General features: G+C 59.5%; 49 protein-coding genes, 1 tRNA gene and 1 pseudogene (1 of these 51 running past the window's edge). 19 read left to right on the forward strand and 32 right to left on the reverse strand.

From position 1 onward, the window contains the following. Positions 1-136: 136 nt before the first annotated feature. A complete protein-coding gene (locus PK789_RS01355; protein WP_223627084.1) occupies positions 137-2,128 on the reverse strand; it encodes an OPT family oligopeptide transporter in 1,992 nt (663 codons plus the stop codon). 132 nt (positions 2,129-2,260) lie between these two features. Here PK789_RS01355 and PK789_RS01360 point away from each other — a divergent pair, with 132 nt between their 5' ends. Continuing rightward, positions 2,261-4,027 (forward strand): peptide MFS transporter, encoded by a 1,767-nt coding sequence (locus tag PK789_RS01360; RefSeq protein WP_324306536.1) that lies wholly within the window; start codon positions 2,261-2,263, stop codon positions 4,025-4,027. Between the two features lie 75 nt (positions 4,028-4,102). After that, positions 4,103-6,118: a M13 family metallopeptidase gene (locus PK789_RS01365; protein ID WP_324306537.1), complete on the forward strand. Its 2,016-nt coding sequence runs from the start codon at positions 4,103-4,105 to the stop codon at positions 6,116-6,118. 30 nt (positions 6,119-6,148) lie between these two features. Here the strand turns inward: PK789_RS01365 and PK789_RS01370 are convergent, their stop codons facing one another. Together PK789_RS01370 and PK789_RS01375 are read right to left on the reverse strand one after the other, a co-directional pair. After that, on the reverse strand, positions 6,149-6,799 hold the full coding sequence (locus PK789_RS01370) for a rhomboid family intramembrane serine protease (RefSeq protein WP_503011862.1): 651 nt from the start codon (positions 6,797-6,799) through the stop codon (positions 6,149-6,151). 108 nt (positions 6,800-6,907) lie between these two features. Beyond that, the gene (locus tag PK789_RS01375; RefSeq protein ID WP_324306539.1) at positions 6,908-7,270 is read right to left on the reverse strand and encodes an MGMT family protein; all 363 of its coding nucleotides are present in this window, start codon (positions 7,268-7,270) and stop codon (positions 6,908-6,910) included. 47 nt (positions 7,271-7,317) lie between these two features. Between PK789_RS01375 and PK789_RS01380 the strand changes: the two genes are divergently transcribed. Beyond that, positions 7,318-7,728 carry a hypothetical protein gene (locus PK789_RS01380; RefSeq protein ID WP_324306540.1) on the forward strand — a complete coding sequence of 137 codons (411 nt, stop codon included), beginning with the start codon at positions 7,318-7,320 and terminating at the stop codon, positions 7,726-7,728. Positions 7,729-7,786: 58 nt separating this feature from the next. Here PK789_RS01380 and PK789_RS01385 read toward each other — a convergent pair whose 3' ends face one another. Both PK789_RS01385 and PK789_RS01390 read right to left on the reverse strand, forming a co-directional pair. Next, entirely contained in the window at positions 7,787-8,908 is a 1,122-nt protein-coding gene (locus PK789_RS01385) for an inorganic phosphate transporter (protein WP_324306541.1), read from the reverse strand. A 13-nt stretch (positions 8,909-8,921) separates the two neighbouring features. After that, entirely contained in the window at positions 8,922-9,548 is a 627-nt protein-coding gene (locus PK789_RS01390; protein WP_324306542.1) for a DUF47 domain-containing protein, read from the reverse strand. A 247-nt stretch (positions 9,549-9,795) separates the two neighbouring features. Between PK789_RS01390 and PK789_RS01395 the strand changes: the two genes are divergently transcribed. After that, positions 9,796-11,103 carry a hemolysin family protein gene (locus PK789_RS01395; RefSeq protein ID WP_503011863.1) on the forward strand — a complete coding sequence of 436 codons (1,308 nt, stop codon included), beginning with the start codon at positions 9,796-9,798 and terminating at the stop codon, positions 11,101-11,103. A gap of 33 nt (positions 11,104-11,136) precedes the next feature. Here the strand turns inward: PK789_RS01395 and PK789_RS01400 are convergent, their stop codons facing one another. From PK789_RS01400 to PK789_RS01410, 3 genes are read right to left on the reverse strand one after another with little or no spacing between them, the layout of a single operon-like run. After that, a complete protein-coding gene (locus tag PK789_RS01400) occupies positions 11,137-13,275 on the reverse strand; it encodes a putative bifunctional diguanylate cyclase/phosphodiesterase (RefSeq protein WP_324306543.1) in 2,139 nt (712 codons plus the stop codon). Next, positions 13,272-14,204 (reverse strand): phosphate/phosphite/phosphonate ABC transporter substrate-binding protein, encoded by a 933-nt coding sequence (locus PK789_RS01405; protein ID WP_484417001.1) that lies wholly within the window; start codon positions 14,202-14,204, stop codon positions 13,272-13,274. The genes PK789_RS01400 and PK789_RS01405 overlap by 4 nt, the downstream gene beginning before the upstream one ends. Before the next feature lie 38 nt (positions 14,205-14,242). After that, positions 14,243-15,043, reverse strand: a complete 801-nt coding sequence (locus tag PK789_RS01410; RefSeq protein WP_324306545.1) for an RNA methyltransferase — start codon at positions 15,041-15,043, stop codon at positions 14,243-14,245. A 92-nt stretch (positions 15,044-15,135) separates the two neighbouring features. Between PK789_RS01410 and PK789_RS01415 the strand changes: the two genes are divergently transcribed. Continuing rightward, complete coding sequence (locus PK789_RS01415) at positions 15,136-15,957, forward strand: inositol monophosphatase family protein (RefSeq protein WP_324306546.1); 822 nt, start codon at positions 15,136-15,138, stop codon at positions 15,955-15,957. Between the two features lie 74 nt (positions 15,958-16,031). On the opposite strand, the gene secF is transcribed toward PK789_RS01415, so the two are convergent. From secF to PK789_RS01445, 6 genes are all read right to left on the reverse strand, one after another. After that, positions 16,032-17,000, reverse strand: a complete 969-nt coding sequence (gene secF, locus PK789_RS01420) for a protein translocase subunit SecF (protein WP_324306547.1) — start codon at positions 16,998-17,000, stop codon at positions 16,032-16,034. Positions 17,001-17,019: 19 nt separating this feature from the next. Beyond that, a complete protein-coding gene (gene secD / locus PK789_RS01425) occupies positions 17,020-18,861 on the reverse strand; it encodes a protein translocase subunit SecD (RefSeq protein ID WP_324306548.1) in 1,842 nt (613 codons plus the stop codon). A 60-nt stretch (positions 18,862-18,921) separates the two neighbouring features. Next, on the reverse strand, positions 18,922-19,278 hold the full coding sequence (gene yajC / locus PK789_RS01430; RefSeq protein WP_324306549.1) for a preprotein translocase subunit YajC: 357 nt from the start codon (positions 19,276-19,278) through the stop codon (positions 18,922-18,924). A 97-nt stretch (positions 19,279-19,375) separates the two neighbouring features. Next, complete coding sequence (gene tgt, locus PK789_RS01435; protein WP_324306550.1) at positions 19,376-20,503, reverse strand: tRNA guanosine(34) transglycosylase Tgt; 1,128 nt, start codon at positions 20,501-20,503, stop codon at positions 19,376-19,378. After that, a complete protein-coding gene (gene queA, locus PK789_RS01440) occupies positions 20,500-21,540 on the reverse strand; it encodes a tRNA preQ1(34) S-adenosylmethionine ribosyltransferase-isomerase QueA (RefSeq protein ID WP_324306591.1) in 1,041 nt (346 codons plus the stop codon). The genes tgt and queA overlap by 4 nt, the downstream gene beginning before the upstream one ends. 54 nt (positions 21,541-21,594) lie before the next feature. Beyond that, complete coding sequence (locus PK789_RS01445) at positions 21,595-22,026, reverse strand: Lrp/AsnC family transcriptional regulator (RefSeq protein WP_324306551.1); 432 nt, start codon at positions 22,024-22,026, stop codon at positions 21,595-21,597. A 140-nt stretch (positions 22,027-22,166) separates the two neighbouring features. On the opposite strand from PK789_RS01445, the gene PK789_RS01450 reads away from it, so the two are divergent. Further along, positions 22,167-23,660: an aminotransferase class III-fold pyridoxal phosphate-dependent enzyme gene (locus tag PK789_RS01450; protein ID WP_324306552.1), complete on the forward strand. Its 1,494-nt coding sequence runs from the start codon at positions 22,167-22,169 to the stop codon at positions 23,658-23,660. 107 nt (positions 23,661-23,767) lie between these two features. Beyond that, complete coding sequence (gene upp / locus PK789_RS01455; RefSeq protein WP_324306553.1) at positions 23,768-24,400, forward strand: uracil phosphoribosyltransferase; 633 nt, start codon at positions 23,768-23,770, stop codon at positions 24,398-24,400. On the opposite strand, the gene PK789_RS01460 is transcribed toward upp, so the two are convergent. The 8 genes from PK789_RS01460 to rsmD all read right to left on the reverse strand — a co-directional run bounded on the left by PK789_RS01460 (position 24,401) and on the right by rsmD (position 29,550). After that, positions 24,401-24,622 (reverse strand): type II toxin-antitoxin system HicB family antitoxin, encoded by a 222-nt coding sequence (locus tag PK789_RS01460; protein WP_324306554.1) that lies wholly within the window; start codon positions 24,620-24,622, stop codon positions 24,401-24,403. It lies immediately after the preceding gene. Continuing rightward, on the reverse strand, positions 24,619-24,807 hold the full coding sequence (locus tag PK789_RS01465) for a type II toxin-antitoxin system HicA family toxin (protein ID WP_324306555.1): 189 nt from the start codon (positions 24,805-24,807) through the stop codon (positions 24,619-24,621). Before PK789_RS01465 ends, PK789_RS01460 begins: the two co-directional genes overlap by 4 nt. Before the next feature lie 81 nt (positions 24,808-24,888). Continuing rightward, a complete protein-coding gene (locus PK789_RS01470; RefSeq protein WP_324306556.1) occupies positions 24,889-25,779 on the reverse strand; it encodes an MBL fold metallo-hydrolase in 891 nt (296 codons plus the stop codon). A 23-nt stretch (positions 25,780-25,802) separates the two neighbouring features. After that, the gene (ggt, locus tag PK789_RS01475) at positions 25,803-27,524 is read right to left on the reverse strand and encodes a gamma-glutamyltransferase (protein WP_503011864.1); all 1,722 of its coding nucleotides are present in this window, start codon (positions 27,522-27,524) and stop codon (positions 25,803-25,805) included. After that, the gene (locus tag PK789_RS01480) at positions 27,521-27,781 is read right to left on the reverse strand and encodes a YfhL family 4Fe-4S dicluster ferredoxin (protein WP_324306557.1); all 261 of its coding nucleotides are present in this window, start codon (positions 27,779-27,781) and stop codon (positions 27,521-27,523) included. Before PK789_RS01480 ends, ggt begins: the two co-directional genes overlap by 4 nt. Positions 27,782-27,873: 92 nt before the next feature. Beyond that, positions 27,874-28,362, reverse strand: coding sequence for a hypothetical protein (locus tag PK789_RS01485; RefSeq protein WP_324306558.1), 489 nt, complete (start codon positions 28,360-28,362; stop codon positions 27,874-27,876). A 52-nt stretch (positions 28,363-28,414) separates the two neighbouring features. Then, on the reverse strand, positions 28,415-28,915 hold the full coding sequence (coaD, locus tag PK789_RS01490) for a pantetheine-phosphate adenylyltransferase (protein ID WP_324306559.1): 501 nt from the start codon (positions 28,913-28,915) through the stop codon (positions 28,415-28,417). Then, positions 28,912-29,550, reverse strand: coding sequence for a 16S rRNA (guanine(966)-N(2))-methyltransferase RsmD (gene rsmD, locus PK789_RS01495; RefSeq protein WP_324306560.1), 639 nt, complete (start codon positions 29,548-29,550; stop codon positions 28,912-28,914). Before rsmD ends, coaD begins: the two co-directional genes overlap by 4 nt. Positions 29,551-29,685: 135 nt before the next feature. Between rsmD and ftsY the strand changes: the two are divergent. From ftsY to PK789_RS01515, 4 genes and pseudogenes are all read left to right on the forward strand, one after another. Further along, positions 29,686-30,618, forward strand: a pseudogene (gene ftsY, locus PK789_RS01500) (signal recognition particle-docking protein FtsY); the annotation flags it as partial. After that, entirely contained in the window at positions 30,615-31,883 is a 1,269-nt protein-coding gene (locus tag PK789_RS01505; RefSeq protein ID WP_324306561.1) for a hypothetical protein, read from the forward strand. The pseudogene ftsY and the gene PK789_RS01505, both read left to right, overlap by 4 nt. Further along, on the forward strand, positions 31,880-32,929 hold the full coding sequence (gene mutY / locus PK789_RS01510) for an A/G-specific adenine glycosylase (RefSeq protein WP_324306562.1): 1,050 nt from the start codon (positions 31,880-31,882) through the stop codon (positions 32,927-32,929). Before PK789_RS01505 ends, mutY begins: the two co-directional genes overlap by 4 nt. Further along, a complete protein-coding gene (locus PK789_RS01515) occupies positions 32,926-33,195 on the forward strand; it encodes an oxidative damage protection protein (RefSeq protein WP_324306563.1) in 270 nt (89 codons plus the stop codon). Before mutY ends, PK789_RS01515 begins: the two co-directional genes overlap by 4 nt. Here the strand turns inward: PK789_RS01515 and PK789_RS01520 are convergent. Continuing rightward, entirely contained in the window at positions 33,177-33,605 is a 429-nt protein-coding gene (locus PK789_RS01520) for a DUF6491 family protein (protein ID WP_324306564.1), read from the reverse strand. The two genes, PK789_RS01515 and PK789_RS01520, sit on opposite strands and share 19 nt — an antisense overlap. Before the next feature lie 166 nt (positions 33,606-33,771). Between PK789_RS01520 and PK789_RS01525 the strand changes: the two genes are divergently transcribed. The 3 genes from PK789_RS01525 (at position 33,772) to PK789_RS01535 (ending at position 37,278) form a co-directional block, all read left to right on the forward strand. Continuing rightward, positions 33,772-33,847: transfer RNA gene (locus PK789_RS01525), tRNA-Phe, on the forward strand. A 186-nt stretch (positions 33,848-34,033) separates the two neighbouring features. Beyond that, positions 34,034-35,695, forward strand: coding sequence for an ATP-binding response regulator (locus PK789_RS01530; RefSeq protein ID WP_324306565.1), 1,662 nt, complete (start codon positions 34,034-34,036; stop codon positions 35,693-35,695). After that, positions 35,692-37,278 (forward strand): methyltransferase regulatory domain-containing protein, encoded by a 1,587-nt coding sequence (locus PK789_RS01535; protein WP_324306566.1) that lies wholly within the window; start codon positions 35,692-35,694, stop codon positions 37,276-37,278. Before PK789_RS01530 ends, PK789_RS01535 begins: the two co-directional genes overlap by 4 nt. A gap of 15 nt (positions 37,279-37,293) precedes the next feature. Here the strand turns inward: PK789_RS01535 and tssE are convergent, their stop codons facing one another. The 9 genes from tssE to PK789_RS01580 all read right to left on the reverse strand — a co-directional run bounded on the left by tssE (position 37,294) and on the right by PK789_RS01580 (position 49,348). Continuing rightward, on the reverse strand, positions 37,294-37,734 hold the full coding sequence (tssE, locus tag PK789_RS01540) for a type VI secretion system baseplate subunit TssE (protein WP_324306567.1): 441 nt from the start codon (positions 37,732-37,734) through the stop codon (positions 37,294-37,296). Positions 37,735-37,746: 12 nt separating this feature from the next. Then, a complete protein-coding gene (locus PK789_RS01545; protein ID WP_324306568.1) occupies positions 37,747-38,226 on the reverse strand; it encodes an Hcp family type VI secretion system effector in 480 nt (159 codons plus the stop codon). A 50-nt stretch (positions 38,227-38,276) separates the two neighbouring features. Further along, entirely contained in the window at positions 38,277-39,761 is a 1,485-nt protein-coding gene (gene tssC, locus PK789_RS01550) for a type VI secretion system contractile sheath large subunit (RefSeq protein WP_324306569.1), read from the reverse strand. Positions 39,762-39,835: 74 nt separating this feature from the next. Next, positions 39,836-40,348 carry a type VI secretion system contractile sheath small subunit gene (gene tssB, locus PK789_RS01555; RefSeq protein WP_324306570.1) on the reverse strand — a complete coding sequence of 171 codons (513 nt, stop codon included), beginning with the start codon at positions 40,346-40,348 and terminating at the stop codon, positions 39,836-39,838. A gap of 198 nt (positions 40,349-40,546) precedes the next feature. Beyond that, a complete protein-coding gene (gene tssA / locus PK789_RS01560) occupies positions 40,547-41,620 on the reverse strand; it encodes a type VI secretion system protein TssA (RefSeq protein ID WP_324306571.1) in 1,074 nt (357 codons plus the stop codon). An 18-nt stretch (positions 41,621-41,638) separates the two neighbouring features. Next, positions 41,639-45,247, reverse strand: a complete 3,609-nt coding sequence (locus PK789_RS01565) for a type VI secretion protein IcmF/TssM N-terminal domain-containing protein (protein WP_324306572.1) — start codon at positions 45,245-45,247, stop codon at positions 41,639-41,641. Further along, positions 45,244-46,659 (reverse strand): DotU family type IV/VI secretion system protein, encoded by a 1,416-nt coding sequence (locus PK789_RS01570; protein WP_324306573.1) that lies wholly within the window; start codon positions 46,657-46,659, stop codon positions 45,244-45,246. Before PK789_RS01570 ends, PK789_RS01565 begins: the two co-directional genes overlap by 4 nt. Positions 46,660-46,662: 3 nt before the next feature. Next, positions 46,663-48,081 carry a type VI secretion system baseplate subunit TssK gene (gene tssK / locus PK789_RS01575; RefSeq protein WP_324306574.1) on the reverse strand — a complete coding sequence of 473 codons (1,419 nt, stop codon included), beginning with the start codon at positions 48,079-48,081 and terminating at the stop codon, positions 46,663-46,665. 70 nt (positions 48,082-48,151) lie between these two features. Then, positions 48,152-49,348: a TraB/GumN family protein gene (locus PK789_RS01580; protein ID WP_324306575.1), complete on the reverse strand. Its 1,197-nt coding sequence runs from the start codon at positions 49,346-49,348 to the stop codon at positions 48,152-48,154. A 246-nt stretch (positions 49,349-49,594) separates the two neighbouring features. Between PK789_RS01580 and PK789_RS01585 the strand changes: the two genes are divergently transcribed. From PK789_RS01585 to tssH, 5 genes are all read left to right on the forward strand, one after another. Next, complete coding sequence (locus PK789_RS01585) at positions 49,595-50,284, forward strand: LuxR C-terminal-related transcriptional regulator (protein WP_324306576.1); 690 nt, start codon at positions 49,595-49,597, stop codon at positions 50,282-50,284. A 125-nt stretch (positions 50,285-50,409) separates the two neighbouring features. Then, positions 50,410-52,251, forward strand: a complete 1,842-nt coding sequence (locus PK789_RS01590; protein WP_324306577.1) for an MltA domain-containing protein — start codon at positions 50,410-50,412, stop codon at positions 52,249-52,251. Positions 52,252-52,379: 128 nt separating this feature from the next. Continuing rightward, complete coding sequence (tssF, locus tag PK789_RS01595) at positions 52,380-54,215, forward strand: type VI secretion system baseplate subunit TssF (protein WP_324306578.1); 1,836 nt, start codon at positions 52,380-52,382, stop codon at positions 54,213-54,215. After that, positions 54,212-55,309 carry a type VI secretion system baseplate subunit TssG gene (gene tssG, locus PK789_RS01600; RefSeq protein ID WP_324306579.1) on the forward strand — a complete coding sequence of 366 codons (1,098 nt, stop codon included), beginning with the start codon at positions 54,212-54,214 and terminating at the stop codon, positions 55,307-55,309. Before tssF ends, tssG begins: the two co-directional genes overlap by 4 nt. Further along, positions 55,300-57,671: the 5' portion of a type VI secretion system ATPase TssH gene (tssH, locus tag PK789_RS01605; protein WP_324306580.1), read on the forward strand. Its footprint extends 289 nt past the window's final position; only the first 2,372 of its 2,661 coding nucleotides appear in the window; it begins with the start codon at positions 55,300-55,302; the stop codon falls past the right edge of the window. Before tssG ends, tssH begins: the two co-directional genes overlap by 10 nt.

A 57,671-nucleotide genomic window follows, 5' to 3' on the forward strand; every position in this document is an offset into this window, starting at 1 on the left:
GGCCGTGTTGGCGGCCATCGCCGGTAATGACAGCGCAAGCGCAAGCGGAAGAATGACGTAGCGAAGCTTCATGGGAATGTCCTTGGAAATGCTTAGAAGTACTTGATAAAAGGTTTGAATCTGGACGTTGACACCATCAAACAATGGCTTTGCGCGCCAAGCGTTCCACCCAGCGATACAGCAGGAAGATGGCCGCGACGAAAGCAATGCCGCCCAGCCATGCGGCCGGGCCTTCGGCAAAGGCATCGCTCACCATTTGCAGCGGCAACAGCTTGAACGCGACGATGCCGGCGATCAACACGCCGATCAAGCCTTCGCCCACAATCATGCCCGATGCCAACAATACGCCCAGCTGCTTGACCGCCTCCGGCTTGCCATGACGCTCGGCGCGCTGATCGAAATACCAACCCACAATCGCTCCCACCACCACCATCAGCGTGGATCCGGTTGGCAAGTAAATGCCCAAGCCCACGGCCAGCGGCGACAGATGCGCGCCCTTGGTGGAGCGGCGCAGCACTTCGTCGATTGCAATCAACACCACGCCAATTCCGGCACCGATCAGGATCAAGTTCCAGTCGATGTTGTTCTGAATCACACCCTGCGCCAGCGCTGAAATCAGGCCGGCTTGCGGTGCAGCCAGTGCGTCCTTGCCCGCACCCGGCGCGCCCACGAAGCCATAGGCCTGATTGACGATATCGAGGATCGGCGGAATGATCGCCGAGCCAGCAATCACGCCCACCACCAACGCCCACTGCTGCTTGGACGGCGTGGCATCCACCAACTGCCCGGTCTTGAGGTCTTGCAGATTGTTGTTGGCAATCGCCGCCACTGTGAACACCACCGCCGTCACCAGCAGGGCGAATGCCACCAGCCCTTTTTCTTGGCCGGCATCGATTTGCGACTTCAGCCCGAACACCAGCAGCAGCGCCGCGCCGATCACCACCAAAATCCCGATCCCCGACAGCGGGCTATTGGACGAACCAATCAAACCGGCCATATAGCCGCACACGGTAGACACCAGAAAGCCCATCACCACGATGTACAGCAGGCTGCCCAGCATCAGCGGCAACGCGTGCGCGCCCAAGCCGGTCTGGTTGGAAAAATGCACCAGCAAAAACGCCAGCGGCACGAAGCACGCCAGCATCATCGCGCCGACCACCCCGATCGGAATGTCGTGCTCGGTGCGCGGCAACAAATGCAAGGTGCCCCCTTGGCGAGCGCGGTTGGCCGCCATTGCCGACGCCAACCCCGACACCACCGGCTTGACCAGTTTGCCCAAGGTCCAGATCGCCGCCACGCCAATCGTGCCGGCACCAACAAAGCGCACATTCGTGCTCCATGTCGCCCCGGCCATGTCTTCAAAACTGCCGGTCAGGCCGTGCGCCAGTGCGGAGAAATGCGGCACCCCCCACACCCAACCGATCAGCGCGCCCAACAGCATCGCAAGGCCCACCCACAACCCCACCAGATGACCCACCGCGAACAGCGCCATCGACAAGCCGAAATCAAACCCGCTCACCCCATCGCCCACTCTGAAATAGCTCTTCACATCGCTGGCAAAGGTCTTGGTGGCCACCACCAAAGCAAAACCTGCCGCCACCAATGCGCCCCAGGTGACCGCCATCAGGCCCGCACGGCTTTCCTCGGCACCTTGCGCCGTACCTGCTTCGCCAGGGCTGCCCACTTTCAGCACCTCGGCGCAGGCCACGCCTTCCGGGTACGGCAAATCGGAATTGGTGACCAGCGCGCGCCGCAGCGGGATCGAATACATCACGCCGAGAATGCCGCCCAGTGCGCAGATCGCAAACGAGGCCCAATAGGGGAAGCCTGTCCACCAGCCGATGATGACCAGCCCCGGCAGCACAAAAATGATGGACGACAACGTGCCCGCCGCCGATGCCACCGTCTGCACGATGTTGTTTTCTTGAATGGTGGAGTTTTTGAAGCCGCGCAACAGGGCCATCGAAATCACCGCTGCTGGAATTGACGTCGCAAAGGTCAGCCCCGCCTTCAAGCCAAAGAACACATTGGCGGCGGTGAACGCCAGCGTGATGACAATCCCCAGCACGATGCCGCGCAAGGTGAACTCGGTGCGCGGCTCGCTGGCCACAGGTACTGGCTTGGACATGCAGGGTCTTCCGGCGATGGGAACGGCCAAGTATCGCAGACCGCCGCCGTGTGGGAAGGGTGTTGGGCGGGGCACCCGCAAGCCTGCCCGACCACATCGCTATACTCCGCCAACCTCACGCGAACCCGAATCATGTCCTCAGCCAACCTTGCCGCGCAGCCCAGTCACAACGACTTCCTGGGCCATCCCAAGGGCGTGTATGTCTGCTTTTTCACCGAGATGTGGGAGCGGTTTTCGTTCTATGGAATGAAAGCGCTGCTGTTGCTCTATCTCACCAAATATCACTTGTTTGGTGACAAGGCCGGGCTGGATTTGCTCGGCGCGTATGGCGGGCTGGTGTATTGCATTCCGGTGTTTGGCGGCGTGCTGGCCGACCGTTGGTTGGGGATGCGCAAGGCCGTGATCTTTGGCGGCATCTTGCTGGTGGCAGGGCATATCGGGATGGCCTTCGAGGGTCACGCGGCCACGCTGCAAAATGGCAGCGCGGTACGTGATGAGGCATCCCTACGCATCATGTATGCCTCGCTCGCGCTGATCATCATGGGTGTGGGCTTTTTGAAGCCGAATATTTCCACCATCGTCGGCAAGCTCTACGCCGACAACGACCCGCGCCGCGATTCCGGGTTCTCGCTGTTCTATGCCGGGATCAATCTGGGCGCATTGTTCGCCTCGCTGGTGTGCGGTTATGTGGGCGAAACCTGGGGCTGGAAGTATGGCTTTGGCGCCGCAGGCATCGGCATGTTGGCCGGGCTTGCGATGTTCGTATGGGGCCAGCGCTATCTGCAAGGGCACGCCGAGCCCGCCAACCCGGCCTTGCTGCGTGAGCGTGTGGCCGGGCTGCCGCGTGAAGGGTTGATCTATGCCCTGGCGGTGCTGGGCGTGGTACCGGTGGCGTGGTTGATGTGGGCGGCAGCCAATGGTGCGTTTGCGCTGGGCGGTGAGGTTTCGCTGGCACTGCTATTGATGATTGTGGTGCTGGGCGCGGTGCTGCTGTGGTTTGCATGGTTCACCGGCACGCAGTGCACGTCGGTGCAACGGCAACAAATGATCGCGATGATGGTGCTGATCTTCATGGCGCTGGTGTTCTTCACCCTGTACGAGCAAACCTACGGCTCGTGGGTGACCTTCACTGATCGCCTGTTGAGCAAAGACATCGTGCCGTCGATGGTGGTGCGTGATGGCACCCCGTGGCCGTGGTCCACGTTGTCATTGCTGCTGGCACCGCTGGCGTTTTTCGTGGCGGCGCGCATGTCGGACCGCAACCCCGACTCCGCTGCGCCGCGTGCATTGTTCCTTGCAGTGAGCGCACTGATCATCGTGCTGCTGGTGCGCGACTGCGTGGCGCTGCCGCAAACTGCCGGCTCGCTGACCTATCTTGGCGCGTTCTTCCTGGTGGCCCTGGCCCCCTTGTTTGCCGGGCTGTGGGGCTGGCTGGACAAGCGTGGGCTGGATCCATCGAAGCCCACCAAATCCGCATTTGGTTTGCTGTTCGGCGGGCTGTCATTTGTCCCGATGGCACTGGCCGCGCAACAGGTGGGCGCGACCGGCGCGATGGCCAGCGTGTGGTGGCTGGTGCTGGCGTATCTGGTGCTTGAAATCGGTGAAATGTGCCTGTCGCCGGTGGGCCTGTCGGCCGTCACCCAGCTGGCCATGCCGCGCGTGGTCAGCCTGATGATGGGCACCTGGTTTCTTGCCACCGCGTTTTCGGAAACGCTGGCAGCGTTGTTCGGCAAACTGGCGGCGATTGATGTGGCGGAAGGCGAAACACTGAACATGGTGACCGCCGCTGCCAAATACGAGCATCTGTTCTGGCTGATGATGTGGATCGGGCTGGGCTGCGCGGCATTGGCCTTCCTCGCCGCACCACTGTTGCGGCGGATGATGCATGGGGTGAAGTAAGCCTGAACCTGCCAACCAACAGAGTGGCAGGGCGCTGCTAAACTCCGGCATCGTCTTCACAACGAGTACTTCCGCATGCTGCAGCACCGTCCGTTGGTCTTCGCCCTTGCCGTCGCCCTAGCAGCCGGAGTCATCTCCCAGCAAAGTCATGCTGCCAAGAAGCCCACTGCCAACAAGTCGAAGTCCGCTGTCGTTGCGCTGGCCTGTACCGATTTCTACAGCGAGGCCAACAAACCGTGGCTGGCCGCCAACCCGATGCCCAAGTCCGGCGCGGTGTCCGCATTGGGTCAATTGACCGCACGTGCACAGCAGCAACAACGCGACCTGTTAGACCATACCATGCAGGCGCCACAGGGCAAGGTGCAACAATTATTGGGTGATTTTTGGGCCAGCGGACTGGATGAAGCCGCCGTAGAAAAAGACGGGGCCGCCCCTGTGGCGCCGCTGTTACAACGCATCGACGCCATTCGCAAAAATGGCGATATTGCCCCAGCGATTGCAGCCTTGCATCAGGTGGGTATTCCGGTGGCGTTTGGCTTCAATGCCGATATCGACCTGCGTGATTTGGATCGCCATCTTGGCTATTTCAGCCAAGGCGGCATCGGCCTGCCCGACCCGGCTTACTACACCCGCAACGATGCCGACACCAAGGCGCTGCTGGCGCGTTATGCCGATTACATGCGCAAAATCCTGACCTTGACCGGCGTTGCCAAGAAAGATTTGGAAACCCAAACCGCCCTGGCATTGGACTTGGAAACCCGGATTGCGCGCGCGGCGCGGCCCTTGGTGGATCTACGTGATCCACGCAACAACTTTGCCCCACAGCCGACCGCCAACCTTGGCAAGCAATACAAAAATTTGCAGCTGGATGCCTTCCTCAAAGCCCAAGGCATCAACGACGATACCGTGTCACTGGCCAACCCCGCCCTGTTCGAGCAATTGGACAGCTTGGTTGGCAAATTGAAGCCGGCGCAATGGCAGGCCTATCTGCGTTGGCGGGTGGGCGATGCAATGGCCCCCTACCTGTCCAGACCGTGGCGTGATGCGTCATTCGAGTTCCGCGGCAAGGTACTGCTGGGGCAAACCGACCCCGCCCCGCGCTGGCAACAAGTGCTGGATGCCATCAACCTGGCCGCAGGCCCGATGCTGGGCAAGGAATACGCGGCGACCTACCTGCCCGACGCCACCCGCAAGCAAGCCGAATTGATTGCCGGGCAAGTACGCGATGCCCTTATCCAAACCACCTCCAACACCCCTGTATTGGATGCCGCCGGCAAGGCCGAGGCCCGCAAGAAGCTCGAACGTCTGCGGATTGAAATTGGCACCCCCAAGCGCGACCTTGACTACAGCCTGCAACCGATGGGGCGCGGCAGTTTTGGCGGCAATATGCTGATCGCCTCGACGTGGCGGCATAACCAAGAAATGAAGCGCATCGGCAAGGGCAATGCCGACCGCCGCTGGGATGTATTGCCGCAGCAACCTGCACTGACTTACGATCTGGCGCATAACCGGTTGATCGTAACCGCCGCCATGCTGCAAGCACCGGCGCTGGATCTTGCGCAACCCTTGCCGCAGCAATATGGCGCATTTGGCGCACTGGTGGGGCACGAGCTCAGCCATGCGTTGGATGAGCGCGGTCGTCATATCGATGCCGATGGCAATGTCCGCGATTGGTGGAGCCCCGAAGTCGCCTCGGCGTGGGCTACCGTGGCCGCCAAAGTGACAACGCTGTATGCCAATCTGCCCTATCCGGGGACGCAGGATGTGAAGGTCTCAGGCAGCTTGACCCGCGATGAAAACCTAGCGGATTTGGCCGGTGTCGAACTGGCGCACGCCGCCTTCCAAAATGCCCAGCCCAAATCAAACCCGGCACAAGAACGTCAATTCTTTACCGGCTGGGCGCAGTTGTGGGCACAACAAGTGGCCGCTGATGAGGCGCAGATCCGTGCACAACAAGATGTCCGTGCACCCGGCCAATGGCGTGCCAATGTTCCATTGATGCAGCAACCAGCCTTTGGCAGTGCATTTACCTGCAAAGTGGGCAGCCCCATGCAGGCCAAAGAGGATGCTCGGGTCAGTGTATTTCACTGACGCAGCCCCTAGGACGGGTGACAACCCGCCCTAGGGCACGATGCGCATGCGGGGCTTGGGTTTCCGGTTGGATCCGCCAAACGGCGGTTGCCCCCGCCAATGGCGAATCAGCAGCCAGCCAAACAGCATCCCGCCCAGATGCGCAAAATGCGCCACCCCGGGTTGCAGGCCGGTGATACCCACGCCCAATTCAAACAAGCCATACACGATGACCAAGGTGCGTGCCTTCATCGGAATGGGCGGAAACAGCAACATCACCCGTTGATTGGGAAATAACATCCCGTAAGCCAGCAATAGGCCAAACACCCCGCCCGATGCGCCGATGGTGGGATAAGGGTCGGCCCCCTGCGCCACCGCATACGAGCCCACCAGCAATTGGCATAGCCCGGCCCCCACCACGCAGACCAAGTAATACGTCAGAAAGCGGCGCTCGCCCCAAGTGTATTCCAGCGGCGCACCAAACATCACCAGCGCCAGCATATTGAAGCCAATGTGCATGAAGCCACCATGCAAAAAGGCGTAACTGAGCAACTGCCACGGCATGAACGCCGGCGCACTGCCTGCCGGATCGAATACGCCGTCGGCCCACGGCCACAACATCAGCGACAGCATCGCCTGATCGCCGATGAAGTATTGCAGCGCAAACCCCAACACGTTGGCGATCAACAGGGCTTGGGTCATGCGGGGAAGATTGAACGGCATCCGTGCGTCGATCCAGTCAAGTTTCGTTGCAGTGCATCATAGCGGGTCAACGCGCACAGGTCAGTGCCACGATGATTCATCCGTGCATCAACGCGGTGCCCAGAATGCCGCATCCAAGCTGGCTTCCACCGGCGGCAGGCGGACGCGCCCGTTGTGGACATCCACCCCCTCGGCACGCAAGCGGCGGATTTGCTCGTCCCAACCGGCCGAACCCGGCGGCAACGCGATGCGCCCGTCCGAACGCACAATGCGATGCCAAGGCAGGCTGGCGTCCTCATGTTGGCCCAAGATGCGCGCCACCAACCGCGCCCGCCCCGGCAACCCGGCACGCTGCGCAATCACCCCATACCCAGCCACCTGCCCACGCGACACCGCACGGATCGCAGCCAAGATGCGCTGCTCCGGCGTTGGCGCTGATGCGGGCGGTGATGTGGGCGCGGGTGCGGTCATGGTTCGGGTTAGCATAGCGACTGCACCGCTTGCATGCCGCATACGCTATGGACAACTTCGAACAAATCCGCCGCCACCTCGCTTCCTCCGGTTACAAACTCAGCGTACAAGAGCCCTTCGTGGTCTGCGTCGAGCTGTCACTGGCGCAGGGCAAGCGCCATCAGGCCATTTTTCTGGCCGAAATGCAGGACGACGATGGCCGCGACTACCTGCGCATCAGCACCGCGCTGGCCCCCATCACCGGACTGGATGCGCGGCGTGCGCTGCGTTTTAACTGGGAAAGCCGAGTGGGTTATCTGGCCATCAGTGAACTTGATGGCGTGCCGTATCTGCACCTGTGCGAAAACCGCCCCTACGACACCTTGACCGCCGCCGAAATCGACCGCCTAGTGCTGGAGATCGGCGGCACCGGCGATGAAATGGAACACCGCATGTCCGCCGGTGGTGACCTGCTGTAAGTCCGCCAAAAACCGCGGCGACATACCGTAGATGGACCGAGCTTGACTCGCTATCGTGCTATACCCAACCGACTAGGCGCAAAAGTTTGTAAACCCCAAACGACACTGCCGCCGATGCCGGAATAGTCAAGATCCAAGCCCAAACGATCCGCTCGATGGTGCTGACCTTGAGCTTGCGCGGATTCTTGGCAAAACCCACACCCATGATCACAGTGGACACCGTATGGGTGGTTGAGACCGGCATGCCAAAGTGAGCGGCGGCCATCAGCACCGTGGCCGAACTGGTATCCACCGCAAACCCGTCCAGCGGGTGCAGTTTGACCATCTTGTGGCCCAGCGTTTTGATGATTCGCCAACCGCCCGAAGCGGTACCGGCGGCCATCACCAAGGCGCACGTCACGACGATCCATGTGGCCACATCGCCACCAGCAGTGGCATGCGGGTGCATGAACGCCAACCATGCCGGCAAGTCATTAAGCGCCCCGTTGGCCTCGGCCCCGACTAAGGTCAATGCAATCACGCCCATGGTCTTCTGCGCATCGTTATGCCCATGCGCATAGCCCATGTAGGCGGCCGAAGCGATTTGTAGTTTGCCGAAACTGGCGTTGATCCAGCGCGGCCGCGCCAACCTGCGCAATACGCCGCCAGCACGTTCCATCCCGAAGATCAGCGTCCATAGCAAGGCAATCAATAAACCGCCCAGCAAGAACCCAATCAGCGGTGATGTCACCATCGGTACGATCACTTTCCACACCAAGCCTTTGCTCTTGGTCCAATCAGCCGCACCCTGGATCCAGATCAGCGAATCCCAATTCATGTTGGATGCCGACAACGCCGCACCGCATAGACCACCAATCAGTGCATGCGAGGACGACGACGGCAACCCAAACCACCATGTCAGCAGGTTCCACACGATCGCCCCCAACAGGGCGCTCAACACCAATTGCGAGGACGCATCCACTACCCCGGTATTGACGATACCGGTGGCAATGGTGGCCGCCACCGCGGTGCCGGTCAGCGCACCCAACATATTGGTGACAGCCGCCAAAATGACCGCCTGCCCGGGGGTAAGCACCTTGGTTGCCACCGATGCAGCAATGGAGTTGGCGGTGTCGTGGAAGCCGTTGATGAACTCGAACGCCAACGCAGCAACCACCACCACAAGCACGAGGGTCAGCATGGTGCTGGGCCTCTCAAGAATTCTTCAATACGATCTGGTACGCCACCACGCCGGCCTCGCGGCAGCGGTCGATGGCTTTCTCCAGAATCTCGAAAAACTCCTTGAGCAAGAACATCTGCAAGCTGTCCAACTTGCCGGAATAAATTTCGCGGTACAGCTCCAGCATCAACCGGTCGGCTTCGTTCTCGATCGATCGCAATTTTTCGTTGAGCGCGGTCATGCGGTCCAGGTTCATCCGCTCCAGCTCATCGACCATTTGCACTACCACTTCGGCGGCCTGCTCCAGCATTGCAGCACGCGGCGCAAAATCAATTTGCCCCAAATGCTGCACCGCCAGCGCGTAGCGGTCAGCAAATTTTTCGATCTGCTTGGGGATTTTGTGCAGCGCCGAGCCCAGCGCTTCGATATCTTCACGCTCGAACGGCGTGATGTAGCTGTCCACCAAGGCCTTGCTGAGCTTGTCGGCAGCAGCGCGCTCGCGTAGACGGGCCAATTTGAAGGCATCCAGCGCCGGCTGCCGGTCGGCTTCTTTCATCATCGCATGCAGCGCCTTGGCGCTATCCAATGCAGCGGCGGCGGCGTCATCCAGCAATGCGTAAAACTGGGTGCCGGAACCAAATATTGTTTGCAAGGAAAACATGCGAAATCCGCCCGATGTCAGGAATGTTGCAACGATAGTGCGCAATTATGACGTTTCGATGACGGCTTGCGTTACCTACCCGGCATTACTCGCTCGCAGCGCCCTGTTATGATGTCACCGCGCTCCGGCGCAGCCCATGGACGCACACTCTCTGCCATCGCCAGCATTAGACCACCGCACCGCAATGGTGCCGCGTGTGTTGGCCGCAACACCACTCCTTCCCCTCGCCTGCACCTGGTGATCCCCCGTGCTGGAACTATTACTCATCGTTTTCGCCCTGATCTTGCTGAACGGCTTTTTCGCACTGTCGGAGATGGCCGTCGTCACCTCGCGCAAGGCGCGCCTGAAACAAAACGCCAGCACCAGCCGGCGTGCGCGCAAAGCACTGGAGCTGGCCGAACACCCGGAGCGTTTCCTGTCCACGGTACAGGTTGGTCTGACCCTGATCACCATTGTGACCGGCATGTTGGGGGGCGAGGCACTGGGCAGTCTGATTGGCGCATGGCTGGCACACAATGCACCGGCATTGGGCCACTATGCCGCCCCACTGGGCACCGTGCTGGCGGTTGGCCTGATCACCTACCTCAGCATTGTGCTGGGTGAGCTGCTCCCCAAGCGCCTGGCCCTGCTGGCCCCCGAGCGACTGGCCGCTGCGGTAGCAATCCCGATGCATTGGTTGTCACGACTGGCAAGCCCGGTGGTGTGGCTGCTCAGCGCCACCGTGCGTGGGTTATTGCGATTGCTGCGGGTCGGTGGCGGCGATAATTCGCAGGTCACCGAGGAAGAAATTCAATTGCTGGTGAGTGAAGGCCACGAGCAAGGCGTGATCGATCTGGACGAGCGCAATATGTTGAACCGGGTGATGCGCCTAGGGGATCGCACCGCCGACAGTCTGATGACCCCACGCACCCGTATCACCTGGCTGGATGCTTCGGCCAGCTTGGTCGAAAACTTGGCCACGATGCAGGAAGGCGCGTACTCACGCTACCCGGTATATCACGGCGATGACAGCGACGTGGCCGGCATTTTGGAGGTCAAGACCCTGCTGGACGAATTGGGCAAACCGCAGCCATCGCTGTTCAATGATTTACGCCCGGCGGTATTCGTATCCGAATCCACCCACGCCATGAAATTGCTGGAAATTCTGCGCGAGGAACAACAATCGCTGGCTTTGGTCGTGGACGAATATGGCGACATCCAAGGCATGGTGACCATCAGCGACATCGTGGATGCGGTGATTGGCCGGCTACAGAGCAGTAACGAAGCAGATACCAACGAGGCACTGGTCGTCACCCGTGAAGATGGCTCTTTGTTGGTGGATGGCGGTCTGCATGTGCAGGAACTGCGCGAGCTGACCGGTGAGCGTTTGGCCGATGCCGAAGAATTGGAATACCGCACCGCAGCGGGCTTGGTCATCGCCAAACTAGGCCGGATTCCGCGCGTGGGCGAACATTTCCGCATCGGTGCGTGGCGTATCGAAGTGGTGGACTTGGATGGCCCGCGTATCGACAAACTTTTATTGCAACGCAGCGATGCCGCACCCGGCGAAGGGTAAGGCTAAATCACCTCACCAACGCTGCTACCTCGTTCAGTGCAGCAGATCAACAAACTGCGGCGCTTCCAATGGATAGCCCAGCCAAAACCCTTGTACCAAATCACAATCGCGTTCACGCAGCAAATCAAACTGCCCCTGACGCTCCACGCCTTCAGCCACCACCACCACCCCCATCGAATGTGCCATCGCAATGATGGCGCTGGTCAGCACCAGATCATCCGGGTCACGCAGCAAGTCCGAGATAAAACTGCGATCAATCTTCAAGCCATCCACCTGCACCCTCCGCAAATGGCTGAGGCTAGAAAAGCCGGTGCCAAAGTCATCCAGCCACACCCGTACTCCCAACTGCCGCAATTGGCCTAGCAACTCAGTGGCGTGCAGCTCATCACTGATCACCGCTGTCTCGGTCAATTCCAAATGCAGACGCTCAGCGGCCAAGCCGCTTAGTTCCAGGGCATCGGCCACTTGCTGAATCAGATCGCCACTACGTAACTGCCGCGCCGAAACATTCACGGAAATGAAGGGCGGCTCGCCCGCACCTTCCGGCACCTGCCAGCCAGCCGCTTCTTGGCAGGCGTGCAGCAATACTTGCGCCCCTATTTGTTCGATCAAGCCGCACTGCTCGGCGACATCGATGAACAACGAGGGCGCGATGGCACCGTCTTCCGGGTGATTCCAACGCAATAACGACTCCGCTCCCACCAGTACATGATCACGGGTGCGATAGATAGGCTGGTATACCAAGCTAAGCTCACCACGCTCCCACGCACCGCGCAGGTCGTGTTCCATGCGCACGCGCCGCTCCACCGCCTGATCCATCGCTTGGCTGTAAAACCGATAGCAGTTCTTGCCGGCCACCTTGGCTTGGTACATCGCGATGTCGCCATTTTTCAACAGGCTGGAAACACTGACCGCATCCTCGGGGAATATCGCCACCCCTACCGAAACCCCCAGCAAAACTTGCCGCCCATGCAGCAGCATCGTCTCACTCAAGTTGCGCACCAGTGCTTCGGCCAGTTGGATGGCCTTGTCGCGCACGCTGGCATCCACGCCAGCATCGTCCAGTTGCAGCAACAAGACAAATTCGTCACCACCAAAACGCGCCACCAAGACATCCACGCCCACCAGTGTCTGCACGGCCTGTTCGATCCGCAGTGCCACCTGTTGTAGCACCTCGTCACCCGCCTCATGGCCGAGGGTATCGTTGATGCGTTTGAAGTCATCTAGATCCGCAAACAGCAGTGCCAACTGCTGCCCCATACCCTGCAATGCACGCAGGCGGCTCTCCAAGGACTCGCGGAACGCCAGCCGGTTGGCCATCCCAGTCAGCGCATCACTGTAGGCCACACGCCGAATTTCGCGGTCGTGCCGGTTCAAGCTTTCACGCATGCGGCCCACAGCACGGATCAAGTCGCCAATCTCATCGGCGCGGCGACTTTCCGGAATCGGTGATGAAAAATCCCCGGCCTCGGTCTGGCGGATGGCATCACCCAACAGGTTGAGTGGCCGCACCAGCAGTCGCTGCAGCAACATCGCCCCCAGTAACGCAAACACCGCCAGTACCGCGCACAGTATCAATAGCCAATGCAGGCTGCGTTGGTTTACTGCATCAAATTGGTTGTGCAGCGCGCTCAGTGTTTGTGCTTCTGCATGGCTGGAACGCGCAAGCGAATATCCAATCCGTACCCCTCCCAATGTTTCGTCACCAATCCGGATGGGCGCGGACACATCCAGCGTGTCCGCCAACATCCGTGTATGCGAGCCACTTGCCGCCATGATCTCGGGGGCCAATGCATCATTCATGGGCTTGCCAAACGCTGCGATATCGCCAGAACCATCGTGCAAGATGCGCCCCTGCGCGTCATACACCAGCACATATTCCACGTCCGGCGCACGCAAGGCACCGCGTGCAAGCGTACCTACGGCATCCAAATCGAAGTAATACAGCGGGTTGCTCAAGGCATCCGCAAGCTGGCTGGCCTGCGCCTCTCCACTACTGCGCAACTGCTCTTCCAATAGGCTGTGGGTGCTCTGTCTGGTGATGTCGATGACATCGTTTTGAATCACCTGCAAGCTATGCCATAGCAACGCGGTGAGCAGTAGCAACAAGGCCAGTACCGCCAGTATCACGATCTGGAATCGCGCCTGCAGACTCAGCCAGGAACGCTTCATTCAACCTCCGTGTTGACCCGGCGCACATCCTGCCCTAGTTGTTGCAATCGTTGCTTGTCGGCATCACTGATGGGTAAAAAATGCGCCGTACCCAAGAACCTGCGCAAGGCCTCGCCGGCCTCAGGGTCGCGCGATGCCTCTAGTAATACGGTTTGCAGTTGTGCCTGCACCTTCGGGCTCAAGCCGGTGCGGGTTAGCATCAAGGCACGCGGAACATCCTGGGTGCGGTCAATCACACGAAAATCCTGAGCAAAGGTGGGCGGCATCCGTGTCGGATTAACCCAGTCCAGATTACTCAGCACCCCCACATCCACCAATCGTTTATGTACCCACGTGGTGATGTTCAACTCGGTGCGCGCGAACACATACCCCACCCGATCCGGTGCGGGCTTGTCCATGGGCGACAGTAGTAATTCCAGGGCCATGCCTGCATTCAGCAATTTGGCCGCAGGCAGGAAATAGGCGCTGGTCGAATACGGGCTCTGGAACGCGATGCTATGCCCCGCCAGATCTTTCAATGTCGTGATCGGGCTATCACGCCGCACGAAGAACACCGTGTGGTAGCGCACCGCACCTTCGCGCTCGGTAATCAAGAACGCATGCGCCACCCCGCGTTGCTCGAAGATGGCGGCATTGCCAGAGGTCTCGTTGATCCAATCCACCCGGCCACGACGCAGATAACTGGCCATTTGTTGTGGGTCTTTGGCCATCAAGATGCGCCCACTACGAATCCCCACCGAGGCCATTCGCGGAATCACATAATCCAGCAGCGGCTTGAGTTGATCGTAATGGGCCTTGGGGTCATCACTGACCCGTCCCAATACCAACACACCATCGTCTTCCTGTGTGGGCAACGGCTGCGCATGCACTATAGGAGGCCATGCCAGTAGGCAGCACAGGCAAAGCAATGCGGGGAGCAAGCGGCGCATGGAATGAGGCGTAATCTGCAACCTGAAGTTGTCTGAGGCTACCCGATTTTTTTGTCCGTGGTAGCCTCGCCCGCAATCTTGGCCATCCGCTGGGTGTCCGCCAGCACGCCGCGCAATAGCCGCACATCGGCGCTATCCAGATTGGCACGCAGATATAACCGCCGCAACTTGCGCATAGCCGACTCCGGCGCGCGGCCTTTATGAAAGTCGATCTGCTCCAAAGTATCAGCCAGTTGCGCAAACAACCCCTCCAGTTCGGCATGCGCGGCCACACCCGCACTTGGGGGCTGAGTGCGCACATCACGCGGTGCCGCCATCACCTCCCCGAGCAAGGCACAGCGCAACTCATAGCTGAGCACTTGCACTGCCGCTGCCAGATTGAGCGAGCTAAACGCCGGGTCGGACGGGATATGCACTGCCGCGTGACACAGTTGCAATTCGTCATTATTCAAGCCGGTGCGCTCGCGCCCAAACACCAGCGCCACTGGCCCGCTAGTGGCCGCAAGGACAGCACGCTGCGCGGCATCACGTGGGTGCAGTGGTTCCAGCTGGATGCGCCGGCTGCGCGCGGTGGCCCCCAGCACCCAGCAGCAATCGGCCACCGCCTCAGCAAGGCTGGCACACACAGGCGCAGCTTCGATGAGATCATCGGCCCCTGCCGCCATCGCATGGGTATCGCGATCTGGGGCTTTCTCAGGGGCCACCAGCACCAACTTCGATAACCCCATGGTTTTCATCGCCCGCGCGGCCGCGCCGATATTGCCGGGGTGCTGGGTGCCCACCAGCACGATGCGCAGCTGTTCGGCGGACGATAAGGTCAAGGCATGCAGTTCATTCATGTGTAAATGGTAAACTTTGCGCACCGACCTGTGCGTCGGAATGCTCTTTTCCGCCGTTGCCCATCCACCTCAGACCCGCGAGGCGCTTTACCATGCAAAAACCCGTCGTCACTGTCATGGTCAAGGCCGCCCGCGCTGCGGGAGGGGTGTTGTTGCGAAACATGAATCGATTGGATGCGATCAATGTGATCGAAAAGGATCGGTTGGATTACGCCAGCGAAGTGGACGAGCAAGCCGAACAAGCCGTCATCAAGGAGCTGCGCCGCGCCTACCCCGATGCCGCGTTCATGGGCGAAGAAGGCGGCGTGCAGGGCAAAAAAGGCGGCGCGTTGTTCGTCATCGACCCACTCGATGGCACCAGCAATTACCTACACGGCTTCCCGCATTGGTGCGTGTCGATCGCCTTGGTCGAAAACGGCGAGCCACAGCACGCCGTAATCTTTGATCCCCTGCGCAATGAACTATTTACCGCCAGCAAGGGCAGCGGTGCTGTGCTCAACGATCGTCGCATCCGCGTGTCTGAGCGCAAGGACTTGAACGGCGCGATGCTAGCGACCGGCTTCCCTCCGCGTGAACGCGAACGCGCGCCAGCGCAGCTGGAATGCGTGCGTGAATTGCTACGCAGCATCGAGGATATCCGCCGCACCGGCTCGGCCGCGCTGGACTTGGCCTATGTGGCCTGTGGGCGTAGCGATGGTTATTTTGAAACAGGGGTGAAGCCGTGGGACATCGCCGCCGGCGTACTGCTGGTACGCGAAGCCGGTGGCCGCGTCAGTGATTTCAAAGGTGCCGCCACAGGCCCGATGGACACCCGCGGCATTCATGGCCGCGCCTTGTTGGCCGGCAATCAGAAATTGTCTGCCGAATTGCAGAAAGTGATTATGCAGTCAGGGTTTGCTGCGGCCTGCACATAACCGATTGCTTTCGATTTGACCCACAAAAAACCCGCGCAGCTGCGCGGGTTTTTTGTGCCTCACTGCAGCACCGCTTACGGCCGTCGTGCCAGCTCGGCGTGATCTTTGGCTTTTGGCATCAAGTCCTGCTTGGAGACCTTGAACGGCCCGATGGTCAGCATCGGCACCGCCACGATCACTGACGACACCACCACGATAACGGCACCGATCATATGGGTTTCGGCCAAGCCTTCCATTGACTCGCCGCCATACATATACAACGCCATTGCCGACAGGAAAAACATCACCGCAGTAATGATCGTGCGTGACAAGGTTTGGTTGATCGAGCGGTTCAGCACTTCCAATGAATCCACCCGCAGGCTGCGGAAGTTTTCGCGCACGCGGTCAAACACCACGATGATGTCGTTGATCGCAAAACCCATCACCGACAACATGCCGGCCAGCACGGTCAAGTCAAACTCGCGGCCCAGCATCGACATGTAGGCAATCGTCAGAATCAGATCGAAGAACGCGGTGATGATGGCCACCATCGCGAACTTCCATTCAAAACGCGCAGCGATGTAGATCAAGAACCCCACCAGCATGAACAAGGTGGCATACACACCGTTCATTGCCAGATCGCGGCCCACCTGCGGCCCCACGAACTCACCCGGCTGCACGGTCGCCGGGTTAGCCGTCGTGTTCACCGCAGCCAACACTTGCGCAGAAACCTTTTGTGCAGCATCGGCGGCGTTATTGTGTTCGGCGTCTGGCTGCAGGCGAATCATCACATCATTGCCGCCACCCACGCTTTGCACTTGTGCGTTGTGGATGCCGGCCTTGCTCAGGCGGTCACGCACATCTTCCACATGGATCGGCTGGGCGAAATGGGTGCGCACCATGGTGCCGCCGGTGAACTCCAACGCGTAGTTGAAGCCCTTGAGGCCGATGATAGCGATGGATGCCACCAACAACACCAGCATCAACGCCAGCACTGGGCGGCGATGACGCATGAAGTCGATGGTGGTGTCGTTGGGGATGAGGTGTAGCGGAAACAGTTTCATTCAGTAGTCCCTATCCCGGTCAGATCGCCACAGAGGTGAGCTTCTTGCGACGGCCATAGATCAGGCTGGCCAGCGCACGCGACACGGTGATTGCAGTAAACATCGAAGCAAAGATGCCGATGATCATGGTCAAGGCAAAGCCTTTCAGCGGCCCGGTACCAAAGGCGTACAGCGCTACACCTACGATCAAGCCAGTCAAGTTGGCGTCCATGATGGTGTGCGAGGCGCGCTCGTAACCTTCAGCAATCGCCGATTTGGCCGGCAGCCCCAACCGTAATTCTTCGCGGATGCGTTCGTTGATCAGCACGTTGGCATCCACCGACAAACCCACCGACAACGCCAAACCGGCAAAGCCCGGCAAGGTCATGGTGGCACCGAACATCGACATCACCGCCACCACGATCAGCAGGTTGAACAACAACGCCACCGAGGTGATCAAACCAAACATGCGGTAGTAAATGCCGAAGAACACCAGCGTGAACAGGAATGAGAACACCACCGCCTTGATCCCGCGTGCCACGTTTTCGGCACCCAAGCTGGGGCCAATCACGTATTCCTCGACGAAGTCCATCGGTGCGGCCAGTGAGCCGGCGCGCAGCAGTTTGGACAGGTTTTCGGCCTCGGTGCGTTCTAGCCCGGTGGTCTGGAATTGCTTGCCAAACACACCACTGATATTGGCGACAGAAATCACTTCTTCTTTGACTTTGAAGCTGCGCACTTCCTTACCATCGACCATGGTTACCTGCGGAATACGCTCGGTATACACCACCGCCATCGGCTTGCCGACGTTGCCGCTGGTGAAGTCGAACATGCGTTGGCCGCCGACGCCGTTCAGGGTGACGCTGACCGCAGGCAGGCCGTTCTGGTCGGTGGTGGCGCTGGCAGTGACCATCTGGTCGCCGGTGGCAATGACACGCTTATTCAGCAATACCGGGCGACCGGCGCGGTCACGATACAACTTGGCTTCGGGCGGAATACGGCCGGTGCGCTCGGCCTCGGCGGCATTGCCGTCCACCACCGCGCGATATTCCAGCGTGGCGGTCGCGCCGATCATGCGCTTGGCTTCGGCAGTGTCTTGCACGCCGGGCAGCTCGACCACGATGCGGTCTTCGCCTTGGCGTTGGATGATGGGCTCGGCCACGCCCAATTCGTTGACGCGGTTGCGCAAGGTGGTCAGGTTTTGCTCGATCGCACTGGAGGCGATTTGCTGCATTTCCGCCTGCGGCACGGTCGCCAAAATGCCGGCGGCATCATCGGTATATGTCAGTGTGGACTGCGCCTTGGCCAAAGCCGCGTGCGCCTTGTCGGCATCGGCTGGATTATTGAGCACCACCCGTAAGGTGTTGGTGCTATTACGCTCCACCGAGCGATAAGCCACCCGTGCATCGCGCAAGCTGGTGCGGATGTCGTCGGCATACGCATCAAAGCGCTTATCCACCGCCGCTTTTTTGTCCACCTGCATCGCAAAGTGCACACCGCCCACTAAGTCCAGACCCAGCACCATCGGCTTGCCGCCCAGTTTGGTCAGCCATGCCGGCACGGTGGAGGCCAGATTCAACGCCACCGTGTAGTTTTCGCCCACTTGTTCGCGGATCAGGTCATTGGCGCGGGTCTGGTCATCCAGCGATGCCATCCGCACCACCAAGTTATCGCCTTCTTTGGCAATAGCCTTGGGTTTGAGGTGGGCGCTGTCCAGCATCGCCACAACCTTGGATGTCAATGCGGCATCAAGCTGCGCACCACGATTCGCAGTGATCTGGATGGAGGGATCCTTCTGGTATTTATTGGGCAGCGCAAACAACACGCTAACCGCCAAAATCAGGAGGATGAGGACATACTTCCAGCGTGGAAATTCAAGCATTGCAGGATCCTGCTTGACGCCGCTGCGGCGTCAGGTCTTGGGGTTCTAACGAGGAATGAATCAAGCCGACTTCAAGGTGCCTTTGGGCAACACGCTGGTGATGGCACCGCGTTGCAGCTTCAATTGCACGCCGCTGGCCACTTCCACGGTGATGAAGTTTTCACCCAGCCCCACCACGGTGCCAGCCACGCCGCCACTGGTGATGACTTCATCGCCCTTGGCCAGCTTGTCCAGCATGGCGCGGTGTTCTTTTTGACGCTTCATCTGCGGGCGGATCATCAGGAAATACATGATCGCGATCAGGATGACCGGGAACAGCAGGGTGGACAGCATGCCTCCGGGAGCTGCGGCCGGCGCGGCAGCTTGGGCGTGGGCAACGGGGACGATCAGGTCAAGCAGGGAATCAAGCGGGTTCATCACAAATCCGGGTCAGTCATACAAAGGGCGGGCCTAGGCCAGCCGGGGATTATGCCATGGCTTGCCTCTCCCCTCGCCAAAGGGGAATAAAGCCACGTCAGGCTTGGCGGGCTGCGTAAAAAGACTCACGAAACTGCGTAAAAGTTCCGTTAGCAATCGCGTCCCGCATCTGCGCCATCAACCGCTGGTAGTAGCGCAGGTTATGCAAGGTGCCCAGCATCGGTGCCAGCATTTCATTGCAGCGATCCAAATGACGCAGGTAGCTGCGCGAATAGCCACCAGCACATGCCACGCAGTCGCAACCTTCTTCAATCGGCCGCAGGTCGTGCTCGTACTGCGCATTGCGCACGCGGATGACCCCGCTGGTGGTGAAGAAGTGACCATTGCGGGCATTGCGGGTGGGCATCACACAGTCAAACATATCCACCCCACGCGCCACCGCTTCCACCAAATCTTGGGGCCGGCCCACGCCCATCAAATAGCGCGGGCGGTCTTGTGGCAGTTGCGGCGCGGTGTGCTCCAGCATGGCGTTGCGCTCGGCCTCGGTTTCGCCCACCGCCAAGCCACCAATGGCATAGCCATCGAAACCAATGGCTTGCAGTCCCTCGGCCGATTGCGTGCGCAGATCGTGATGCACACCGCCCTGTACGATGCCAAACAGCGCCGCGTCGTTGCCCGCATGCGCGCGCTTGCTGCGTTCGGCCCAGCGCAGTGACAGTTGCATGGATTTTTCGACCACCCGCCGATGCACCGGCTGGCCGTGCTTGTCGTTCACCGGCGGACATTCATCAAATATCATCACGATGTCGCTGCCCAGCACCTTCTGGATGTGCATCGACTCCTCGGGGCCCAGGAACACCTTGCGGCCATCGGTGGGCGCGGCGAAGGTCACGCCTTCTTCCGTAATTTTGCGCCGATGCGCTAGCGAGAACACCTGAAAACCACCGGAGTCGGTGAGGATGGGTTTGTTCCAGCGTGCAAAGCCGTGCAGGCCGCCGTGCGCCTCGATCACGTCCAACCCGGGGCGCAAAAACAAGTGAAACGTATTGCCCAAAATAATCTGTGCGCCCAGGTCTTCGATCTGCGGCGGCAGCACACCCTTGACCGAGCCATAGGTGCCCACCGGCATGAACGCCGGGGTTTCGATGACCCCGCGTGGGAAGCGGATGCGGCCACGGCGCGCGGCACCGTCGGTGTTGAGCAACTCAAATTGCATGCGACTCATGCGCACGCCTCCTGCGGCCACAACAACATCGCATCGCCATAGCTGAAGAAGCGATAGCGTTCCTGCACTGCGTGTGCATACGCGGCGAAAATTTTGTCCTTGCCGGCAAACGCCGACACCAGCATCAACAAAGTGCTTTCGGGTAGGTGGAAATTGGTCATCAAGGCATCCACCGAATGAATCTTGTAGCCGGGGAAAATAAAGATACTGGTATCGCCGGCGAAGGGTTGCAGCTCGCCATCCACCATGGCGCTTTCCAGCGCGCGCAAGACCGTGGTGCCCACCGCGATCACGCGCCCGCCATTGGTGCGGGTATGGCGAACTTGCTGCACCAATTCGGCACCGACGTTGATCCACTCGCTATGCATTTTGTGCTGGTGGATGTCCTCCACCCGCATCGGCTGAAAGGTGCCCGCGCCCACGTGCAAGGTGACGTGACCAAACTGCACGCCGCGCTCGCGCAGGCTGGCAAGCAGGCCATCATCAAAATGCAGGCCCGCCGTGGGTGCGGCCACCGCGCCAATTTCACGGGCAAACACGGTTTGGTAGCGCTCGGCATCGTCGGCGCCGGGTTCGCGCTGGATGTACGGCGGCAGCGGCATTCGCCCGGCGTGTTGTAACCAATTCTCCAGGGATTCATCCACATGAAAGCGCAGCCGCCAGAAGCCGCTTTCGCAACGTTCCAGCACTTCGGCTTCGCCGCCGGCATCCAAGCTGATGCGGCTGCCAATCTGTGGTGGTTTGCTGACGCCCAATTGTGCGCGCGCTTCATTCCCTGCCAGCAAACGCTCGATCAAAAACTCCACCCGCCCGCCGCTGGCTTTGTTGCCAAACAAACGCGCCGGGATCACCCGGGTGTCGTTGAATACCAATAGATCGCCGGCACGCAGCAAGCTGGGCAAATCGCGGACCTGCATATCGACAAAGGCTGCGCTTGCGGGAGGCACATGCAACAAGCGACTGGCCGAACGCTGCGGCAACGGTTCCTGAGCGATCAGCTCGGGCGGCAAGTCAAAATGGAAATCGGACTTCTTCAAGGCGGTCAACAACGACAAGGGAACCGCACATTGTAGTCCGAGCCTGCTGTGGCTTCAGCGTTCGAACTTGGTGGACAAGATGATCGAACTATTGGTGCGCTCGACCCCGTCGATCGCGCCGATGCGGTCGGTCAGCACATCCATCTCGCCCACATTGGCAGTGACCGCCAGCGCGATTAGGTCATGCCCGCCACTGACCGAATACAGCACGCGGACTTCGTGCATTGCTTGCAGGGCTTTGACGACCGCCGTCATTTGTTTGGGCCGCAGGGTGATCATGATGTGCGCGCGGATGCGGCTGCGCTCCAGCTCGTCCTCCACGCGCACCGTGTAACCACGAATGACCCCCGACTGCTCCAGCCGGGTAATCCGGTTTTGCACGGTGGTCCGCGATAACCCCAGCCGCCGCGCGATGTCGGCGGTGGCGGCGCGGGCATCCTCGCGCAGGATCGAAAGCAATAGCTCGTCGGCGGGTGAAATTCTCATATCGAAAAATTGTACCGGCAATTCGCCCAAAATGTCCGTCGTTCAAGTCTAATTCACCCTACCGAATGACGGCGAACCCGCCATAATGTGAGGCTTGGCGTTGTATTTCCCTACTCTGGCGCCCCGATGGAGACCCTTGCATGAGCCTACTCGACACCCTCGCCCCGCTGCGCGCCCACGGCCACGCCCGCACCACCGGTCTGGATGACGCCACCCTGCTCGACTTCGCAACACGCGACCCGCAGCTGGTGGATGCCATCCATGCCGCCGCTGACGAATATGCGCAGCTTCAACAGGAATTTCCTGCACTGCTGGCGCTGGACGAAAATGCGCAGGCGCAACAGGTGCAGGCCGGCTTCATCAATTTTTACGCAGCCGATGCCACCAACCCGTATGTGGCGCTGTGCGCACGCGGGCCGTGGATCGTCACCCTGAAAGGTGCGGTGCTGTATGACACCGGCGGCTACGGCATGCTGGGCTTGGGCCACGCACCTGCGGCAGTGCTTGCGGCGATGGCCAAGCCGCAGACGATGGCCAACATCATGACCCCACATGTCGCGCAGCTGCGCTTTGCCAATGCCATGCGCAAAGAAATCGGGCAGACCCGTAACGGCTGCCCCTACGCCGCGTTCATGTGCTTGAACTCGGGCTCCGAGTCGGTATCGCTGGCCTCGCGAATCGTGGATGCCAACGCCAAAACCCAGACCGATCCGGGTGCCCGCCACGCCGGCAAGACCATCAAACGGGTGGTGGTGAAAGGCGCGTTCCATGGCCGCACCGAACGCCCCGCGCTGTATTCCGATTCCTCGCGCAAAACCTATCTCCAGCATCTGGCCAGCTTCCGCGGCGAGGACAGCGTGCTTACCGTTGCGCCCTACGACATGGACGCGCTGCGCAAGGTATTTGCCGAGGCCGATGTCAATGGCTGGTTTATCGAAGCGATGTTCCTGGAACCGGTGATGGGTGAAGGCGACCCCGGCCGCAGCGTACCGGTGGCGTTCTACAACTTGGCCCGCGAGCTGACCCAGAGCCATAACAGCCTGCTGCTGGTGGACTCGATCCAAGCCGGCCTGCGCGCCACCGGCTATCTGTCCATCGTCGATTACCCCGGCTTTGAACACGCGCAAGCACCGGACATGGAAACCTATTCCAAGGCGCTCAATGCCGGCCAATACCCGCTGTCGGTACTGGCGGTGACGGCTGCCACCGCCGCCATCTACAAGCGCGGCCTGTACGGCAACACCATGACCGCCAACCCGCGTGCGCTGGATGTGGCCTGCACCGTGCTGGCTTCACTAACCCCGGCGCTGCGCAGCAATATCCAGCAGCGCGGCCGCGACGCCGTGGCCCTGCTGGAAGCACTGCAGGCAGAGTTGAATGGCCCGATCACCAAGGTGCAGGGCACCGGGCTGTTGTTCTCGTGCGAGCTGACCAAGCAATTCAAGGGCTATGGTGCCGGGTCTACCGAAGAATGGATGCGCGAACACGGTGTGGGCGTGATCCATGGCGGTGAAAACTCACTGCGCTTCACCCCGCAGTTTGCCATCGACGAGGCCGAGCTCAAGCTGATCGTTGCGATGGTCAAGCGCGCCATCCTGGAAGGGCCGCGCATGGAACAAGCCGCCGCTGCTTGACCCACACTCAGCACGTATGCGCTCTCCAAAAGCCGGCTGAATGCCGGCTTTTGTGTGTCGTGGCAACCTAAGATACGGCACACTTGTCGTGCATTTGGAGCGCCGCCATGCAGATCATTGAAGTGCAACACCCGCTGATCCGCCACAAGCTCGGCAAGCTGCGCGACATCGGCACCGACCCAGTCCTGTTCCGCCAGTTGGCCGGCGAAATCGCCGCAATGCTGGCGTATGAAGCCACCCGTGATATGCCGGTGGAAACCCGCAGCGTGCCGACCTGGGCCGGGCCGCTGGACGTTGCACACGTCCGCAGCGAGAAGGTCACCTTGGTGCCAATTCTGCGCGCAGGCCTAGGCTTTCTGCCCGGCGTGCAGGCGATGTTGCCATCCGCCGCGGTTAGCGTGATCGGCCTGCGTCGCAACGAAACCACGCATCAACCGGAAACCTATTACGAGCGGCTGGCCGACAACATGGCCGCACGCACCGCGATGCTGATCGACCCGATGCTAGCCACCGGCGGCAGTGCGCTGGCGGCAATCGACATGCTCAAGGCCGCCGGTTGCCAACACGTCAAATGCCTGTTCCTAGTCGCAGCACCAGAGGGCTTGCGTGCGTTGGAAGCCGCCCATCCGGATATCGAGGTGTACGTGGCCGCCATCGACCAGCGGCTGGACGAGAACGCTTACATCCTGCCCGGTCTGGGCGATGCCGGGGATCGGCTATTCGGCACACCGGTGGATTGATTAGGCGGCAATATCCAGATAATTGACTTGGCTGACCGGGATTGGCACAGGCAAACCCTCCTCGCGCAAACCCTCCAGATGGAAGGCAATGGCTGCACGTAAATTGGCTTCCACCGCTTTCAATGTTTCCCCAGCTGCGATACAACCTGGCAAATCCGGGACATAGGCCGAGAAATTCCCTGCGGCCTGTTCGATGACAATGGCGTAACGCACGGCACTCACCTCTTCATTCCAGCTTGCTTGAGGATACTGTTGAGCGCTCCGGGTGCCAAATCATCGCTGGGTTTCCCTGCAACGGTGACTCGCCCGGGTTTATCCGGATGCCGATATTGTCGATGGCTGCCACGTATGGCCACAAGTACCCACCCATCTTCACGTAATCGCCTTAAGACTTCGCCGACGTTCATGCACACAGCATGTCTTCAAGCCGGAGTGGGTTCTATCAGACATCCCTCCAAAGATTAGTCGGAAAATCAGACTATCTGAGGTCAAGCCGCCAACCCCCGCGCCAGCAACATCACGTGTTCCTGCGCCGTGCCAAACCGTCCTTTTTCATCCCGAACCACTTGTGCCAGCGCGCAGCCGGCATCGTGGGTGAAGAACAGATGCACATTGCGCGCCAACTTGTCTTCCAAAAACGCGCGTTTTTCGTCGATCAAGGTTTCTGCACAGCGGTCGTAGCCCATGGTGATCGGCACATGCACCCATGGCCGGCCCGGAATCAAGTCGGCACAGAACACCACGCCACCATGCGCATCGCCACCCACGCGCTCTGGCCCCACGATTTCGGCCAGCATTAACCCGGGGGTATGCCCATCGCTGTAAGCAAACCGCACGGCATCACCCAATGCCTGCGCGTGCGCGCCCTCGACCAATTCCAAGCGCCCGCTGGCTTGCAGCAGCGTGGGCAATTCGGGAATAAAGCTGGCGCGGTCGCGTGGGTGCGGATGCAGTGCGCGCTGCCAGTGCGCCTGGCTCACCACGAAGGTGGCGTTGGGAAACAACAACTGCGGCGCGCGCCCTTCTGCCCACGGTGCCAGCAAGCCACCGGCGTGATCAAAATGCAGATGCGACAGCACCACCACATCGATATCTTCGTGCTGAAACCCGGCCGCTGCCAACGAATCCAGCAACACATGGCGGTCTTCCACCACGCCGTAACGCTCACGCAGTGCAGGCTCGAAAAATGCGCCGATGCCGGTTTCAAACAGCACGGTTTTACCGTTGAGTGGCGATGCCAACAAGGCACGACAGGCCAAGTCGATGCGGTTGTGCGCATCCACCGCTACCCAACGCTCCCATAGGGCACGCGGCGCGTTGCCAAACATTGCGCCGCCGTCGAGCTTTTGCGAATTACCGAGGATCGACCAAAGTTTCATGCGCGAAGTGTACGCCGCCACCGTCAAGGCTGCGGCAAGACTTCACCCACCCCGACTGCATTGCGTGCATCACTGCCCACCCGCACGATATTACTGCGGCGGTCCCATTCCACCGTTTGCAAATTGCCCCACACGTAGCTGGAACCACGCCCACCTTTGGCCTCGGCCGGCGGCAACTCCACGGCATGCCCCATCGCTTGTAATTGCTTGGCTGCGGCAGCTGAAATCGCCCCCGGCTCGGCATCAATGGCATCTGGCAACCACTGGTGGTGATAGCGCGGCAGGTCTGCCACTTGCTGTGCGGTCAAGCCATCGTCATAGCCCAAAATCCCCAACAGCACCATGGTGATGATGCGGCTGCCGCCGGGGGTGCCCAGCACGGCCACCTTGTCTTTGGATTCCATGAAGGTGGGCGTCATCGAGCTGAGCATGCGCTTGCCCGGCTTGGGCGCATTGGCCTCGTAACCCATCACCCCAAATGCATTGGGTGTGCCGGGTTTAAGCGCGAAATCATCCATCTCGTCATTCAGCAGCACTCCTGTGCCGGGTGGGATCAAACCCGAGCCGTACAGCAAGTTGACCGTCTGGGTTGCCGCCACGCGGTTGCCATCGGCATCGATGATGGAAAAATGCGTGGTTTCTTCGTCTTCCAGTGGCGTGGGCGCACCCGACAGCAAGTTGCTGGGGGTGGCTTTGTCGGGGTTGATCGAAGCGCGCAAGCCGGCGGCATAATCGTCACTGGTCAGCAATTTTTGCGGCACTTTGACAAAATCCGGATCCCCCAAATAAAACGTGCGATCGCGGTAGGCACGCCGCATCGACTCCACCACCAAGTGCACACGCTGCGCCTCCGGCATCGCCTTGAGGTCATAGGGCGCCAATATTTGCAGCATCTGCGCCAACGCAATGCCGCCAGAAGACACCGGCGGTGCGGTGGTGATATCCCAATCGTGGTAGCGGAAACGAATGGGGTCGCGTTCTTTTACGCGGTAGCTGGCCAGCTCATCCAACGTCCACTGCCCGCCTTGCGTGTTGACGCCGGCCACCAGTTTTTTTGCCACGCTGCCGCGATAAAACCCATCGAAGCCCTGCTTGGCCAGCAATTCCAACGTCTTGGCCAGATCCGGCTGGCGGAACACATCCCCCTCTTGGATGGGTTTGCCACCCGGTGAAAATACCGCGCGCGTGCCCGGGAAACGTTCCATTTCGGCACGTTTGGCCTGATAGCCACCGGCCATTCGCGCATACACCGGGAAGCCATTGCGGGCGATGCCAATCGCCGGTGCCAACGACTGACGCAGCGGCAACTTGCCGTATTTCTCGGCAACGTGCACCAGCATGGCAGGCAGTCCGGGAATACCCGCAGACCACGGTCCGCTTTCTGAGCGGCTGGGATCCAGGTTGCCTTTTTTGTCCAGGAATTTGTCTGGTGTTGCCGCAGCCGGCGAGGTTTCGCGCGCATCCACAAACACATCGCGCCCAGATTTTGCATCGTGCAGCAGCCACAACCCACCACCACCCAGCCCGGAGCTGATGGGTTCGACTACCGACAACGCAGCCGATACCGCCACCGCTGCATCAAACGCATTGCCCCCTTGTTTGATGACATCGATACCGGCACGCGTGGCCAATGCATGTGCCGAAGCCACCGCCGCCGCAGGTGGATGCCCTTGAACGGGAGCCGATTGCGCGGCAGCCCACAGTGGCATCAGCAAGATCAGGGAAACAGCAGCGTAACGCTTCATCGGGTGGCTCCTTTCGCTTGCAGCCCAGCTAATTTGATCAGCAATTGCTGTGGCGTTTCGGGGTGTTCGGGGTCGGGGTCGATGCACTCCACCGGGCAGACCGCAACACATTGCGGCTCATCGAAATGGCCGACGCATTCGGTACACAGGCTTGCTTCGATGATGTAGATGTCTGGCCCCATCGAGATTGCCTTATTCGGGCAAACCGGCTCGCAAACATCACAGTTGACGCAGAGCTCGTTGATTTTCAGCGACATGATTTCAAACCGTCATTGCCACGCCCGCGTTGCGTGCGAGCAACGACACCGCCGCAACCACGTGGCCACCGTGAGTGGCCACGTGCAGAAACTTACTTGGCTTCTTCAAAGATATAAACGGTGCCTGCCGGTTCCACCGCCGCCTTGACCCGTTCACCCAACACACCGGTACCGATGAACACGACTTTCACGCCCTTCATGCTGCCGGCAGGAACCGACTTGAAGGCCGCTTCGATCATTTCAACTTCTTTTTCGGAATCCGGCGAGGCAAACACCAGCATATTGCCCTCGACGATACCGCGACCTAGGTCGCCTTCAAGCTTTTCCAATTGACGCTTGTACTTGCCGTCGAAGTCCTCGGCATCGGCCTTGGGCAGGAAGTACACAAACGGCGAACTGGTGATGCCGCCCATATGCGGGGTCAATTTGTATTCCAGATAGGGCTTCCAATCTTTTTGCTCACTGCTGGTGGGCAGCGGCACTGCAGCCTGCGCTTCCACCTTCGGGGCCTCGGCTTTCTTGCAGGCAGTGAATGGCAACACTAGGCTGGCAACGACAAGCAAACGAATCAACATGTGCATGGGAATCCCCTGAAAATGCAGTGACAAAATGGGCGAGGTGAACACCATTGTTTCATGATGTTTTGCCTCGTCGATGTGCTTCTAGCGCCACCACAACCGCAGTGGGCACGAAGCCGGACACATCGCCGCCCAGCCGTGAAATTTCACGCACCAGTGACGACGAAATGAAGCCGTATTGTTCGGCCGGGGTCAAAAACAGCGTTTCGACCTCGGGAATCAGGTGGCGGTTCATGCTGGCCATCTGAAATTCGTATTCGAAATCAGACACCGCACGCAGGCCGCGCAGCAGCACTCCCGCACCGATATCACGCACAAAATGCGCCAGCAAAGAATCAAACCCGCGCACCTCCACATTGGGATGCCGCGCCAGCGCTTGCTGCGCCAATTGCACACGCAATGCCAGCGGCAGGGCGGGCCCTTTGGAAGGACTGGCGGCCACGCCCACGATGAGTTTTTCAAACAAAGGGGCGGCCCGGCTCACGAGATCCAGATGACCATTGGTGATCGGATCAAACGTGCCGGGATAAACCGCAATGCGCGTTGCCACGCTCATGTCGTTGCTGCGCTTCCGTGGCTCAATGATGCGCTGATTGTAGCGCGGCGATACAGGGCATAGCGCACTTCGCGGGTATGGTTTTCGCGATGCAATACCCATTCTGGCGGCAATTGCGGGGTTATTTCGGCTGGGGACTCAAGGTATATCCATGCATCGGCAGCCATCCGCGCAGGCAACAGTGCCAGCACCTGCGGCCATAAGCCGGCGGCAAACGGCGGGTCCACGAAGGCAATATCGAAGCGCGCCTCGGGGTGTTCGCGCAGATAAGCCTGCGCATCACCGCAATGCACCGCCACTTGCGCGCCCGCCTGCAATCGCTGCACGGTATCGGCCAGCGCGCGTGCCAATTGCGGGTCGGCTTCGACCAATTGCACACCACCGGCCCCGCGCGAGGCGGCTTCCAAGCCCAAAGCGCCGCTACCGGCAAATAAATCCAATACCCGCGCACCCGGCAACACCGGCATCAACCAATTGAACAAAGTCTCACGCACGCGGTCGGAGGTGGGCCGCAATCCCGGCGACTGGGGTACCGAAAGACGGGTGCCGCGCCAATGCCCACCAATGATGCGCACCGTGCCGGTAGGCCCATTGCTTGCACGCTCAAAGGCGGGTTTACCACTGCGAGTATTCATCAAAGTGACCGGGGGGTGAGTGCTACCATGGCGGCCATTTTCCGATATTCCGACGGCTTCATGGTCAGCTGGTTCCGCCGCAAGCAACCCGACCCACCAACACCCACGGCGGAGGCGGCCCCGCCCCCACCACCGCCGGCAGTGCCCGCCGACAAACCCAGTTGGCGCGAACGTTTGCGCGGCAGTGCGTTTGCGCGCACGTTTGCCGGGCTGTTTTCGCGCAACCCAAAACTTGATGACGCGCTGCTGGACGACATCGAAACCGCCCTACTCACCGCCGACGTGGGCGTGACCGCCAGCACGCAATTGGTGGAATCGCTGCGCAAGCGCATGAAGGCACGCGAGTTTGTGGATGCCAATGCGCTACTGAAAGCCCTGCGCGAGGACTTGATTGCGCTGCTGCAACCGGTCGCCAAACCGCTGCATATCGATCTATCCAAAAAACCCTTCGTGTTGCTCACCATCGGCGTGAATGGCGTGGGCAAGACCACCACCATTGGCAAACTGGCGCACCGCTTCAAAGATGAAGGCCGCAGCCTGATGCTGGCTGCCGGCGACACCTTCCGTGCCGCCGCCGTGGCGCAGTTGCAAAGCTGGGGCGAGCGCAATGGCGTGGCGGTGGTGGCGCAAGGGCAAAATGCGGATGCCGCGTCGGTGGCATTTGATGCACTGCAAGCGGCCAAGTCGCGTGGCACCGAGATCTTGATTGCCGATACCGCCGGCCGTCTGCATACGCAAGCTGGGTTGATGGATGAGCTGGCAAAAGTGGCGCGCGTGCTGCGCAAACTTGATGCCGAAGCGCCGCACGAAGTGTTGATGGTGATCGACGGCACTACTGGTCAAAACGCCATCAACCAAGTGCGCAAATTCAACGAAAAAATTAAGGTGACAGGGCTGGTTGTCACCAAATTGGATGGCACCGCCAAAGGCGGCGTGGTGTTTGCGCTGGCGCGTGAGTTTGGCATCCCCATTCGCTATGCCGGCATTGGCGAGCGCCCGCAAGACTTGCGGGTATTTGATGCCGAAGCCTTTGTGGATGCGCTGTTGCCCGACGCCTTGGGCGGATGAACGACGCTGCGTTAGCGCCCACCCTGCGGCGGCGGCGCTGGCCGCGACGTCTGCTTGTCTTGCTGGTGCTTGTTGCAGTGGCGATCTGGTGGCTGCAATCGCCGTATGCAGGCCGGTTTTTGCTGCGTCAGGCCGGTGCGGCATTGGGGTTGGATATTCGTGCCGGCACACTTGATTACCGCCTGCGCGGCACCCCGCAATTGCAGTTGCACGATGTGGTGGCGCAACGCCCGGGCGATGCCGTCCCGTTACTGTGCGCACGGCGGCTATTGCTCGCATTGCCATGGAAAACACTGCGCACGCGCGGTGCCAGTCTTGTTCTGCAACGGATCGAATTAGATGCACCGGTGCTGGACATTCCTGCCCTGCAACGTTGGCTGGCCACACGCCCGCCCAGCGCCGCGCCGCGCATCCCCAGCTTGACCACTGGCCTGCGCATTCGCGATGGCCGCATCGACAACGACGATTGGCGCATCGATGGGGTCGCCATCGACCTTCCCAACTTGGCCCTCAATCTGCCGCTGCACGCCCGCGTGCGTGGCCGCTACTTGGCCGCGCCAATATCAATTCCCGCCGATCTGCGCCTCACTATCACCCATCTCAATCACTTGCTGGCGGGCCAAGCCAGCGCGGTTTCCGGGGCCGGAACGCTGACCTTGGTCGATGCCGGCGGCTGGCACATACCTGCGCAGGTATCACTCACCGGCCCACTGCAAATCGGCAAAGATTCAGCACTGATGCGGCCGGCCAAACTGGGTATTGCGGCGCGCTATATTTCTGCCAGCAGCGATCTGCCATTTCAACTGGGCGTGTATGCCCCGATGGTGTTCAACAACGCTGCGTGGCGCTTTGTGCCCGCCACGCTGGTATTGCGGGGCGGCGGCATGATCCCCAATGCGCAAGCCCGTGGCAGCGTGTCGGTGGGCGCGCGTTTGCGCCTGCATCTGGATGGCGCACTGGACACTTGGCCCTTGGCATGGCCGGCCTTGCCCATGCCATTGGCCGCGTCGTCGTCCACCCTCCCGTTTGTGTTGGATTATCAAGGCGCGCCAGCATTTTCCGATGCGGCCACACTTACCTTGCGCCGGGATGCCACCATCTTCCGCGCACAGTTCCAGCTTCCTGAAGTCTTGACCTGGTTGGATGCCAGCGAAGGCTCGCCATTGCCGCCACTGAGCGGCAGCCTGACCACGCCACGCATCCAAATTCCCGGTGCAACATTGGACGGTGTGCAGATCGAAATCGACGATACCCGCACACAATGACCACCGTCGATATCACTTCACGCCTGCTGACTTGGTTTGACCAGCATGGCCGCCACGATTTGCCCTGGCAGCATCCACGCACGCCATACCGCGTCTGGCTCAGTGAAATCATGCTGCAACAGACGCAAGTCAGCGTGGTCATCAGCTACTTCCAACGCTTCATCACCGCACTGCCGGACGTGCCTGCACTGGCAAACGCACCACAGGACGAAGTATTGGCGCTATGGTCGGGCCTTGGCTATTACGCCCGCGCCCGCAACCTGCATGCCACGGCCAAGCTGTGTGTGCAACACCATGCCGGCGACTTACCGCGCAGCCTTGCCGCCCTGACTGCCTTGCCCGGTATTGGCCGCAGCACCGCCGGTGCGATTGTGTCGCAGGCATGGGGCGATACCGCACCCATCCTCGACGGCAACGTCAAGCGCGTGCTGTGCCGGGTTTTTGGCGTCGCCGGTTGGCCGGGCACAGCCGCCATCGAAAAAAAACTTTGGCTGCTTGCTGACACCTTGTTGCCCAAGGCACGCCTGGCCGACTGGACACAGGCGCAAATGGATTTTGGTGCCACCTTGTGCACGCGCAGCCAACCCGCGTGCACGCAATGCCCGCTGCAAGATGTCTGTGTTGCGTACCGTGAAGCACGCACCCTGCAACTGCCCACACCCAAACCCAGCAAAGCACTTCCGCAGCGCGCAGTGCATATGCTGATTATCGAAGATGCTGCTGGCCGCATCTTGCTGCAACGACGCCCACCCACCGGCATCTGGGCATCGCTGTGGTCACTGCCCGAGCACGACGACATCGACAGCGCACGCCACTGGTGCCAGCAACACCTACAGGGTGATGTTGACGATGCCCACACCCTGCCTAGCCTGCTGCACGGGTTTTCACACTTCCGTCTGCACATCCATCCGCAGCGAATGCAGGTCAACGGCTTACGCAACAGTGTGCGTGATAATGACACCCTGCGCTGGGTCACGCGCGATGCGCTTACCCGCATCGGCCTGCCCGCACCCATTCGTAAACTACTTATGAGGCCAAACACATGACACGCCAAGTGCATTGCAGCGTTGATGACATCGACACCGACGGCCTCGACTTCCCCCCATGGCCTGGCGACGCCGGCAAGCGCGTGTTCAATCATGTCGGCAAGCCGGCTTGGCAACGCTGGTTGGCGCATCAAACCATGCTGATCAACGAACACCGCATCTCACCTATGAACCCGCAACATCGCGCCTTTCTGGAAGCCGAAATGCTGAAGTTCCTATTCGGCGGCGGTGCCGACAAACCTGCCGGTTATGTGCCCGAAGCCTGAGCCTTCACGCCATCGCGCAGCGCATTCATGCCTGCGCGAATCGCTTTGACATCCAGTGGGCGGATTTCCCGGATCTGGCAACTGATCTGCGATCCCGGCACGGTCACCTTGTCAAACGGGGTCAGCGTCATCCCGTTCAGTGTTTCCACCTTCAAAAACGGCGAACCGCTGCTCCAGCTCAAGCACGGCCCAGCCAGCCGCAACATCCAGCTTTCATTGGGACGCAATTCCAACACCACGTGCTGGTCATCGATACGATCCCAGCTCATCGGCGGCAAATAACGCACCTGCTTCACCGGTGCCCCCGCATGCGACAGATACAACGCCAGCCGATCACTATCACTGACCCGGTTGCTGGCGCACGCAGAAAGCGCTGCCGCAACCACCGCCGCAACCAACAGCATCCTCATGGCACATCTCCGAATTGGGATGCCCCCATCATCCACACCACAAGCCCAACCGTGGCTTACTCACCGCCAGTGCCCCAGCCAGCGCCACGCCCCTAACTTCACAATAATTGGCAAGTAACTTGCCGAACCGCGCAGCACCCAGTATCATGCGCGGCTCACGCACAATGGCTCGGTAGCTCAGTTGGTAGAGCAGGGGATTGAAAATCCCCGTGTCGGCGGTTCGATTCCGTCCCGAGCCACCAGCGTGAAACGTAAGCCCCACAACGGTTTCAGCCGGTGTGGGGTTTTTCGTTTGGGGGGTCTAACATCCGGCTTCACGGCAAAAATCCCTACTCGGTCCCTACAATGCAGAAACTCGCAGTAGGCGGCGCGCACCCACGACGCAGACCACGATTTGCATCTGGCCCCGCATCCACGCAAATTGCGTAATGAACGGCAACGGTCATTTCGATATGCATATGCAGTCACCACGCGCTCATGTTCCCGACCCACGGGTGGCTGCATCGCAGGCGCCATCGCTGCTGCGGCAGTGGGCGGTAGCAGTGGTGCTGCCACTGATTCTGGCGGCATTGCTAGCCTTTGGCCTGCTGGCATTGGCGGCATTGCCACTGAAAGCGCAATTGCCTGCCGGGCAATTTCATACGCTGCTATGGCAAGCCGGTGGAATGCTGCTGGTGGCGGTGGGTTTGGTTTTGGCAATCAGTTGGGGCATCGCTAGGCGGTTTCGGATCGCGCTCCACACACTGACTTTGGCAGTACAACGCTTAGGCAATGGTGAGCCGGTGCAGTTGGCGCTTGATCATCAAAATAATCCCCTGTGGAAGCTACAGCACGCCATTCACGAGGCCGAAAAGTCTGTGGCGCATATGCAAAACAGAATGCAAAGCGCGCTTGGGCGTACCAGTATTGAACTGGCCGAAAAGAACGCCAAACTGCAATCGGCCAGCCTGTCGCGCGCGCGCCTGTTGGCCGCGGCCAGCCACGACCTGCGACAACCGCTGTATGCGCTGACGTTATTTTCCTCAACCCTGCGCGCTGGCGAAACCGATCCGGACAAAATCACCCGGATCATGCATATCCAAGAGTGTGTGGCGTCGCTGGATCAACTGTTTGCCGAACTGCTGGACTTGTCGCGACTGGAGTCCGGCAGCATGCAGGCCAGCGAAACCGACGTGCGGCTGGATGATGTGTTCGACGAAGTCAGCCGCAATTTCCGCATGCTGGCCGAATCCCGTGGGCTGCGACTGGTGGTGCGCAAAACCGATGCGTGGGTGCGCGGCGACCGCACCATGCTGGCACGCATTCTCAACAATCTGGTCAGCAACGCGCTGCGCTACACCGATAGCGGCGGCGTTCTGATTGGTGTGCGCCATCAAGACCACCAGCAGGTTCGTATCGATGTCTGGGATACCGGCTGCGGCATTGCGCCCGAACACCAGCAACGGGTGTTCGATGAGTTTTATCAGGTCAAGCAGGCCACCGTTGCCGTCGGTGAACGCAAACGCGGGCTAGGCCTTGGGTTGGCAACCGTGCGTCGCTTGGCGGAACTTTGTGGCTGTGCATTGACGCTATCGTCGCGACCTGGGCGCGGCACGTTGGTCTCCATCACACTTGCGCGCAGCACCGAAACGGCATTAACCACCATCGACAGCTTTGAATTTCCGCTCGACATCAGTGGCCTGCGGGTGCTGGCCATCGATGATGAACCCAGCATTTTGGAAGGACTTCGCGCACTGCTGCTGGAATGGAATTGCGAGGTGCGCACTGCCTACGATATCGACACCGCACTTGCGCAGATTGAAGACTGGAGCACCCCACCGGATTTGCTTATCAGCGACTTGCATCTTGGCCAAAACCTCAGCGGCCTGGACGTGATGGATGCCGTCAGCCGCCGCTATCGCTGCGACCCTCTACACCCTGCGTTTGCACGATTGCTGGTGACCGGCGAAACCCGTCCTGATCGTATCGAGGCCATCACCTCCAAACGCATCCCGGTGTTGTTCAAACCGGTTGCCCCACAACGCCTGCGAGAAGCGATGCTGGCATCCGTATTGGCCGCCAAGGCACCGCCCAGAGAGGAACACCCATGACCGATGTCTTCGCCTATGACGCCCTGCAATACCCGGCGCTGATTTTTCCGCAAATGCATCCCTCGCGGATAGCTGCCATTGGCCAGCTGCACGGGCTTGCCACACGTTCGCCCACGCATTGCCGCTTGCTGGAAATCGGCTGCGGCGATGCCCTGCAACTACTCACGTTGGCGCAGGCCTACCCGCAGGCGCAGTTTGTAGGCGTGGATTTATCGCAGGCCGCTATCGCACGCGGCGAAGCAATGCGTGCGCAACTGGGCCTGTCCAATCTGCAATTGCATGCGGTCGATGTTTGCCACTGGGACAGCGGTGCACTGCTATTTGACTACATCGTCGCCCACGGGTTTTTTTCTTGGGTGCCCGTCCCAGTGCAAGACACCCTGCTGGCACTGTGCCAACGCAGCCTTGCCGCAGACGGCATTGCCTATATCAGCTACAACGCGCTGCCCGGCTGCCACCTGCGGCGCATGATGTGGGACATGCTGCGGCAACATACCGCAGGCATTGAAGATCCCCATCAAAAAATTGCAGCCGCACAGAAATTTCTGGCTTGGTTGGCCACGTCGGTCACCACACACACGCCTTATGCCGATGTCGTTCGCCACGAAGCGCAGGATCTACTCGAAAAGACAGCATCCTCGGTGTTCTACCACGATGATCTGGCCGAATTGAACTTGCCCTACTCGATCAGCGAATTCGCAGCACGCGCACACGCGCACGGCCTAACCTTTTTGGCCGAAGCCGAATACCACGACTCCAGTGGCGCATCACTCTCGGAAGACACTGCCGCAAGTCTGACAGCAATAGCCGGTGACGACGTGGTCCGCCGCGAGCAGTATTTGGACTATCTGAAAGGCCGTCGCTTCCGCCAAACGCTGCTATGTCGGCAGCAGGCCACGATCGCCAGACCACCCCACGCGCACGCTATTTTGCCTTTGCAAGTCATCGGACAACTACACGAAGACACTGCATTCGCAAACTCCGACCTTGGCAAAGCTCACCCCGGCCTGCGGCGGTTTTGTAGCAGTAGCGGAGCTGCATTGACGACTCCCAATGCAGAAGTTGCCGACGTATTGAATGCAGTTGGCCACGCATTTCCAAATCCACTTCGCGTTGAACAGCTTCTGCGCCATTTCCCTAGCAAGTCAGAGCAGCCGGGCGCGCGACAGGACGCCGAAAGTACGCTCTGTAAAGCACTATTGATCGCCTTTGAATACGGGCTTTTGACTTTGCACTGCGATGCCCCCGCATTCGCCGATGCCCCGGGGCTACGTCCCCGTTTGAACCGATTGTCGCGTTTGCAGCTGGAGCTTGGGCAGGACATGATCGCCAGTTTGCGCCCATCGCTGGTGCGGCTGGATAGTCAGCTTGGGCTGGAATTAGTCAAATTACTAGATGGCGAGCGCGATCGCCCTGCGCTATTGCAGGCACTGGTCGAACGCATGACGAACATTGCAGTGCCGGGAGCCGATGGCACCCCAAGCTTGCAAAGTACGGAATGGTGGCAGCAGCAGATTGCCAGTCAACTGGAAGACGGGCTGCACTTGGCGGCGCGCATGGCCTTGCTGGATGCCGAGTCGTAATCAGCAATACAACGCTCAGCGCACCATGTAGTTTTGCGAGTTCAATTGCAGGACTGCATCGAACTGCACTTTCTCATTGTCTGGCCCCAGCTCCATCATTGCATCCACACGGAACCGCAGGGCGCGATCCAATTCACGCTGTGGCTCCAAAGTCACCCGAACCCGTGACAGCCGGCCTTCGTGCAGGCTGATCGCCTGCTCCAGTGAACGACGAATGCGATCACGATCTTGTGGGCTCAGCAAGCTATACGCAGAAAAATCGAGAATTCCAAAGGTCAGCGACGAAGCGCGACATTCCTTGTAAGTTTCCGGAATCAGACGCGCGCCTTCCGACCGCGTATTGAGCAAATTTTCAAGATCGGCCGCGATGCCCTTACGAATATCACTCATAGAAACACCCCTGCCGGAATCTTCCGGCAGGGGTGCATCGACCAAGCGATCCATCAAGCCACGCATGGGCAGGGCGCGTTATGCGCCGCTCTTGTCGTTCTTCTTGATGTTCCACTTCATGCCGGTATCGCCTTCCTTCGACCCATCCTGCTTCTGCGCGGTGTAGGTGTATTCGATATGGCCGAAATTCAATGACACGGTTTCCGAATCATCGCCCGAACCCGACATCGAAATGCTCGATACCAGCAGATCGGTCAAGGTGATCTTGAGGTAATCCATCTGCTGCCCACCTTGCTTACGTGCAATCAAGACCGCCTTTTTGATGTGTGTACCATCTGCGCACTTTTCCATCACCTTCGGGCTGCTCTTGTCGATGCGCTTGGTGATGGTCAAATCCTGGAATGAGACTTTACCGGTACCGCCGCCGCCGCCATAGGCCATCGAGCCAGAGTTGGTGGCACCAATCGACCATGCCAACACATCGATCTCGCCTTTGTGCTTGGCATCTGCGGATTCGCCGTCGATTCCGTCGATTTTGATGAAAATATCGCTAGACATTGTGATTCTCCATGAGTGGGATTTGAAATTACATTACGAAACTTGAAAAATTAGCGTGCTGACTTCGGCAGCTCTGCGACCATACGCAGCGACACACTGAGCTCATCGAGTTGATAGTGCGGACGCAGGAAAGCGACTGATTTGTACGCACCCGGCTTGCCAGGCACTTCCACCACATCCACGCGGGCTTCGCGCAGCGGGTATTGCGCCTTCATTTCCTGCGAGGCGTTGTCATCCAGCAACACGTATTGGGCAATCCAGTTATTCAGGAACATTTCGACACTGGATTTACTGGCGAAGCTACCGATCTTGTCGCGCATCATCGACTTCAGATAGTGCGCGATACGGCTCACTGCAAAGATGTACTGCAACTGCGAAGACAAGCGCGCATTGGCGTTCGCCGCATCGGTGTTGTATTCCTTGGCCTTCTGTGCCGACTGGGTGGAGAAGAACGCTGCATAGTCGGTGCCTTTGCAGTGCACCAGCGGAATCATGCCCAAGTCCGCGAGTTCTTTTTCGCGACGATCGGTGATCGCGATTTCGGTGGGGCACTTCAGCGCCACTTCGCCATCGTCGGTTGCAAAGGTGTGCGTTGGCAGACCTTCGACCAGGCCGCCGCCTTCCACACCACGGATAGCCGCGCACCAACCGTACTTGGCGAAGGCGTCGGTGACCTTGGTACCCAGTGCATATGCGGCATTCATCCACAGATATTTGCCGTGCTCGGTTCCGTCGGTACGCTCAACAAAATTGAAGGCTTCCACCGGATCGGTATCCGGGCCATACGGCAGGCGACCCAGCACATGCGGCATTGCCAGGCCCACATAGCGCGAATCTTCGGAGGCGCGGAAGCTCTTCCACTTGGCGTATTCAACGGTATCGAAAATCTTGGCCAGATCACGCGGGCCAGAGAGTTCGGTGAAATCGTCAAAGCCCAGCAGCTCAGGTGAGGCGGCGCTCAGGAATGGGGCGTGTGCGGCGGCGCAGACATGCGAAATTTCTTCCAGCAGATACATGTCTTCGGGATGGCGACCGAACTCAAAATCACCAATCAATGTGGCAAACGGCGCACCGCCGAAGGTGCCGTACTCTTCTTCATACAACTTTTTGAACAGTGTGCCTTGGTCAAAATCCGAGGCGTTTTTGAAGTCTTTGACCAGCTCTTTTTTGGTGGTATTGAAGACTTTGATCTTCAAAGTGGTGCTGGTTTCAGAATTGTCCACCAGATATTTCAAGCCGCGCCAGCTACCTTCCAACTGCTGAAATTCAGGCGCGTGCATCACTTCGGATAGTTGATCTGACAACACACGGTCGATTTCGGCGATACGTGCGTCCAATGCCCCAATTGCATCTTTCGACACCACCATCGCCCCGTCACTGACCTGCGCAACCAACTCGGCAATCAGGTCGCGTGCGCGGCTCCGTTCGGTATCCGAACGAGCGATTTTGCTCTGGGTCAGGATTTGATCCAGCAGCCCGCCTTCAGCGGCTTCGGCGGTGGTGGAAGATGCAGCTTGGGTTTCGGTATTGGCCATGTTGTGTGCTCGGTTGCAGTTCGGGATCAAAAATTCAGGCAGCGTGCCGATGGTTCATCCAAGGATGGAGGAAATTACTCTTCGGACTTCGGCCCAACTTCCTTGCTCAGCTGGGCAATTTTGTCGGTATTGGCCAGTACGTCATTGAGCAGATCTTCGAATTTGTCATTCCCTGCGGCCTTGTTGCGCAGGTCGGCCAGCTTCTGGCGGGCCTCCAGCAACTTGCGCAGCGGCTCGATTTGATTGGCGACACGTTCGGGCGAGAAATCTTCCAGACTGCGGAAGTTCAGTTCGACGCCCAGTTTGGAGCCATCCCCAGCCAGCTTGTTTTCAACCTGCACCTGCACCCGCGGCTTCATGCCTTTCATTGCGTCGTCAAAATTATCTTTGTCAACATTGACGAACTTGCGGTCTTTCAGTTTTGCCAGCGGCTCGGCAGGCTGCCCACTGAAATTGCCCATCACGCCGGCAACGAACGGCAGCTCTTTTTTCTCGATTGCATCACCCACTTCAACGTCGTAGGTCAGTTGCACGCGCGGGGCGCGAACGCGATCAAGTTTGTGCTGCGTGCTTTCCTTCTTGGCCATTTGAATCCCCGTACACGTTGTGGGTTGCTGGACTGGTCGGTTTGCTTCTGTTGCGGCACCAAGTGAAGGCGGCGCACTCCAGAACATTGAATGAGTCTAGGAAGCAGACTCGAGGGAAACATCCATCGGACGGCCAGACTTGGGCATATGCCGTTCGACGTGCCCGCCCTGAGTGATGATTCACGTGCTGCATGCATTTCAGCTTGGTGGTAAGCCCACACGCTCACGAATCGACGACAGCGTACCGTCATCGCGCACCACCTCTGCCAACCATTGTTCCAGCGGCATGTTGGCCCAAGCCACTGCGCGCTCGAGTAGGTAGGCCACCGGACTATGCGGCTCAGTGCGACGGAAGTAACCGGCAATATCGCTCACTGCGCGTAATGCGGACTCTTTTGAAGCCAAATTAACGGCCCCCAGGTTGAGTGCACCGCCCCCGCCGCCTGCCGCTACGGCCATGCCGGCCACCGCGCCTTCTGTAAGCTCTTCGTCGGCGGCAGCAGCACCGCCAAAGCCCTTCGCCGTGGCAAGCCGTGAATAAATCGTCTGGATTTTCTTCAGGGCATCATCAATTGCCGCCAAACTTGGTGCTTCGCGGCCTAGCCTGGAATCGGACATCGCACTGAACTTGGCGAACGCATCGCGCGCGGCCTGCACCTGTTCGATACGCTCGCGCACCACTGCATCGGGGGTGGCCAGCATGCGGCTATCGTAGGCTTCACCATTGAGACGCCCGCTGTCCATCGCGGCCTGATAGGCGTCGGCATTTTGCCGGCCCATGTTGTCCACTTCCCGCGAGTCGATCCATTTGGCTAAGGTCAGTACGCCTTGTGGATCATCATTGAGCATCACCGCCTGCAACGCACGGCTTCCCCAGCTAGAGAACCAAGCCAATTTGCCGGCACGCTCTTCGAGATCGCCATCATCTGCACGCGGATAGAGCCCTTCCCAATACGTATCTAGCAAGCCGGTCAACAACTCGAAGCTGTCTTTGGCTCCGTCCAGACCGTGCCGCGAAATGACCGCTTCACATAGCCACACGGCGGCCTGCAAATCCTTGCTGGTGCGCTGCAAAATGTCTTCAGACAACCGCTGCGCTTCGCGCCAGTCGGCCACTTTAAGTTCGGTTTGCCATTCGCCCTGGGTCAGATTGGGGTCATCGGCACGGCGCGCCTCGCGAATGCGGTCGAATTGATCGGAAAAACTGGCATCGCTGCCGGCTGGGTCACTGCCCGGGATTGGGGCGAGCAGTTCGTTGACATCAATGGCCATGGATCCTCCGCGACTGGCTTATTCAAGAATTTCGCTGGGCACTTCGGCGCGTGCTGTACTGGCGCCGAGGTATCGTTTCATTTCGTCTGACAATTCCACCTTCAAAAACACCCGCGCGCCACGAAACCCCGCCGCGTCAAGCTTTGGCCGTAGTTGCGTCCATTGCGCCGGGCTGTAGCTGTCACGGAAGTCTTCCACGCCAAAGGCATGCGCACCGCTGGTAAAGTCTTTGATCAATGCGGCAAAGCCATCGGCACCTACATAGGTGCGCACCAGGCTTAAATCAGGCGCCGCAGGTGCGGTGTCTGCTGGCCGCATTTGACTGGTGGCAGGGTCGAATTCCTGCACCGGATTGACCTCCGTCTGCTTTGGTGCAGGGGTGGCGATGCTGATGCGTACCCGCGCCTGCATGCAACTGGAGGGTGACCAGAACACCTGCGCAGTCGCGTCGGCCAAGGACGCCCCGGCCGAGTTGGCGCGATACACGCGCTCGCGGCATTCGACCTCCAGCACGGTGCCTTCATTGCCTTCGTTCAATGCACCCAATTGGCTGGGTTGGGTCAAGGTGAAACTACCCGCCAAAAACGGGGCCACATCCCCCAGCACTGGCTGGAATTTACGTTCAGCCGCAACCATGCCCTGATAAGCGCCACTGAGTGGAATGGCCACACCATCCACCTTGACCGGCAAACGTTCTTTTTCGGAAATGAAAGGTTTCAACCAGTCATTGACAAAGGCTGACAGTTTGCCCTGTGGGCCATACAGCGCATCCACTTGTTGCTCAGGCGGGAGTGCGGCAAGTGGCTTGACCACGCTTTCACGCCAGCGTTCTTGCACATAGGCACCGGCTTTGTGCACGGTCAAGAACAACAGCAATTTCGCCGGCCCCTGCACCACCGACCATGCGGCCAAGTCATCGCCTTTGAAGCTGGTGGCGTATTTTTCTTCGGGCTTGTCCACCGCCTCGATCAATTTGGTGTAGTCGCTCGCCGGCGGTTTTTCTGCCTTGCCTTTGCTAGCAAACAAGTCCGAGGCCAGTTGATACACATCCTCGCCCGAACCTTCTGCCTGCAACCGCAGGTAGGCACGCGCATAATCGGCATCTTGTCGATTCAACACGACCGCCTGGGTATCGTGCATGGCCAGCAACCACACGGGTGGCGTGACTTTTTCACCCCCAAACCGAAACGAATCGGCAATGAATCGCCCAAACGGCCGCCACGATGACAGCCACTTGGATTTCATCTGCGCCCATGTTGCTGCCCAGCGCGACGCAAGCGGCCAATCAAACGGTAGCTCGTACAGATTGCGCTGGGCGGCGACAAAAAAACGTGTGTACGGATTATCCACGCCCCCCGAGCGCGCCAGTAGATCCGGATAACGCCCACGCCAAAGGGTGATGCCATCACCAAAGCGGGCTTGGAATTTTTCCCATTGCGCGAAATAGTCGTGGAAGTAGGCTTCGCGCAGGTCATCCATCCGCGATGCACGATCGGGCGCTTGTTTGCGCAACGTCGCCAACATCGGCTCGACCGCACCTTCCCACGCGTCCCGCGTGTAGGCGCTGGAAATGCTGGCCAGCTGACCGGATTCGGTGCCAACCACGGCACCTTGCGGCAACCAGAAACTCCCCAGATCCATGCCAACGCCACGCGCATCCGCCCATTGCTTCAAGTCAGCGGCGCGCGGCGTGTAATTGGCCAGCAAGCGTGTCAGCAGACCTTCAAGTCTGGCGTGCTCGGCCTCACGTACGTTTTTTTTTTGCCACCTCAGGTAACCCAGATAGGTGGCGAACAACGCATCTGCATTATTGCGGTCTCGCCGGGTGTCGTTATCGGCGCTGACAAAGGGTGCAAATAAGCGTGACCGTGCATCGAAGCTGACGTTATTCTTCATCTCGCGGGTACGGCACACCGGATTACTGCTATCGCATTCTTCCAATAGTCGCAGCCGTTGAGTGATGGCCAGCACATGCTCGATGCCGGCCCGCCGCTGATCAATATCGGTGGCCAGCATCTGGTCTTCGGGTGCCAAGATCAAATTGGCAAAATCATCGATGACGCGCTGCCGTAGTTTGGCGATGTCGGAATCCGCACGGCGTATGCCGAAACTCAGCAAGGTGTCGCCCTGTGCGGCCTCTAACTCTTCGATGGTTCGGCCACAACTGGCTACCCATTCAATACGCCCGGTCGAGGTGCGATTGGCGACCTCGGCGCAGGCACTATGGGTTTGTGCCAGCAGCGCCGCATCGTCGCGATGGGCAGATTTGAGCCCATAGGCAAACGAAGCCGACAAGCCCAGCATGGCCAACACACCCGCGCCCGCAATCGCCATGCGCCCGGCATTGCCACGAAAACTGGTTCCGGCCAGCGATTGGTCACTGGGGAAGAAGCGGGTGAACAAGTCCGCTACAAAAGCGCCCCCACGATGCGCGGCATCGGCAGCGCCGGCGAAGTACATGCCGCGCCAACGCGGCGTGCGCTGGAATGGGTTGTCCTCCAGCATCAAACTCACGAACATCGCCAGCCCCGGCCGCGCCTGCCGCAAAGATTCGATGAAATCGAACACCGCGCGCCGTTGCTGGGGGCCGTGCTGCGCGCGCAAAGCGGTCATGCGCAAGGCATGCAGGCGGTCTTCAATGGGTTGGAGTACTTCATCGATCCGTCGACTGGCCGCAGCATTGGTGTTTTCGCTTTCGGTAAACCGATGACCCAATGCCTGTGCAAAGGCTTCCTCTGGCAAGGTGGCGCGCATCTGCGCATACCCAGGCAGTCGCTCCAAACCACTGATCACAAAGTACACCGGCATCTGCACCTGCAAGTGTTCCATCGCTTCGTCCACCAGCCGGCGCAGGCGCGTGGCGGTGTCTTTCAGCGCATCTGCCGGGCCCAGCAAGGTCTGTACTGACACCGCCACCACAATGCCGTTGAGCGGCAGTTTTTCGCGCTCATCGGCCAGCTTCATCAAGCCTTGGTACCACAGCCCGCGATCAAGCCGATCACTTGCGTCACAAACCACGCGCGGATGCATTTCGATGGCGATCATCGACTTGTGAAACCACCAGCGCCAGACATCATCGGCTTCCATCGCGGGCTTATCGGACGCCGGGAAGGGCGACACTTCACTCCCCGCCCGCAGCAGGCCATCGACATTGGCGCTGCCATCGCCAACAAACAATACCCATGGGATGCGATACAGCGGCGTGCGCCCCTGCGCCATCTCCGGCGCACGCGCAATGGTGCGTTTGGCCTCGGTAATCGCGGCGGTCATGCGTGCAACCGGTGCGCGTTCTTCCTCTTCGTTGGCCGGCCCCAAATCGCCAATACGCTTGCGAGTACGGCCTTTTAACGAGGCTTTGCGTTGCCCCGCCATAAACCACCACAACACCACCAACACCACCACGCAAAGGCCAAGGATTTGCCAAAACCGCATCGGCAACTGCGGAAGTACGGCCAATGCCAAAAACACCAGGCCCGCCAACACTGCGAGCAGTAGCAATGTCACCACGATGCGACGCAACCACGGCTTTTTGGCGGTATCGGCCCCTTGTTGATAGAGATACCCGATACGTGAGAACACGCTACCGATAGTTGAGAACAGCGTTTCGATCATGCTCAGCGGGCTCATTGCGCGGCCTCCGGTTGCGGCGCTGCGGCCTCAGGTGCTGAACAAGCAGTCAGTGCGGCCTGCTTCTTGCTCGGATCGTTTTCGGGCTCGGTTTGCATGAACAAATGCGCAGCCAACAGCTGTGCATTACCACGGTTGGCATCCAACATTTGGCGCAGTTTGGGCAAGTAGTCTTTCGCGTCCATTTGAACCTCGGGGAAGGTCTCTTGGAACAACGGTTTTGGCGAGGAAATCACCGTGATCAGTTCTTGCCCGAATGGAGCGCAGACTGTCCACATTTTGTTTGCAGTGGCCCCCACCTCAAACTGCTCCAATGCTTTCAATAAGCGGCCACTATTGGGCTCGCCGGCATTGGGGTAGATATGCGCAACGGCACCATTGACGGTGTAGTAATCGACATATAAATAGCCGTCGTAATTGGGTTGTTGCAACTTCACGATGACATTTTCACCTTCGATGAAACGGTCGGAATGGCCGGTGCTGGGAGTGATGACCAAGTGCTGGCCGCTGTCGTCGTTACGTGCCTTGAACGGTTCCAGCAATTTCACAACCTCACAATGCGGCCAGATGCGTAATTGCAACTGTGTGTCCACCGCCTTCACACCTTCGATCGACGTGATTTGCTGGCGTACTGCCGACATGTCATCGGGGCGTGACACATAGCCACTAAGCTTGACCGTGCCCTTGTCTTCATCGACGCTGGTTTTGATATCGGCACATTCAAACTTCGCCACCACTTGCTGCACAGGCACAGTGATCGAGGGTTTGGGCGCGGCCAGCAGGATGTAGATCAGGTAAATCACGGGAATCAACAACGCCAGCAAGGCACCGATGGCCAGCAAGGCGCGGTCCCATTGCCGTGGCAATTTGGGACCAGCAGGATCTGCTACCGAATACGGCTGCTGGGTGATTTTTTCCTCGCGCAGGGTATGAATTGCGGCAGGCGCAATGGGCAGCTGCCGACCGTGCAACTCTTTCAATTTGCCCAGTTCGCCAGTGTCGCCATTTTCGTAGTAGTACTGACCGACAAACCCGCACAACAGGGTGTGGTAATAGACCTCGCGCACTTCATCCTGCTCTTGCTTGAGCATGGAGAGATGGGTGAAAAACTCATTCCCCGCGTTGTTCGTGGTGAACATCGATACCTGCAGCGGGGTTGTGCCGCTGGTCAACCACGCCGGGTTGCGCGCCATGATTTCGTCGATCCATGCCACCACCGCAAAGCAGGCGTCATCGGCCTGTTCAGGGCGCTTGCCATCGGCCAATGCCGCCGACTTGGCACGTTCGATCAACTCGCGCGCACGCGTGGCGACCGACATGGCAGTGTCGGCCGCCTGGTTGGCGCTGACTTTTTCGTCCAGTGCCAAGCCAAAGGTGAAAACTGCAGAAAAATGATGGATCAGTCTGGCCATGCCTTACTCCTGGCCCGCGACCGGGAACAGCTTGATGACGGTCGAGTCCGGCGGCAGATCCGAGAACACAGCGATGTTGCGACCGTTTTTGATCATCTGCCAGAACGGGTGATTGGTATCGACCAGGAAATACGTGGTGTTGGGGCTCTTTTGCGGCAGCTCTTCGGGCGGAACCGGCAACAGGTCGATCTTCAAACCAAATAAGGCTGCCGACAGCAGGCGCGGCATTTCATCCATCGATGCGATCTTGCCAGTGCGCGACAGCCGCGCAAACAAATCGGCACCCTTTTGCTCGGATTCAAACGCCAGATAGAACCTAGTCTTGTCGCTTTCAAACAAGTTGACCGGCAGATCTGCGCGATAAAAACGGCCGTCATAAGCCAGCGTAATCCCGACTTCTGCGCCCACGGTCAGCGCCTTGATCAACGCCTCTGCACGATCAAACCCAATGCGGAAGCAGCGCCGCAAGTCATCGTGATCGTAATCGGGGAGCTCGGTTTCACGCGGGTTGCTGGCCAGCTCGCCAAAATAGCCGATGTCTTCGGAAAATACTGAAAACTCGGCCACCAGTTGCCGCAGGTCTTGGTACATCGCGTAGGCCGAAACCGTATTCAAGCGGGCATGCTCTTGAAACATCGGGATGAAGCGAGCAAACGTTTGCATCATCAGCACGCGCATCACTTCTTGCGCCGACGTGGATGCCGCACGAATGCCGCGTTGCCGCTTGATCGCGGCAAAGTCTTGCCCGCGCGATACCAGCAAGTCGCGTAATGCGCGGGTCCAGCGGGCCAGGTTGTGGGAGGCTAGGATCGCGGTGGTGGGCGGAATATAGTCTGCCGAAAGTTTGAACTTGCCCGGCCCAGCAGGTACCAATTCGGCGAGCTTGTAGCTGTCCGAACCACGTACGATGGCCTCGGCGTTTTCATCCACCGCCGTGATCAGATTGGCTTGATACATCAAAAAATCCACCGAAGCCTCGGGCGCTTGCGGATCATGGGGGTCGGCAAGATTGTCGGTTGCCAAGGTGTGCCGCGCGGTGACACGTTCGGATTCACGCTGCGCCAAGCCTTGCAAGGTGCGCTCGGAATTGAACACCAAGTACAGCGTGATCGGGTCGCTGCTATTGACCCGAATGTCCGCAATATTGCGCTGTGGTACGCGGGTATTCCCGCCGGCGGTATCGACACTACCGCCACGTAACCGTTCACCGTTACGGGTCACCAAGGTGAATTGCTCGACATCGACCATGCCACTGGCCAGCGCATCCTCGCGAATACGCAAGGACTCAAAGCCCCACGGAAACGGCGTTACCCGTTGATGCAAGGCATGCCTGCATGCCTGCGCCCAAGCATCTTGTGCCTGCAAGTGTTGCGGGCTGAGGAATGCCCCTTGCCCCCAATGCACCTGCCTGTCCCCGTTCATGCCAAAAGCCATGCCATTGATCCTTTCATGTGCAAACCAGTACTCAACTCTGTATTACGCAAACCACACTTCAAAACGGCACGGCTTCCACGGTATAGCCATCACGTCGCAAACGTGCCACCAAACCATCGGTGCCGGTCAAATGGATCGCACCCACAGCAACAAAGCTGGGCGCATCCTGAAAAATCGTCTCTAATGGGCCAATCCAACGCGCATTGCGGTCTTCCAACAGACAGATGCGCGATCGCTGCTCGATACTGCGGGCGGTGTCACTCAACCCATCCATACGGTCAATGCTGGCCAGCCAGGCATCCAAGTTCCGACTGCGATAAAACGCCATGGCCTCAGCCGACTCGATGCGCAGCACCCACGATTTTTGCAGGCGCTCGGCCAAGACTGCGGCGTGCTCTGCCGCAGGCACGCAATCGAGTGCCTGCAATTGTTGTTCCAGTGTTTCTAGATGCAGCAGATGCTTGCCATCCGCCGCTGCCACTTGCTGCAAGCGTGCGTCCATGCTGGTCTGCCCTGCGCTTTCGCCGCGCGCTTCCAGTAGTGCCAGCACTGCCCACGGTTTCATGCGCTGCAAATCTTGCAGCCGCACACTGGGTAGCAAAGCTTGCGCTTTCAGCAAATCGTCTTTGCCGATCATCCCTCCCAGTGGGGTTTCCACCGGTAGCCAACGATAGGTGTCGAACGCTGGCAGCCAAGCCGAATTCACATCGGCCTCGTTGACGAAATTGTCTACCCCGCCGATCAAGGCGCCTAATGTCTCGTAATCAATCGCTTGCTCTTCGGGTGTGCCGAAATGGATGGTGCCCAGTAAGTAGCTAGCAGGCACAGGTGCAACTGGGGGGACAACCACTGCGGGCGACGCAGCATCAGTCCCCGCGCCCTGCGTGGCCACTTCCGCGGGTAACGGCACGGATGGCGGTGGCGTCACTTTGAACAGCACGCCACGATCATGTCCGGCTTGCGCCAATCGCGGCGCAGGTTTGATTGGATCTTGGACTGCATCTTGGACTGCGGGCTTTGGTGTCGTTGCAGGTGTCGTTGCAGATGTCGTTGTTGCTTCCTGCGGCGGCCGCAGTTGTTCATTGGCCGCATCGCGGGCGGCATGCGCCGACAGGCCTCGGGTTTGCACCGGTGGGATCGGCGATGCCGGCACCGTTTGCGCCTGTGCCATGCATGCCAAACCGCCTAAAAACAACGCGCATACCCAGCCCCCCAACAGGGGGACGGACAGCAACGCATCGTACTGGCGGGACATGGCAGACATTGGAATGGTTGCAGCAGGACTCGCACACCAGACAGGGCGCGCACCGTGGCATTCTTCGGCGTGCATGCATCCTGCAACCATATGCCGTTGGGCCTATCCCATTGGAACGGCGCTGACAGCTTGCCCTGCATACCCCGTGCCGACTATCGTGCAACGTGCTGACAGGTTATCTGGGGAAGCCCGTCCACATCACGCACGTAACGCGTCCCCGCTGGGCGCTATATATCGGGGAATTGTGTGAAAGTCCTACTGGCAGACGACCATCGCCTCATCATCGAAGGCGTGAAACTCAAACTGGCCGAACTTGATCCTGCCATTGAAACCGTGGTGGCGATGAATCTTGATGAGTTTGAAAGCCACGTACAGGCACATGCCGAAACGCTGGATCTGGCGTTGATCGATATCGCCATGCCCGGCACCCACGGCCATGAGCATGTGGCGTGGCTACGCAGCGCGGCACCGCAACTACCGGTGATTGTATTGTCGGGCTCGGAAGATGTTGGCTTGATGCGGGCCTTGATGGACATTGGCGTGCAGGGTTTCATCCCGAAGGCATACTCACCGGATGTCATGCTGTCTGCAATCCGATTGGTGCTGGCCGGCGGCGTGTATATCCCGCCACTGCTTCTTTCCAACGCACAGGCACAAGGCTGGCATCCCGGTGAATCACGGCTATCCACACACCCCGCCAGTAACCCGCTTGGAGCACCTTCACACTCACTAGATGGTCTGCGCAAACTATTGACCGAACGCCAGATCGACGTCATGCGCTTGCTGTCACAAGGCAAGCCCAACAAGCTGATTGCGCGTGATCTAGGGATCAGTGAAGGCACTGTGAAAATTCACCTCGCTGCCATTTTCCGCGCACTGAATGTACGCAACCGGGTGGAAGCGGTCGTTGCATCGCGCAAGCTGCAAGGACTTTAGATTTTCTGGCCGCGGTATTGCCGGCTGCAACGGCGGCCATAGTGCATCTGCCGTATTGTCCCACCCGCGTGTCCAGCGCAGCCTGAGCAGTATGCGCGGCCCATCTTGGCCGTGGAGACCTGCCCATGATCCGCACCCAACCAAAACCGCAGCGCACACAATTATTGGCACGATTGCGCAGCCCGATGCTGATGCTGGGGATTGCCATCAGCACCATTGCGGCCGCACAAAGCGCGCAGGATATGCCGCCACAGGCACCCGTCAATCCCGACCTCGGCCCCGCATTCGCCACCCGCAACGCGGCGTATGTCCCTATTTTGCTGGATGAAATTCCGGGTTGGGGCGATGAAAGCTTGGGCGAGATGTATGCCAACTTCAACACCAACTGCAAGGCAATGAAACGCCGCAGTGCGTGGGCACCGCTGTGCGCAAAACTGGCCAAGCTACCGCGCGAAGACGCGGCCATGCGCCAGTTCATGCACGACGAGTTCTATGCCTATCAGATGCTCACGCCCACCCGCAGTGCAACCGGCAAACTGACCGGCTATTTCGAGCCGATGATTTCCGGCTCACTGACCCAGCAAGGTGCCTATCGCTACCCTATTTATGGCATCCCTGGCGACATGTACATGGTGGATTCGCGCACTGTGGCTGGCCAGCAGACACGTTGGATGAAGGTCGCCAATGGCCAGCTTCAAGGGGCTGAAACTGGCGAGGCGGGTGCGCGTGAATACCGTATCGACTTGGCCGGTGGCGCGCCCAATCCACGCGACAAACGTTACCGCGTGCGTATCGATGGCAGCACCGTGCGGCCTTACTACACACGGCAACAAATCGACGCCAGCGGCATCAATGCACCGGTATTGGCATGGGTGGCCGATCCGTACAAGCTTTATTCCATGCAAATTCAAGGCTCCGGCAAAATCCAGCTCAAGGATGGCGGCCTGATCCGCTTGGCCTATGCCGAACAAAACGGTCATCCGTTCATGCCCAATGCCACCCGTGGCGATACCGATGCCATGCTGCTGGCCATCAAGGCACGCGGGCTGGATGCGCCAGTGGAGGTTGAAGTTCCCGGCGGTACCCGCGGCATGAAAAAACCCGGCGGCAACAGCGCCGTGGATGCCGAAGTGGCACGCATCGTGGCAGCACTGCAAGGTGGCGGAACTGCTGCGACAGGCTCGGCGCCAAGCATCCACAGCAAAGCACGGCCACAAGGCAAATCCAAAGTGGCACGCCCGGTCACACATATCGCTTCCTCGGGGCAAGGCAAGGTTGACTCTAGCTCGGTCGAAGCGATGATCCAGTTGCTACTGACCGCTCCCGTGGCTAACGAAACCTACAACGCCAGCAACGAGGATGCACTGGCGGTGGCCGATGCCATCAGCACCCCCAAGCCCACGCCTAGCAAAGCCGCGGCGACAACCGCAGGCAGCGGCAAATCTGCCGCAAAAATGGATATGTCCGAATATGAAGGCGTGGCCGGCAGCAAGGCAGCTGGACAAGCCGTGGGCAGTGGCGTGGCGGTGCCAAGCACAGGCATCCCAGATCCTAGCTATGTGTTTTTCCGGCGCATCGGTGATGGCCCAGAAGGCCCGATTGGCGCGCTGGGCGTCCCTTTGAGTGCCGGCCGATCAATGGCAGTCGATCCACGCGCCACACCGCTCGGTGCGCCCGTATTTATTTCTGGCACCCAACCCGGCAGCTCCGCACCAATGCGTCGGTTGGTCTTTGCCCAAGACACCGGCGGTGCAATTCGCGGCAGCGTGCGCGGTGACTTCTTCTGGGGATTTGGCGACAAAGCCGGCAAGATGGCCTTGGCCACCAATCAACCGGTACAAATGTGGCTGCTATTGCCAAAATCGGTGGCTGGCAGCGCTGCCGATAGCGGTATCAAGACCCGTGGCGCACCAGTGGGCCTGCGTGATTGCGCGGTGCCCGATGACGAGCTTTGCGTTGAGGAATAGCCCACAACCCCCATTTGCCGGCATGGCATACACCTTCCGGCAAATGGCCGTCTTGTCGATGGCTATCTAGCCTGTAGCTATCCCCGGGCGCGCATGTCGCGCCACCCGGGCCTTGCTGCAGGAACGCCATGCTCGACGATCTGCTGCCGTATTACGAGAACGAACTGACCTACCTGCGACGCCTGTCGAAGGAGTTCGCCGCCAAGTACCCGAAAATCGCCTCGCGCTTGCAGATGGAAGGCGAAGTCTGCGAAGACCCACACGTCGAGCGGATGATCGAGTCATTTTCGTTTCTGACCGCGCGCATCCACAAAAAGCTCGACGACGAATTCCCACAAATCACCGAAGCCATGCTGTCGGTGCTGTACCCACACTTCTTGCGTCCCGTGCCATCCATGTCGGTGGCACAACTGCAATTGGCTACGGGGACCGACATCAGCGAAATGCAAGAGTTCCCACGCCATAGCACCTTGCTGAGTCGGCCAGTGAATGGCTTGCAAGTGCGTTACCGCACCGCTTATGCGGTCGATGTGTGGCCTATTCGCATCGCGCAGGCACAACTGGAAGCCGCCGAGCGTTCCGCGTTTGCGGTGACCCGCCACGACACCGTCGCAACATTGCGCTTACGCATCGAAACGACCGGCCAACAACCGCTATCGCAATTGCCAATCCAGCGCTTGCGCTTTTATCTGGAGGGCGAAAGCCCGCTAGTGCATGCACTGCACGAGCTCCTGTTGAACTCCGCCGCCAACATCACCCTGCGCGCCCCGGAAGGCGAACCACAAGTCGCACCATTACGACTCCCCGCCTCGGCCCTACAGCCCGTGGGATTTGGCGAAGACGAATCCCTGCTGGACTATGACCAACGCTCGTTCCTTGGCTATCGACTGCTGCAAGAATATTTCGTCTTGCCAGAGAAATTTCTCTTTGTGGATTTGACCGGCTTGGATGTTTCGCGCTTCAAAAATGCGGTTGAAATCGCTATCGAATTCAACCCCTTCGGTCGCCCCGAGCGCCTGCAACGACTCGAACAAACCGTCTCGGCCGATACCTTCCGGCTGTTTTGCACGCCAGTGGTCAATTTGTTCAAGCAACAAGGCGAACCCATCCGCCTGACCCAAGAACGCCACGACTACCAAATCGTTCCCGATGTGCGCCGTCCGCTTGGGCTAGAGGTGTATTCGGTGGATTGGGTGCGCAAGTTCAGCCGTACTCCGGGTGGCAGCGATTCAGTGGAATTTCATCCTGCGTATTCTGTGCAGCACGCATTGCACGATGATGGCGAAGGCCACTACTGGTACCTGCAGCGGCGGCCCTCACTCTTGCCCAACGATGACGGTACGGACGTGATGTTGAGCTTGGTGGACCGCGACATGGATCCCAATACTCCCAGCGTGGATACCCTGTCCGTCAGCCTGACTTGCACCAACCGCGACCTGCCCTCGCAACTGCCATTTGGTGGTGAAGATAGTCTGCTGCAACCCGAGCAAGGGGGCGTCATTTCCGGTGCCCGCATGCTGAAAAAGCCCAGCGCCACCTGGCGCGCACCCATGCGCCAAGCCAATCAATGGCGGCTGATCTCACACCTTTCGCTCAACCATTTATCCATTGTCGATGGCGGGCGTGAAGCCCTGCTGGAAATCTTGAACCTGTACAACTTTGCCGACTCCGGCAGTTTGCGCAAGCAAATTTCCGGCATCGTCAATGTCTCTGGCTACCCTTCGGTCACGCGGGTCGGACGTGCACCACGGCAAGCCTTCGTGCGCGGCACCGAAATCGAGCTGCGCTTCGATGAAAACCAATACGTCGGCTCCGGTGTGTATTTGATGGCCTGCGTGTTGGATCGTTTTTTTGCGCTGTACTGCACGGCCAATTCGTACACGCGCTTGAGTGTGCGCACGGAACAACGCGAGGACTGGATGGTGCAGTTTGCACCGCGCAGCGGGAGCCTGCCGCTGGTATGACCACCGGAGCCACTTCAGCCCCCATCAACGACGGCGATGCATCCATCGATATAGACCCGATGCGCCCCGCACTGGAACGCCTGCGTGCACAGCCTGCACGGTTCGGCTTTTTTCAAGCCGTGCGCCTGCTGTACGGCACCAATGGTTTTGATGGCCGCGGCAGTGGTGCGCGGCCAGGCCCGCTACGCTTCATCACACCTGCATCGTTGGCCTTTCCTCCCGCTGAACTGCATTCGATCGAAGTTGGTGACAACAACACCCGCCTATGTGTGAATTTTCTTGGCCTCACCGGCCCCTCCGGAGTTTTGCCGCGCAATTACACCGAACTACTCATCGCACGCCGGGTTGCCCGTGACCACAGCGCGCAAGAATTTCTAGACATTTTCAACCACCGCTTGGTGGCGCTGTTTTGGCTGGCATGGGCCAAGCATCGGCCTGAAATCGGCCGCCAATTTGGCTTTCAAAATTCGGTACTGCGTTATTTGGAACACGTCGTGGGTTTGGGCACTCCCGCGCTACAAGCGCGCTTGCATCCCAATCGACGCGCCACCACCCCGACAAAACCATTGCCGGGTGCGGCGATGGTGTATTTCTCAGGCCTAATTGCACAACGCCCGCATGGCGAACGCGCCATCGCACAAGTCCTGTCCGCCGTGGTGGGTGCCCCCGTGCAAACCACCGGCTGCTTGGGTACCTGGCAACCGATCACCCGTGCTGCGCGCACCCGCCTAGGCCGCAAGAGCCATCAATTGGGCGATGGCTGCGTGCTGGGCTCGCACTATTGGGACCGGCAAACGACGTTACACCTGAGCATTGGGCCACTGAGCCGCCAAAAATTTAATGCCCTTTTGCCACGTGGCCCACGCCTGTCCGATCTCATGGAGCTAACCCGTTTCTTGACAGGGCTGGCTCTGGATCTGCGCGTGCGTTTGTCGCTGCCCGCCGATCAAGTCCCGCCCCTACGTCTAGGTGCGCGTGGCGATGACCGCCCGCAACTGGGCTGGAACACATGGCTGCGTGGACGGCGCGGCCCCCATCCAACCACTGAAACCGAATTTCACTTTTCTGCAATGGGAGGTCAATCATGGCACTGAACCTGCGTGCGCTCATCGCGCGACTGAACACCACTGTGCGCGGCGCGATGGAGGGCGCAGCAGGCCTGTGCATGTCGCGCGGGCATTACGAAGTCGAAGTGGAACACGTGTTGGTCAAATTGATGGAGGTGGAAAACACCGACATTCGCCGCATCCTGCGCCAGTTCGAAATCGCCCCCGAAGCACTGGAACGCGAACTGGGCAAGGCACTGGATGGCTTCAAGACCGGCAATCAGCGCACCCCGGCGCTGTCGGCCATGCTGCCCAAATTGTTTGAAGCCGCATGGGGCTGGGCCTCGATTGAATTTGGCGAAGCCAAGATTCGCAGCGGGCATATCTTGATTGCACTGCTGGCCGATGCTGAATTGCGCCGGCTGGTCAGTGTCAGTGCGCGCTCGCTGGAAAAAATCAATCTTGAAACACTCACCAAAAATTTCCACGCCCTCACCGAAGCCTCGTCCGAAGCCCGCGATGCGCGCGCCTTGGGTGATGCCGGTGCCGCCGTGGGCGGCGATGCTGGCACCCCCGGTGCCGCACCAACGGGCGGGCGGCCCAGCAAGACCCCGAATCTGGACCAGTACTGCATCAACCTGACCCAGCGCGCCCGCGATGGCCAGCTTGATCCGGTATTGGGGCGCGACTCGGAAATTCGCCTGATGGTGGATGTGCTCACCCGCCGCCGCCAAAACAACCCCATCCTCACCGGTGAAGCAGGCGTGGGTAAAACCGCGGTGGTGGAAGGCCTGGCCCTGCGTGTGGCCGCCAATGATGTGCCGCCGCAACTACAGGGCGTGGAGCTGCTCTCGCTGGACTTGGGCCTGTTGCAGGCCGGCGCATCGGTGAAGGGCGAATTTGAAAACCGCTTGAAAGGCGTGATCGAAGAAGTCAAATCCAGCCCCAAGCCCATCATCATGTTTATTGATGAGGCACACACCTTGATTGGTGCCGGTGGCGCAGCCGGCCAAAACGACGCCGCCAATCTGCTCAAGCCCGCACTGGCGCGCGGCGAAATGCGCACGATTGCAGCCACCACGTGGAGCGAGTACAAAAAATATTTCGAAAAAGACCCGGCCCTGACCCGCCGGTTCCAAGTGGTAAAGGTCGATGAGCCTGACGACGACAAAGCGATTTCGATGCTGCGTGGTGTGGGCCAAGCGATGGCCGCGCACCACAAAGTGCGCATCCTGGATGAAGCCATCACCGAGGCCGTCAAACTCAGCTCACGTTTCATTCCCGGCCGGCAATTGCCAGACAAAGCGGTCAGCGTGCTGGACACCGCCTGCGCCAAAATCGCCATCGGCCAAAATGCTACGCCGGCAAAAATTGAAGATGCCCGCCGGCGGCTGGATGTGCTGGCCACCGAACGTGCGCAGTTGGAAAAAGAAGCTGCAGGTGGTGCCGACCACAGCAAGCGGTTGACTGATATTGGCGATGAAACTAGCGCACTCAGCGCAACGCTGGCCACCGACGAGGCGCGCTTCGCCCAAGAAAAAGAATTGGTGGCCAAGATTCACGCCGAACTGGACAAAGTGGAAGCGCTGGCCGCCGACGACCCCACCCGTGCCGATGCGGTGGCCACGCTCAATGTCTTGCGCGGTGAACTGAAAACCTTGCAAGGCTTTGAACCGATGATGCTGCCGGTGGTGGACGCCAACGCAGTGGCACAGATCATCGCCGGCTGGACGGGTATCCCCGTCGGGCGCATGGTGGCCGATGAAATCCAGACCGTGCTCAAACTGAAAGAATCGCTGGAAGAACGCGTCATTGGCCAAAGCCATGCGCTGGATGCGATCGCCCAGCGCGTGCGCACCTCGCGGGCCAACCTCGAAGACCCGGACAAGCCCAAAGGCGTGTTCCTGCTGGTAGGCACCTCGGGCGTGGGCAAGACCGAAACCGCGATCGCACTGGCCGACGCCCTGTACGGCGGCGAGCGCAGCATGATCACCATTGCGATGTCCGAGTACCAAGAAGCGCATACGGTTTCCAGCCTCAAAGGCAGCCCACCCGGCTATGTGGGCTATGGCGAGGGCGGCGTGCTAACCGAAGCCGTGCGGCGTCGGCCGTATTCGGTGGTGTTGCTGGATGAAATCGAAAAAGCCCACCCGGACGTGTTGGAGTTGTTCTTCCAAGTCTTCGACAAGGGCCGCATGGAAGATGGCGAAGGCCGCGAAATCGACTTCCGCAACACCCTGATCATCCTCACCTCCAATGCCGGCACCGACTTGGTGATGCAAGCCTGCAACGCCTCCGAGGAGGTGCCCACGGTCGAATATCTCAATGACCTGCTCAAGCCCGAACTCAATCGCGTGTTCAAGCCTGCGTTCCTAGGCCGCACTGCGGTGGTGCCTTACTACCCATTGCG

This window comes from Thermomonas sp. (assembly GCF_035369645.1).
In the GTDB taxonomy this organism is placed as follows: Bacteria; Pseudomonadota; Gammaproteobacteria; order Xanthomonadales; family Xanthomonadaceae; genus Thermomonas.

What these genes read in the sequence shown, in the direction of transcription:
- PK789_RS01355 (WP_223627084.1), bottom strand. Translation starts at nt 2,128, where the DNA reads ATGTCCAAGCCAGTACCTGTGGCCAGCGAGCCGCGCACCGAGTTCACC.
- PK789_RS01360 (WP_324306536.1), top strand. Translation starts at nt 2,261, where the DNA reads ATGTCCTCAGCCAACCTTGCCGCGCAGCCCAGTCACAACGACTTCCTG.
- PK789_RS01365 (WP_324306537.1), top strand. Translation starts at nt 4,103, where the DNA reads ATGCTGCAGCACCGTCCGTTGGTCTTCGCCCTTGCCGTCGCCCTAGCA.
- PK789_RS01370 (WP_503011862.1), bottom strand. Translation starts at nt 6,799, where the DNA reads ATGACCCAAGCCCTGTTGATCGCCAACGTGTTGGGGTTTGCGCTGCAA.
- PK789_RS01375 (WP_324306539.1), bottom strand. Translation starts at nt 7,270, where the DNA reads ATGACCGCACCCGCGCCCACATCACCGCCCGCATCAGCGCCAACGCCG.
- PK789_RS01380 (WP_324306540.1), top strand. Translation starts at nt 7,318, where the DNA reads ATGGACAACTTCGAACAAATCCGCCGCCACCTCGCTTCCTCCGGTTAC.
- PK789_RS01385 (WP_324306541.1), bottom strand. Translation starts at nt 8,908, where the DNA reads ATGCTGACCCTCGTGCTTGTGGTGGTGGTTGCTGCGTTGGCGTTCGAG.
- PK789_RS01390 (WP_324306542.1), bottom strand. Translation starts at nt 9,548, where the DNA reads ATGTTTTCCTTGCAAACAATATTTGGTTCCGGCACCCAGTTTTACGCA.
- PK789_RS01400 (WP_324306543.1), bottom strand. Translation starts at nt 13,275, where the DNA reads ATGAAGCGTTCCTGGCTGAGTCTGCAGGCGCGATTCCAGATCGTGATA.
- PK789_RS01405 (WP_484417001.1), bottom strand. Translation starts at nt 14,204, where the DNA reads ATGCGCCGCTTGCTCCCCGCATTGCTTTGCCTGTGCTGCCTACTGGCA.
- PK789_RS01410 (WP_324306545.1), bottom strand. Translation starts at nt 15,043, where the DNA reads ATGAATGAACTGCATGCCTTGACCTTATCGTCCGCCGAACAGCTGCGC.
- PK789_RS01415 (WP_324306546.1), top strand. Translation starts at nt 15,136, where the DNA reads ATGCAAAAACCCGTCGTCACTGTCATGGTCAAGGCCGCCCGCGCTGCG.
- secF (WP_324306547.1), bottom strand. Translation starts at nt 17,000, where the DNA reads ATGAAACTGTTTCCGCTACACCTCATCCCCAACGACACCACCATCGAC.
- secD (WP_324306548.1), bottom strand. Translation starts at nt 18,861, where the DNA reads ATGCTTGAATTTCCACGCTGGAAGTATGTCCTCATCCTCCTGATTTTG.
- yajC (WP_324306549.1), bottom strand. Translation starts at nt 19,278, where the DNA reads ATGAACCCGCTTGATTCCCTGCTTGACCTGATCGTCCCCGTTGCCCAC.
- tgt (WP_324306550.1), bottom strand. Translation starts at nt 20,503, where the DNA reads ATGAGTCGCATGCAATTTGAGTTGCTCAACACCGACGGTGCCGCGCGC.
- PK789_RS01445 (WP_324306551.1), bottom strand. Translation starts at nt 22,026, where the DNA reads ATGAGAATTTCACCCGCCGACGAGCTATTGCTTTCGATCCTGCGCGAG.
- PK789_RS01450 (WP_324306552.1), top strand. Translation starts at nt 22,167, where the DNA reads ATGAGCCTACTCGACACCCTCGCCCCGCTGCGCGCCCACGGCCACGCC.
- upp (WP_324306553.1), top strand. Translation starts at nt 23,768, where the DNA reads ATGCAGATCATTGAAGTGCAACACCCGCTGATCCGCCACAAGCTCGGC.
- PK789_RS01465 (WP_324306555.1), bottom strand. Translation starts at nt 24,807, where the DNA reads ATGAACGTCGGCGAAGTCTTAAGGCGATTACGTGAAGATGGGTGGGTA.
- PK789_RS01470 (WP_324306556.1), bottom strand. Translation starts at nt 25,779, where the DNA reads ATGAAACTTTGGTCGATCCTCGGTAATTCGCAAAAGCTCGACGGCGGC.
- ggt (WP_503011864.1), bottom strand. Translation starts at nt 27,524, where the DNA reads ATGAAGCGTTACGCTGCTGTTTCCCTGATCTTGCTGATGCCACTGTGG.
- PK789_RS01480 (WP_324306557.1), bottom strand. Translation starts at nt 27,781, where the DNA reads ATGTCGCTGAAAATCAACGAGCTCTGCGTCAACTGTGATGTTTGCGAG.
- PK789_RS01485 (WP_324306558.1), bottom strand. Translation starts at nt 28,362, where the DNA reads ATGCACATGTTGATTCGTTTGCTTGTCGTTGCCAGCCTAGTGTTGCCA.
- coaD (WP_324306559.1), bottom strand. Translation starts at nt 28,915, where the DNA reads ATGAGCGTGGCAACGCGCATTGCGGTTTATCCCGGCACGTTTGATCCG.
- rsmD (WP_324306560.1), bottom strand. Translation starts at nt 29,550, where the DNA reads ATGAATACTCGCAGTGGTAAACCCGCCTTTGAGCGTGCAAGCAATGGG.
- PK789_RS01505 (WP_324306561.1), top strand. Translation starts at nt 30,615, where the DNA reads ATGAACGACGCTGCGTTAGCGCCCACCCTGCGGCGGCGGCGCTGGCCG.
- mutY (WP_324306562.1), top strand. Translation starts at nt 31,880, where the DNA reads ATGACCACCGTCGATATCACTTCACGCCTGCTGACTTGGTTTGACCAG.
- PK789_RS01515 (WP_324306563.1), top strand. Translation starts at nt 32,926, where the DNA reads ATGACACGCCAAGTGCATTGCAGCGTTGATGACATCGACACCGACGGC.
- PK789_RS01520 (WP_324306564.1), bottom strand. Translation starts at nt 33,605, where the DNA reads ATGAGGATGCTGTTGGTTGCGGCGGTGGTTGCGGCAGCGCTTTCTGCG.
- PK789_RS01530 (WP_324306565.1), top strand. Translation starts at nt 34,034, where the DNA reads ATGAACGGCAACGGTCATTTCGATATGCATATGCAGTCACCACGCGCT.
- PK789_RS01535 (WP_324306566.1), top strand. Translation starts at nt 35,692, where the DNA reads ATGACCGATGTCTTCGCCTATGACGCCCTGCAATACCCGGCGCTGATT.
- tssE (WP_324306567.1), bottom strand. Translation starts at nt 37,734, where the DNA reads ATGCGTGGCTTGATGGATCGCTTGGTCGATGCACCCCTGCCGGAAGAT.
- PK789_RS01545 (WP_324306568.1), bottom strand. Translation starts at nt 38,226, where the DNA reads ATGTCTAGCGATATTTTCATCAAAATCGACGGAATCGACGGCGAATCC.
- tssC (WP_324306569.1), bottom strand. Translation starts at nt 39,761, where the DNA reads ATGGCCAATACCGAAACCCAAGCTGCATCTTCCACCACCGCCGAAGCC.
- tssB (WP_324306570.1), bottom strand. Translation starts at nt 40,348, where the DNA reads ATGGCCAAGAAGGAAAGCACGCAGCACAAACTTGATCGCGTTCGCGCC.
- tssA (WP_324306571.1), bottom strand. Translation starts at nt 41,620, where the DNA reads ATGGCCATTGATGTCAACGAACTGCTCGCCCCAATCCCGGGCAGTGAC.
- PK789_RS01565 (WP_324306572.1), bottom strand. Translation starts at nt 45,247, where the DNA reads ATGAGCCCGCTGAGCATGATCGAAACGCTGTTCTCAACTATCGGTAGC.
- PK789_RS01570 (WP_324306573.1), bottom strand. Translation starts at nt 46,659, where the DNA reads ATGGCCAGACTGATCCATCATTTTTCTGCAGTTTTCACCTTTGGCTTG.
- tssK (WP_324306574.1), bottom strand. Translation starts at nt 48,081, where the DNA reads ATGAACGGGGACAGGCAGGTGCATTGGGGGCAAGGGGCATTCCTCAGC.
- PK789_RS01580 (WP_324306575.1), bottom strand. Translation starts at nt 49,348, where the DNA reads ATGTCCCGCCAGTACGATGCGTTGCTGTCCGTCCCCCTGTTGGGGGGC.
- PK789_RS01590 (WP_324306577.1), top strand. Translation starts at nt 50,410, where the DNA reads ATGATCCGCACCCAACCAAAACCGCAGCGCACACAATTATTGGCACGA.
- tssF (WP_324306578.1), top strand. Translation starts at nt 52,380, where the DNA reads ATGCTCGACGATCTGCTGCCGTATTACGAGAACGAACTGACCTACCTG.
- tssG (WP_324306579.1), top strand. Translation starts at nt 54,212, where the DNA reads ATGACCACCGGAGCCACTTCAGCCCCCATCAACGACGGCGATGCATCC.